Origin of the sequence: Fibrobacter sp. UBA3718 (assembly GCF_002371935.1) — a bacterium.
Classification (GTDB): domain Bacteria; phylum Fibrobacterota; class Fibrobacteria; order Fibrobacterales; family Fibrobacteraceae; genus Fibrobacter.
Genome location: NZ_DFHR01000025.1, coordinates 1 through 47,481 on the forward strand (window position 1 = coordinate 1; position 47,481 = coordinate 47,481).

The following is a 47,481-nucleotide window of genomic DNA, read 5'->3' on the forward strand; positions in this document are numbered from 1 at the left end:
TCCCATTGCACGAACTTGCCTACGGCACTGTATTTGGGGCTGCGGCAAAACCTATCAGGGAAAATCTGATAGAAGATGGCGTCCTTGACCCAGTCTGGCGCGAGTTTCGTTGAAGACCGGACCATGGTGCCTCTAGATGTTCCACATCGGGCGGCGCTTGCGCACGTCCACGAGCTTGCGGATTTCGGAATGGAGCGATGCGTTTGCCGTGAGTTCCTTGATGGTCACGGGAATCCTGTAGGTCCAGTTCTTGCCGCCGACCGTGCCGGGAATGTTCACGCGTTCTTCTTCGGCCGGGATTTCGGAAAGGGTTGAGGAAAGCGCGAAGAAATCTTGCACAGGCAAGATGCAGAAGAGACTGTTCGACGAGAATACGTGTTCAAGGATGTTGCGCACGGCGGGCGGGGTAAGCGTCTGCGGCGCGGCACCGGATAGCTGGGCGTGTGTCCAGTAGAGGTCGCGGTCGAAATCGGGTTCTTCCCAGAGCCCGCGGAGGCTCGAGGTGTCGTGGCAACTCGTGGTGCACACGGAGAGTCTCGGGTATTCGGCCATGTCGTAGTAGGGGCTGTACGGGGCATCCCAGTTGCGGGCCCAGCGCTCGATGCGCAGCGAAAGGATATTGAGTTTCTTGAGCACGGTGGGGACGCAGTGCGGGACGGCTCCGAGGTCTTCGGCACATACCAGCATGTCGGTCTCTTTCGCGAGGATAGAGAGAAGCTTCGTCGCGTTCTGTTCCCAGAGCCCTTCCTGCGAGGCTTCGTTTTCGTGGATGATTTCCTTGAGCTTTTCCTGCTCGTTTTCGGGGAGTGTCCTGAGAACGGGCTGGTTGTACCAGTACCAGAACGGGTAGTAGTTGTTTTCGTCGCCTGCCGGGATGAAAATGCGATTCCAGTAGACCTTCAGGAGGGCATCCTTCACGTTCTGCGGTTCGTCGAGAGTCGTGATGGCGCGTTCGCTATAGAATTGCGGCTTGAGGACGAATCGCGAAGGCTCGTTGGGCAGGCTTTCGAAGTAGACGGAAACCATGTTCTCGGTCTCGTCGCCCAGGAATTCGCGAAGCTGGTCCACGGAGTAGTTCGGGCGGCGCAGGTACTCGAGCGTCTCGCGGATGAACCCGGCGGCATGCAGACGGTCCCAGGTAAGCGGGACGCAGGGATTGAAGCGTCCGAGGATGCCCGTCACTTCGTTTTCGGGGATGGACCAGATGCGGAAGAATCCGAGCACGTGGTCGATGCGGTAGGCGTGGTAGAACTTGCTCGCCTGAGCGAGGCGGTCTTTCCACCAACGGAATCCGTCCGCCTCGATGACATCCCAGCGGTAGGTGGGGAATCCCCAGTTCTGGCCGCTGTAGCTGAACATGTCGGGAGGTGCGCCCGCGCGGTCGGAAAGCGAGAAGTACTTGCGGTTCGCCCACACGTCGGCGCTGTCCTCGTTGATGAGGATGGGAATGTCTCCCTTGATGTGGATGCCGAGTTTCGAAACCTCGCTCACGGCGGCCGTGAACTGCATCTCGGCGACGTACTGCATCCAGGCCTGGAAAAGTATGTCCTTGTGGTACTTGGTCCAGAGCTTCTCGATATCATCTGCCGTGGGATCCTTGAACTTTTTCCAGTCCTTCCAGCTCGACTCGGAATTCTGGGCCTTGAGTGTCGCGTAGGCGCAATAGGCTTTGGCCCATCCGTTCTTGTCGATCCAGTTCGAAAGGTCCTTGTCCTTCTTGAGCTCGTCGTAGCGGTTGTCGAAAATCTTGCGGAGAATGCCGCGCTTCCACGTGGATATCTTATAATAGTCGATGCGTTCTTCGCTTTCGAATCCTTCCTTGGCATCCTCGATTTCTTCCTCGAATTCGCTGGAGCCGCGGACTGACTGGATGTTGATGAACACCGGGTTCAGGGCGAATGCGCTCCGGGCGCTGTAGGGGCTCGCCTCGGCTCCGGTGTCGTTGACCGGCAAAAGCTGGATGATGTTGAAGTCGCAGAGCTTGCACCAGCCTGCGAAGGGAATGAGGTCGAGGAATTCGCCGATACCGATGTCAGCCTTGCTGCGGAGGCTGAAGAGGGGCACGGCTACGCCCGTCTGGAAGGAGGAAATATCACCGTAACGCATGCCCGAAATATAGATAAATCGGGAAAGAATATGCTATTATTCCTTGCATGAGTTGGGAATGTAGGTATTTGAGAGAGACTTTCTGTGACAAGCGGAAGCAGGAATGCTGCCCGGGTGCAAAGGGGTGCGTGCTGGAAGGCCGGTTCGCGTTCCCCCTTCGAGAAAACAAGGAAAAAGTGAAAAAAACCTCGTCCAAATGAAATCTGGACGAGGTTCGCAAACTTGTTTTGCCCGAACTTTATATTAAACGCAGAATCTCTTGCGTGGTCTGCTCGGCGAAGACGTTATCTTGTACTAGACGGCGGACCTCGGTCGGGTTGATGCGCGCGTACTCGGACAGTGCGCGGCCGATGCCGTTACGTATATAATAGTCGTCTTCCTTGGCGCAGGTGAGGCAGAACTGGCGCAGCAGCGGCCAGTCGGTACGGTCCTTGTACTGGATCTGGAAGATGATGGCGCTGCGGCGGACCCAGATGTTCGGATCGCGGATCCAGGAGGCAATCTTGCTGCGGAGCGCGGGGAGGCGGAGCGCGAGGTCTCCTAAAATGCAGGCGGCGAGCGTGTCGACCGTATCGCGCCAGGCACGGGTCTTGATAAGTTTCTTCAAGAAATTGAGATGCTGCCCCCCGAGCATTTCCTTGTGGCGGAAAAGGTAGTCGCATGCGGCGTACTGGATTTCGCGGTAGGGCTGCGACCACATGTCCTCGACCCGGGCTACCAACTCGGCGTCGTCTTTCGGCGGGTTCTTGTCGAATATGGGGTAGGTAACTTCGCGCCTTGGGACAAGACGGATTCCCAGGAAGTCAAACTGTTCGCGTGCCTTCTTGGACATCTCGTGGGATTCTTCTTCGTTAGCGATAGCGCGGAGCGCAAGTAGGATATCTTGAGTGAACCTTAACATGACGACACAAAAATAGTCCAGAAAGAATTTATTTTCTAGACCTTGACAAGCATTTTTTTTAAATTTTTTTCAGTTTTTTGAAATTTTTTGCAAAAAAAAGACAAAAATACTCTTGACAAATCGTTTTTTTTAAGTTTTTTGGGATTATGAGCGTGAATGAAGCCGTTTATGAGCGTGCGGTAATCGAGGTTCCCCCGGAACTCCGAGGCCCGTCCAATGAGGAAATATTGCAGAGGGAGGCTAGGGAGGACACGGCCAAGCGTCGCCGTTCGGCTACTAGGCCATCCAAGCGCGAACGCCTGAGGATGAAACAGGAAAAGGGGAGGGCGGACATGCTCAGGGTGGCGCGCTCGGTTTCGGAATCTTTCGCGCGTGCCCCCGTTGCAAGGCCCGGCTTTTCGGCAAAGGTCGAACCGGCCCCGGTTCTGGATGCGGAAAGGCCGATGTCGGGTGCCCGCCGGAAGTTGGACTCGCTGTTTTCCGCGCCGCGTCCGGCAGTGGAGAAACCCGTTGTTCCGGAAACGGCTAAGGTTGTGACGGCTCCTCCACCGGTACCCTCTTCGGGGCGTGTGCTCAAGGGCTCTTTCGGAGCAAAGCCGAGCGACGCGGCCAAGGCCAAGGTCTATTCGGCGGCAGAACTCGAACGCCAGCGCATGGAAGAGCGTGCGAAGAAGATCCGTGCGGCGCTGGCTGCGAAAAACAAGGCCGCGGCCCCAGCTGTCGGTCCCGACGGACTGCCCGTGAAGCGTCCGCGTGGCCGCCCGCGCAAGAACCCGCTACCGTAGAAAACCGTATAAAAAAACCGCCTTCTTTCGAAAGCGGTTTTTTTTTGAGAGGCAACGATCAGACTCGAACTGATGAATAAGGCTTTTGCAGAGCCGCCCCTTACCAACTTGGGTACGTCGCCAATGTGAGCGGCAATATAGGTAAATAAACTGCTTTTGCCAAGGGGGAATGGCTAAAAAAACTAATTTTTGCCCATGTTCGGTCGATTCAAGGGCTGGCTCCTAGCTTTCGCTTGCATGTTGTGGGTCAAAAGCCTGAGGGTAAAACTCAGGTTGCCCGAGGGGTATGCCCCCGGCGTGGTCGGAAGCTGGCATCAGGACCTGCTTGCCAGTTGTGCCGCTTTCCGCGGGTCGGGAATGCATATCCTTGTCTCGGAATCTTCGGACGGGGACCTTTTTGCCCGCGTAGCGCGGCGCCTGGGATACGTGGTGACTCGCGGTTCCGATAGCCACGGCGCATTGAACGTGCGTCACCTGGTGCGGACTTTGCAGGAAGGGGGACTCGTGGGAATGGCGCTTGACGGGCCTCGCGGTCCGGCACTGCAGGTCAAGCCTGGTTCCCTGTGGCTTGCCGAAAAGGCCGAAAGGCCGTTGTGGCTTGTCGAAGCCCGCTATGGCCGCCACGTGCGCCTCAAAAGCTGGGATAACTTTGTTGTTCCGTTCCCGATGACATCTATTGACATCGAAATTAAGTATTTTTGCAAAGAAAAAAGGTCCGACACCAGTCGGGAAAAGGAGTAGACATGATCGCATTGCCGCCGAAATTTGTTGCGTTTGACCTCGAAACGACAGGCCTTGTCAATACGAAGGATGAAATTGTCGAAATAGGAGCCGTGAAGTTCACCGTCGAGACGGACCCGAAAGGCAGGGTCGTCCCCAAGCTTATTTCGGAGTTCAACACGCTGGTGAACCCCAACATGATGATTCCCGAGGAGGCGTCGCGCGTGAACCATATTACCGACGCCATGGTAAAGGACGCCCCGCCGGTAGGTGAATGCCTCAAGAAGTTTACGGCCTTCTGCGGACAGGGATCCATCTTGCTTGCGCATAACGCGAACTTTGACGCGAGCTTCTTGCGCGTGGCCTACTCCAAGAACCCGCAGTTTATCCCGGGAAATCCCGTCATCGACAGCCTGGTCGTCGCCCGTACGATTTTGCCGGAACTCGAGAACCACAAGCTGGGCTACATGGCCGGCCTCTTCATGAAGCGCGGGGAATTCACGATGAAGATCGACCCCGCGAAGATGCACCGCGCCGTCTACGACTGCGAAATGCTCATGGAAGTGTTTGTCGCGCTCCTCCGCCGCCGGTTAAAGGAGAAGGACTGGGAAATGGGCAACATCATGGCGGGCATGGCCAAGTACAAGGGCGTGCCGCAGTTCATCAACAAGTAGGCGCCCGCCTTTCCCGTTTCCGGGTAAAAAGAAGGGGCCGCCAAGTGCGGCCCGGAAACACAAAATACCGCCAAAGTGTCCTTTGACGGTTTTTTAGTCTCTTTATTCGAGAATTAGATGCCGAGTTCGCGGGCGACAGCCTGGATACCGCACTTGTTGATCGTGCGGAGGCCGGCGGCGCTCACGCGGAGCGTGACCCAGCGGTCTTCTTCGGGAATGTAGAAGCGCTTCTTCTGGAGGTTGGGAAGCTGCTTCATCAACTTCTTGCGGTTGGAGTGGGAAACCATGTTGCCCACGAGGCCGGCCTTGCCGGTAACTTCACAAATGCGGCTCATAATGAAACTCCGTTGTTTTTCGGACACCAATTTTAGATAAAAATGGTCGAACTGTCAAGGCTAAAGTTAGTCTTGGAGCTCTTTGGGGAGGTTAAATTTGGTCGATTCCACCAATTTTATGAAATTTTCGATGGAAATCGGCTCAAAATGGGACTTTAGCCATTCCACGACCTCCTGGACCAGCACTTCGGGTGCGGATGCCCCGCTGGATACCCCGACGGATTCGATCCCCTCGAACCACGAGAGGTCGAGGTCGTTCACGTCGGCGATGAGATGGCTCTTGATTCCCTGTTCGAGGCCGAGTTCCATGAGTCGGCTCGAATTCGAGGAATTCTTGGCGCCGACCACGAGGAGCATGTCGACCTGCTTGCAGAGGTCGAGGACGGCCGCCTGGCGGTTGCCGGTCGCGTAGCAGAGGTCGCCCGCGTTCGGGCCGATGATGTTCGGGAAACGCTTCTTCAGGGCCTCGATAATCTTGTGGGTCTCGGCAACGGAGAGCGTCGTCTGGGTGATGTAGGCGAGTTCCTTGCCTTCGGGAACGTTGACTGTGGAGACGTCATCTTCGTTCCGGATGAGGGTGATGGCGCCTTCGGGGAGCTGCCCGAGCGTGCCTTCCACTTCGGCGTGCCCCGCATGCCCGATGAGGATGATGTGGCGCCCCGCATTGAAGTGGCGCTTCGCACTGTAGTGGACCTTGAGCACCAGCGGGCAACTTGCATCGAGCACCTTGAGGTGGCGCGCCTCGGCATCGGCGTAGATGTGTTCCGCGACCCCGTGCGCGGAGAAGATGACGACCGAGCCTTCCGGGACCTCGCTTACCTCGTCGACGAAGATGACGCCCTTTTCCCTGAGGGTGTCGACTACGAATTTGTTATGAACGATTTCGTGACGTACGTAGATGGGCGTGCCGAATTTTTCGAGGGCCTTCTCGACGATATGGATGGCGCGGTCGACTCCGGCGCAGAATCCGCGCGGTGTGGCAAGGACAATCTTTTTCATTACGTGTTTCCGTCTTGGAATTCCGGCAGGCCCCGCAGGAATTCGAGGAGCTGCCGGTAGGAATCTTGAATCTTGTTGCGTTCGTGGGCGAGGAAGGTTCCGACGAGTTTTGAATCGGGGAGCATGCGTCTCGGATAGTCGGCGGTGGTGTGCAACTGTGCGATGACACCTTCGCGGACGAGTGCCGCCGCATTTTCCTTTTGCCCTGCGGTGAAAGGCCCGATGCTGGTGGCTACACCTGCTTGTAGCGGTTCCCAAAAGTTATGGACTCCGAGTCCCCGTGCGAACGAACCTCCGACGACTGCCGTTTTCGAGATGGAAAGGACGTCGCCCGTGATGCCGAACTGGCTTACAATGGAGATGGCTCCCTTCTGCACGAGTGGCCAGTCGACAACCGTGTATTCTTCCTCGATGAGCGCCTTGCGGAATGTTTCGGCTTCTTCGGGACGCCGCGGAATCAGGACGACAGATTCCTGACGTTTGATGGAGGATTCCACCATGCGTTCGAGGCTGGTCCATTCGGAAAGGTGCATGGAGAGGAAGGCAACATCGACAGTCGGGTTTTCGACTGGCTTGAGCGGCTCGTTCTTGCGGACCCAGGGGAGGAGTTTCCAGTCGCCGCCGATGGCCGTTTTCGGGATGCGGAATTTCGAGGCCGCGTTCAGGAATCGCGAGAGGTCGTCGCCGGTCTGCATGCTTGCAAATGCAACGGGAGAAAAGTCGATCCCCGGCACGGACGCCCGGTAGCGGCCCGAGACGATGGCAACGGATGGCTTGATGTTCAGACGTCGCATGGTAGAAAGGTAGCCCGGCCAGAGCTCGTTCTCGCCGAGGATAAGCGCGATAGGCTTTACCTTCTTGGCAAAAAGACTCATGGTCGTCTGCGTGTCGGCGGGGGCGATTGAAACATCGATGTGCGACTCCGGGGCTTGCGACAGTGTCTTCTTGATGAACTCGACCACCTCCACCTTCTGCGTGGTGATGAGAATCCTGGGCAGGTTCGCGATGTCCTCTTGCAGGAACTTCGCGAGGTTCAGGAGCATCTTGCATTCCCCGAGGCTTGCCCCGTGCATCCACAGGAAGGGGCCTTCGGGCCAGGGACCGTTCAGGCGGTCGCCGATATGGAACCGTGTATTTACGGCAGGGACCTTAGCGACTGCCTTGGCGGCAGTGCCAATGGCGAATCGTGCAAAATCAATCGCGTTAAACATGTTTATCTCAGGCCGTGTAGATTTTGAGTAGAACCATTATCAAATTAAAAAATACGAACCAGAACCACGTGGAGGCATCGGCGCGGAATGCCTGTAAAACGGTGCGCGCGGGGCTGCCGCCGGAGTTGCGGCAGAAAAGCGCCTCGATATTCGCGGAACTCATCGGTGTTCTTTGGGCCCAGGCGCGCCAGGTGTCGCCGAACTTTTCTTCGAGGAAGCGGTCTTCGGCGCGGGCGAGCGCGTATTCGAAAAGGGCAATCGCAATAATGAAGATGTGAAAGAGCCCGCTCACGCCGAGGTGGAAAAAGATTGCGCCCAGCGCGATGTAGGTGTTCGACGTGTACAGCGGGTGGCGCATGTGCGCGTAGGGCCCTGTGGTAACTAGAGTGGCGGCCTCGTGCGTGGAGCCGCGCGTGTGCTGGCCTATAAACTGGCGGGCCCTGATGCGGAGCGCGATGCCCAGGACATAAAAGAGAAGCGTGCCGATGTAGGGCCCGACTTCCACCATACGGGAGTAATTTTGCGGGAACGGCGCTGCGGGGCAGGCGAGGAGTGCTATGGCGAACAGCGCGAGGATATAGCCGCGGAAGCGGTAGAGAATTTCGCTAGCCTTTCGCATGTTCCATCTCCACTACGTTGAAGCGGGACTGCGCCGTGGCGCTGAACGGGTCGTGGCTCGCCATGATGACCCACTTGCCGAGGGCGGCTGCGGTATCGAGGAATGCGAGGAGAATGCGTTCGCGGTCGTCGAGCGCGATGGCTGCCATCGGTTCGTCGAGGAGGACGGTGGGCGAGTCGCTTGCGAGTGCCCACAGGAGGGCGATGCGGGAGCGTTCCCCGCCCGAAAGGCCCTGCTTTTCGAGCAGGCGGTCGGTACCGGCGGTTCGCGCGAAGCTTGCGAGAAGGTCTGCCTTCGGGATGTTTGCGGGGTCGGAGACGCCCGCAGATTTCGGGCTTTTTTCGGGTGCCGAGCTGCCCGCGAATTTCACGCTGTTAAGTTGTTCTATAAGCAGGCGGCGGGGCGGGAGTTCCAGGTCTTGCGGGATAAAGAACACGTTTGCGGGCGTCGCGGCGTCCCACTCCTCGAGGCCTGCAAGCAGGCGCAATAGGGTCGATTTCCCGATGCCGTTCTGCCCGCGTAAAAGTACGGGCTTCTCTCTGGACAAAGTAATCCCGAAATCGCGATAGACCTGCGTACCGCACCCCTCGTAGGTGAAGTTCCCATGCGCGATTACAATGCTGTCGTCATTGCGAGCCTCGGAGAGGCGTGGCAATCTCGAACCCGCCTCCAGACCGCGCGCCTCCTGTTCACACGCTGCTCGCATCGGCAACCCCTCGAATTCCTCCAGCACGTCGCAGGCGCTCGCGGCGGCCCGGAACTGCGGCACGGCGCGGGCACATTCTTTCACCGGCTTGTAGCAGAGCAACAGCGCCGAGCAGAACAGCACGAGCCCCGTGCCGTCCATCCACCCGCGGGCGATAAGCATCGCGCAGAATGCGAGAACCGCGACCATCGCCACCACCGAGAGCGTCTCCATCGCGATGGAAAGCGCATTCTTGCGGATGCTCGCGTCTAGCCCCTTGCGGTTGAGCGTGCCTGCCTCTTCCGATACCTCGCGGGCAAGGTGCTCGATTTCGGCATTGCCGCTCCAGTTGCGGTATAGCCTGCGGGCGGTATTCAGCGAAAGCCTAAAGTTCGACCGCGCGTACAGGAGCGATTCTTCTTGCGGGCCGAGCGCGTGGAGCCTGCGCTGCATCCAGGCGACAAACGGCACCACCGCCGCAAACAGGAATAGCGTGAGCGGCCACGAGATGTACAGGAGCACCGGCAAGAAGATAGCGAGTTGCAAAAGCGCCTGCACCAGCTGGAAATACGCCCCGGCGTTGCTCTGGAGCGAGAGCGTCGCCTCGTAGGCGGCCTCGACCTTCGAATCGCCCGAACCGTCGTGGAAAAGCCGGGGCGAAAGCGTGCGGATGCGCCCGAGGAACCACTCGGTGACGCTTTTCCCGGTATTGAACAGGAATGTTTCGGAATTGCGGGCCTTCGCGAACATGAACACCAGACGGAGCGCGGCGAGAAGGGCCATCAGGCCTGCCCATTCCCAGAGGGTAAACGGCGAACTGCCCTCGAGCAGCCCCATGAACGAGCGGATGCCCCACAGGAGCCCCGCGTCGGCGAGGCTTGCCATGAGAGCGAGCGGCAAATACCGCAAAATCCCGCGCAAAAGGGACTTTTTTAGCCTTTTTTTGATGTTCACCGAAAAAAAATACAAAAAATGTCGCTCGGCCCCCTTTACAAAATCGCCCGATTAACTATATTTGGCCCTACATAAGACGCCCCTATCGTCTAGTGGCCCAGGACTCGGGATTTTCATTCCCGCAACAGCGGTTCGAAACCGCTTGGGGGTACGAAAGAAACCAATCGAAAGATTGGTTTCTTTCTTTTTTGGTTGCGCTTAGTTAAAGAAGTTCAACAAAGCGCTCGCCGAAAGACGGAACTTTGTCTACAATTCCAGAGCTTTCAAGTAGTCCTTTCAACGGTTCAAAATGCGGAGTATATTTTCTTCCGCACATTGGCTGCAGAAAGCCAACCGCCCTGTTCGGCGGAACGTTCTCCATCGGCGAGAGCCTCCTGGAGTTTCAAGACGGCTCTTTTCTGCTTCGAGTCTGCCGTAATCCTATCAATGGTCGATGTTGGTTTTATCATCACGCTTCAAATCTATTTTCATGTTGTTTCATAGTCAAGAGATGGGTTGTCTTATACTGAAAAAAGTTGACACTACTCAAAAAAGCAGGAGTAGTGCCAATGAAGACAAAACAGGTAATAAAGAGAGTCGCGGAATACGACCAGTTCGGATATCCCCGATGGACTAGCGTTACCACCGAAAAGCGCATCTTCGACGACGAAGACAAAATGGCGGTTGTCGCCGAATACCAGGCGGGAAAGATGACTGCGGCACAAATCGTCGAGAAGTACCACCTAAGCAGCAGGCAGGTCCTATTCAACTGGATGGACCGCTACCTGCGCGAAGAATCGCTATCTTTGGGGGCAAGCGAGGCTGAAGACATGGCCAAGGACCCCGAAGAAAGGATACGCGAGCTTGAACTCGAGAACCGTCGCCTGCAGAAGGCGCTGGATACCGAGACGCTGCGCGCGAAGGCCTTCGACACCATGATAGAGCTTGCCGAGAGCAAGTTCAACATACCCATCAGAAAAAAATCTGGCACCAAACGGTAGCCCTGCTACGCAGGAGGCTCCCGGGCACATCCCTGGATGCCCTCTGCGGGCTGTTTGGTTATAGCAGGCAGGCGTTCTACAAGCGAAGCGACAATGACTTCGCGGGCGACGCGATGGAGTGCGTGGTCCTGGACGCGGCACGCCGTTACCGCAAGGACAACCCCGGACTTGGCTGCGCGAAACTGCACAGGATCATCTCGGCCAGCATGGGGGCTCCGGACATGATGGGCCGGGACTCGTTCGTGGAGCTGCTCCGGGAAAACGACCTCATGGTGCGACTGAAGCGGCGCAGGCGCTACAGGACGACGAACTCGGAACACAACTACAGGAAGTACCCGAACCTGATCGCAGGCGTAGTCCCGAACCGTCCGAACCAGATATGGGTCGCGGACATCACCTACGTGGAAAACGACGAGGGCGTGTGCTACCTGTCACTGGTGACGGACGCCTACTCGCACAAGATCGTTGGCTGGGCGCTTGGCCCGACGCTGGAAACACGCTATCCGCTAAAGGCGCTGCTCATGGCGCTGGGCACGATCCCGCTCGAACACGCCCACGCCCTGATACACCACTCCGACAGGGGCAGCCAATACTGCAGCCACGAATATGTGGGAGTGCTCAAGAAACTCAACATAGGCATCAGCATGACACAAAGCGGCGATCCGCTGGAGAACGCCGTCGCGGAACGCGCAAACGGCATCCTGAAAACTGAATGGCTGTACAAGATGAAGTTCGCAACACGCAAGGAGTGCCAGGCCGAACTCGAGAGAATAATCCCGTTCTACAACGGTGAACGGCCCCACATGAGCATCGGGATGCAGACTCCTAACGAAGCGCACGGTCAAGAGGGACCGCAAAAAAGGTGCTGGAAGACGCCCCGCGAACGTCGCGAGGCAGGCAAAAAGATATCTTTGGATGAAGAAGGCCCAGTCGGCAGTGACAACCAAGTCGGTTGAACTGTCAACCGGGATCGATATACCGGGAAAAAGGTGTAAACCAAGTCAGAGAAACTGTCAACCCGGTCAGTAAAATCACCTAAGAAGTGTCAACCTTTTTCAGTGATGGTCAGGTTATGTCGTGAAAAATCTTGCGCTTTTGGCTCGATTTATGGGAAGTTTAAAAATGTATTGCATTTGTGCGGACAATTATATATATTAAAAATATGAACAAGACTGCAAATTTATACGCTCGCATTGAGCCCGATGTCAAGGAACAGGCCGAAAGCGTCCTGGAAACCCTCGGCATATCCGTTTCCAGCGCCATCAACATGTTTTATAAGCAGATTATTCTGCAACAGGGAATTCCCTTCGAGGTGAAGTTGCCTAAGGCTCCCGAAAACGCAGCCAAATGGTCAAAAGAACGTCTCGATGTGGAACTTGAGAAGGGGTACAACGATATGCTGAAAGGCCGCACCCGCCCTGCCGCGATGGTTCTTTCCGACGTCAAGAAGAAATATAAGGTATGAATTTTGAAGTCCATTTTTCTTCCGCTGCGCAGGCAGACATCGATCAAATCTTTGACTATATCAGCATAGCGCTTTGTTCGCCTGTCGCTGCCAAGAATCTAATGGCAAAATTTCAGGAATCGGTAAACACGTTATCCGATTTTCCCGACGCCTTTGCCTTATGCCAAGATGAACCTTGGATTTTGCGTGAAGTACGTACAATGCCAGTCGGGAATTACCGACTATTTTATCATGTCAATCATGACATGCAGAAAGTCGTTATATTGCGTGTCTTTTATTGCAGACAAGAAGCGAAGTAGTCATAATGCGTACTTGAAAAAATTTTCCGGGCAGAATAGGTTATATTTATAAGTGGCGGCTGTTTAGGCCAAGGTGTAGATAATATGATGGAATTCTTTGAAATTAGACGGAACATGTTTTCGAGAATGATGTTTTTCTGCAAAACTCTATTTTACAACAACTAAAACGTTAAAACTTTTTATTGCTATTTTGAAATGGAGAATAATTGTGTTTTTTTATAATAAATTTACAACATTTGGGAAGTGAATAATTTATACAATGGATAATCTAGAAATTTAAAGTAGTCTACATGAATAAATTAAGAAAAAAAATACTTGTGATAGCCACAATTCCTATAGGAGTAGTTCTTCTTTGTCCTTTATTTCTTTTGGGTTTAACAAAGTTGTTTGAATTAGACGATAGATGGCGAAAGGAAGAATTTTCAAGCCTTTTTCAAAAAGAAACTCGTACATTTGACGAATTACAGGAGTTTATTCTAGATACAATAAGATACAATGAAAAAACAATTACAATATATGGGTTTAAAGAAAAAAAGCCAATCTTGTTGCTGTCTTTAGATGACGGTAAAACTTGGAAAATGACAAATACAAGTTTGAATGAAAATATTCTCTTCAGCGATGATTCTGATAAATGGAACTATTGGGGAATGGGAATGATAGAAGGAAAAATTGGAGAAATTTATGTAAACAAACTTGATTCTTTTTTGAAGAGTCCGAATTTTTTGCTGGAAAAGAGAAAAAAATACTATCTGAACAACCTTTGCAGTACCGACGCGGTATATGCGCAAAAAGAAAAAAATTGGATTGTTTGTGGATATGACGAATACGCCTCATCTACATATGAAGTTCGTATTTTGCATAGAAACAGAGACGGATTTCATATTTTTAGTACTATTCCTTACAAGAGACATATATGGCTTTCTGATGCTTTAAATCCATCTGATTTTTATGTTAAAGATTCTCTAATGGCCGGAATATTTAAATTTAGGGTGGGAGCCGGTCGTTGGTTTCATTATTTGTACTATAGTATTGATGCAGGAAAAACATGGCGGAATGAAAAAATTCCATCTTTTGATAAAGAACGTTTGGCCGTTATAAAAAATAATATTATTGTTCTTGGGGTAAACTATTCTTATAATGAAAAAAAAGGAAAGGTCATCATTCTCACGATGCCGATACCGAAAAAATAATCCTATAGAAGATGAAAAAGCCTGTAGCCATAATAATTTCCCTTGGCGCCCTTGCGGTGCTATTGTTCGTTCTTCTGGTTATTCAATCTAATTGTGTGGGCAACTACTATATGACAAAGATTGATCCGGTATATATAATTCCGAACGAATCCAGCATGTGCAGGTTTGAAGTGAACCAAATGAACAACGGCTCTGGCGACTGGTGGATTTATGCTCAGGATGATTCAAATTATTACTTCTTTCTCGGATACGATTCGCTGCCTTACATTGTATTTTCAAGGAGCACGGCGGAAAAATGTATAGGATTCGATAAAGTTAATGTTGACACGTGGTGTGGAATTGATACGAACGAAATTGTATTTCAAGTTAAATACAGAAACATAAAGGCAAAAGACTCGACCGTTATTTATGCGGAACGTCTGGACGGTCGTGATACAATATGTTGTGATGACAATTCATGTAAGTGTGCAATGTGCCGTTTGCATAGGAATGATTACAAGCGTTATTGTGAGACGGACTCTGATTCTTGTGAAACGGTTATTTTTAAAATAAAGTTTAGGGACATGAAGGCTCGATATAGTTGCGAGGGACCGCCAGAAGAACGTGTTTGTGATGATACTGTTGTATTTATATTTCCTTTAGATTCTTCCGTAGTGATTAAAACACCGATGCCGAAGAATACAGAAAGTACATGGAACTGTAAGCATTAATTCTTTATGACTTCGAAGAAAGAGTACATATTTATCGCGGGGACTTATACTCTCATTCAATCTATTGCCGTTGGATGTTTTATGGTGCATGCGGCCATTGCCAACAATCCGCAGGGAGAGTTTTATTCGGAATCAGGTGTTGCTTGGGGCGAAATAGCGGCTGTTTTTGTGTCTTGGTTTGTTGGAAATGTTGCTTTTTGTTCGGTGATATTCGCACTTGTTTTCTTTATAAAGTATATTACAAGAAGATGACAAGGTCTACATTCATAAAATTTTTTCTCGGCACCCTTGCAGCGGTCTCCTTTTTGGGTTCACTTGTACTCACGTTTCTTGCGCTGCTTATTCCGCTGCGCCCGTATGACTGGGGCCCTCCTGACGGTCTCTCTTTGCAGACTGATGACGATTGTGCCTGCTTTATTTTTGAGTCATGTTTTTTAAGTACATTCCTATTGGGAATCTCTTTGATAAGTTTGAAATTCGCGAAAATTGGCATCTCCAAGAAAATGGCGACTAAAATTGTGTATATGTTTTGGATTGTAGTCACGCTGGCAAGAATGTTTTATGTGCTCCCATATTATCATGGTTGATTATGAAAAAAAAAAGAGTCCGCATGCGCGAACTCTTTTTTAATTTGTCTATAAGACTTACTTGAGGGTGCTGACCTGCACGTCCCAGCTCTGGTTGCCAAGGGCAATGCGGTAGGTGCTCGTTGCACCGGCCTTCATGTTCTTGGTGTCCACTGCCGGAGCGGCGTTCGGGTCCTTCTTCGGCACGCCAATGTGGCGGTTGCCCTTGAGGAACTCGATACCCTTGTTGCCAGCCTTCGTCTGGAGGCAGCCCGTGATGAAGATGGTCTCGTCGGTAACCGGCAGGCCATTTTCTTCGAGGAGCTTCTTCGCAGCCGGGATGCCCGGCGGCAAGATTTCTTCGGCGCACTGGATGCCCGGGTAGGCTTCCTTGAACGGCTTCATGTTGAACTGGTCGGCGGCGATCTTCACGAGTTCCGGATCCGGTTCGCACGGGGTCTTGCCCTGGTAGCCGAGGAGCATCTTGCCGTAGCCTTCCGTCATCTTGAACCACGTACCGCGGCCTGCGGCCTGGTTCAGGGTGTTCATGTAGGCCTGCTGGAAGTAGAACTGGGAAACCGGCGTCACGGAAGAGGCAAAGCCACCGCGGCGGACGCATTCACTCATGTTCTCGATAACCTTCGGGAACAGGTGGAAGGTCTTGGTTTCACGCATCATGAGGGTGTTGGCGGTAAGAGCGCCACCCGGCATGGGGCTGAAGATCACGTCGGTCGTAATCTGGCGTGCTTCAGGCGGGAAGTTGTAGTCCTTGAGGCATTCAACGGCGACGTTGTTCGCTTCCATGAGTTCCGGAATGTGATCGTCGACGATGCTATCTTCACCGAGGGCGAGCTTGTATTCCGTGCCCTTGAGGGCGTGGAACATGGAGAACAGGTCGGGCTGAGCCGTACCGCCGGAGAGCGGCTTGCGGCCGAGGTCAACGCCATCAGCGCCACCTTCGATAGCGGCCTTGTACTGGGCCACACCGGTACCGCAGGTGTCATGGCTGTGAATGCGGAGTTCGACGTTGTCGCCGAGGAGCTTGCGGGCGCGCTTGAAGGTTTCGTAAACCTTGGTCGGGTTCGTGGTACCGGAAGCGTCCTTGAAGCAGACGGATGCGAACGGAACGCCCGCGTCCAGAATGTTGCGGAGGATGCGTTCGTAGAATTCCGGGTTGTGGGCGGCGTTGAGGTCGCATCCCGGAGGCAGTTCCATCATGGTCACGACGACTTCGTGTTCCAGACCGGCGTCGGTGATGCACTTGCCGGAGTAGATCAGGTTGTTCACGTCGTTGAGGGCGTCAAAGTTACGGATGCGGGTCATGCCGTGCTTCTTGAACATGTCGGCATGGAGCTTGATCATGTCGCGCGGCTGCGGGGCGAGGGCCACCACGTTGATACCGCGGGCGAGGGTCTGCAGGCGGACGTTCGGGCCCACGACGCGACGGAATTCGTCCATCATGTCGAAGGCGTCTTCGCCGCAGTTCTGGTAAAGGGCCTGGAAACGGGCGCCACCACCAGCTTCAAAGTGGGTGATGCCGGCCTTGCAGGCAGCTTCGACGGCGGGCATGAAGTCCTTCGCGAAGACACGGGCACCGAAAATAGACTGGAAACCATCGCGGAACGAGGTATCCTGGAACTTGATCTTTTTCATAGTGTTTCCTTGTGGGATAAATCCCTTGTTTTACTGTACAATAAAATACGGGGGGAAAGATAGTTAATTAGTGGGTGGTGGGGAGTAAGCAATGGGCGGAAAGAATTGGAAAGTTGAGCTTTTTTTTGCTTGTGAAACTGATGATTACGGCGCCTGTAACCGTTATATTTTGATAATCATATTTGTGTTGACGAGTGGCGAACACGATTTATTCTACGCAAAACGTGCGTAGAATAAGAGATTGTCGTGTAACTCACTCTTCCTTGCCAATACAAGCAAAAGAGATTCGTTTGTATGAGAGCGCTTTGCGGAATATCTTGTGTAAGAATCTTGTAATAAATTTACGGATTAACTAAATTTTGCACAAATTCTTGAGGACCGTCCAAGGCCCTCGGTTCGTTGTATTGCGAATGTAAGATTTTAGAGAGGAATCTATGAAGACAAAGATTCATGCTTTTTTCCTTTGCGCCTTGACGGTGCTGTTTGCAGTTGCCGCTTCTTGGGCTGATGAGGTCTCGCTTACCAGCGACGGTAACGGCGGCTTCTACGTAAACCTGCCCGTGACGGGGACAAACCAGCTGACCATCACCGATGCCGACATAACGAACGGCCTGACCTCGTTCAACGTTTATGACGATGGCGGAACTGCGGGTTCCTATAGCGATAATGCTTCGGGTAATCTCCAGATAACGGCTCCTGTCGGTTATGTGTTGCAGGTGACGGGTAGCGTGAATACGGAAAATGGTTGGGATTACTTCCATGTGTGGGACGGGGATGCCGATGGTGTGGAGCTTTGGAACAACAGTGGCGAAAGTGAAAATATTGACATTATGGGTTCCCGTAGTTCGATTACGCTAGGTCTTAGCTCGGATGGGGGCGTTACTAGGGATGGCCTAAATTTGACCATGAATCTAGTTAGCAAAAACACGCCTTATGCGGTGCAGGTTGTCCAGGGACCTGGCGGAAATGTCGTTAGCGATGTGAATACGGCCATTGTTGGGACTACCGTCACGTTAACTCTGACTCCGGATGCAGACTATTTTTTGATCGGGGCTCTGATAGAAGATGCCGATGGTAATGTCATTGAGTCTATCGACGGAATTGTGGAAAATGAAACTACGGTGACGTTTGTGATGCCGGCAAAGGATGTGTCGATATCTCCAACCTTCGGTACCTCGCATCCAGTATCGATAGCAACGGTGACGATGGGATCTATGGAAAGTGACGTGACGGAAGCGATTCTCGGTACGACGGTTACCTTGACGGCAATTCCGGAGGAAGGCGCACTTTTTAGGGGCGTGACTGTCGTGGGCGATGATGATGGGCTGGCTATAACGACAAATGTAAACGGCAATACGGCTACATTTGTCATGCCCAATCAGCCGGTAACGATAACTCCCAAGTTTGCAAACCCAAACGTCATCACCTTCGATGAAAACGGCTGTCTCAGTAATGGAACTTATTTCCATTTGGAATGCAATGGAAATGTTTGTGAGATTTCGCAGGGGGTGCAAGAAAATCCGAATGAGGGTGAGGCGGACTTCAGATGCTGGTATCTCGGCACCGCTTGGGATGATGGTGAAGAAGTTTGTGAATGGGACGAAGAAGAGGAAACGGAAGTTTGCGAAATGGTGGAACCGGAAAAGGGAGTGGTGGATATTCTTGAAGAAAACGGCGGGGCCGCGGGCTTTACGCTGAAACTTGGCGGTCCCCTCAATTTTGGCGGCTACGATGCTGCCAATAGCAAGTGCGTGATGCCGAATTTCCATCCGATTGCATTTGCCGAGTCGGAAGGCGTTTTCGACGGTCAGAATAATACCATTAGCGGTCTTTGTTATGAAAATGCGGGGGGACTGGAGTCTGCTTTCGGATTCCTGCAAAACGTAAAGACAGTCAGCAATGTTACCTTTGACAATGCCCGTGTTGTGGTGAATAATGTGGAACAGGGTAGCGTTGCCGGTATTGTGACGGGCGAGATTTCCCAGTCTGATGCCTCGTTTACCAATGTCCATGTAACCAATTCCTATGTGGCAGGTACCCAGGTGGGTGCCTTTGCGGGAACATATACTCCCTATAATGGAACGTTGTCTATTTCCAATTCGAGCGTCGTCGACACCAAGGTCTATGGTTTGAATGTCGCGGCAATGCAGGGTGTGGGCGTTTCTGCTGCGGGTGGATTCCTGGGCTATACGAATGGTAACGGGATAAACGTGCTCTTCTCCAATGATACCGTTCGTGCGACTTCGGCGGGGGCAACGGTCATTGCCGATGATGCCTCCTATACGGGAACGGGCGTTTCTTATCGTGGCGGCTTTGTGGGCTACGTTTATTTTGCTTATGACGTGTGGGCGGAAAACTGCCCCAATGCAGGAGTCAATCAATCCTTGGTTTCCGGAATAGTGGTTTCGGGTGCTGGTGAATCGAATGTCGGCGGCATTGCCGGTGGACTTCCTGGTGCGGGCGTGTCCAATACCAAATTGGAAAACATAACGGTTACGGGTAATATCGCGGGCGGTGCCATTGGCTATATGCGGGATGGTGCCTATGGAACGCTTTCTGCCACAAACGATACCCTTGCGGGGGCTAATGCCATTACGGGCGCATCGGCTGCGGGCGGCATACTTGGTGTGGGAAATTTCGTTGCGGGAAATACTCAACGGGTCCTGCTCAATAGCTTTGAGTATATCAATGTTTCTGCAAATGTTGCGGGTGGAAAACAGGTCGGCGGTATCGCCGGTAGCATTTCGAACAACAGCTATGTGGCCATGTCGGCAACCAATGTGACGATGTCTGGCTACATAGGGGCAACTGTGGACATCATGAACGGCAATGTCGAAATTGGCGGCTTGTTCGGCCATGTGGAAGGCGGAAATTCGCTTACGATAAGCGGCAACGCCATTGAGAGCGACTTCACGTTTACTAACATGGGAGCCTCTTCGCAGGGAACGCTGTACATGGGCCCCATTTTCGGCTACAATTCCGTAGAAAACTTTACCGTCTATGGCAACTACTCCAACGGCGGAATTTCTTATACTGGAATCGATGCGGCCAACGCGAATGTCGGTTATATCGGCGGCTATGCCGATTTGACGGGTGAAACTGCAATAATCGTGGGCAACTACCACTACGGAACGGATGCCGTTGCTTCGGGTCTTGGCAATATTTCTGCTGCGGACTGGAAAACGGATAACGGTGATTATGTGTTCCTGGCGAACGTCCGCAATGCCTCGGATGGGCTCACGGACGACGGCGCTGTCGGCTTCTACTATTACGAAGTGTCGGGCGGCCCGTCCGGAGCTTCCTACATGGACCTCTTTGCCGCTGATTTGAGTAGCGGTACTTTTAGCCGCGTTGCAAATGGTATCGCAAGCGAAACGGAAATGAAGTCCCCGATGTTTGCCGCCGCCATGAACTATGTGCAGGATATGAATGGTGGCGCGCCTACCTGGACGCAGACGGACGGAAACCTTCCCGCAATAGCGACTCCTCTCGAAAAGCCGAACTACCTGTTGCCCTTTGCCATTATGGATGCGGCCGCGGGGGCGTCCCTCAGCCAGGAACAGAAAAATGTAATGGGTCTAAAGTCGATTCTAACGGACGTAAATGTAGGGGAGAATCCACCTGTAGTGTCGACTCAGCTTGAAGGCCTTACGGGCTATACGGATGTCGATGGGCGTGCAAACAGGGCTTTCGTGGATAGCGTTTCTGCCGTTTTGGATGCCTTGTCAGAAAATGGATATGTTCCTTATCTAGAAGGAGAAGGGCTGGCGAGTCCATTCCAACTCACCGCAAATACAATATTTACGGATGCAGTGGAAACCATCCTGCTCCAGACAAGGCAGTCCAGAACATTCGATGTGGTTTACCAGTACTGCGTGGTGGGCGAGACCACTGTGTGCAACGATTTAGACGATGTTCCGGATATCTCTTTCGTGTTTGTCTCACCTAAGATAAATCAGGTGGACAATAGCGAGGAATCCTATACGGCGCTGTTGCCCCATGTGTTTGCTCTTGCCGATGTTGGACCGCTCTCCATGAGTGTTTCGTTCCAGGATGCCAGTGGGGGAAATGTGGAAGTTTCCGGATTCAACGGCGACTTCTCCAAGTTTGTTTCGTTCTATGATGTCATTGCGAACGTATTCGACAATGCGGATGTGGAAAAGATTGTCTTAAGTTACCAGTCTGGCGGAGCAATCCCCTCCTTTGACATTGAAAATCCCACGATGTCGGATTTGAATGTGGATGTTTATGGTCTCAATGCTTCTGGGGAAAAGACGCTGATAACTTCGGTGGCGGTACCGGAACAGAACGCGGTGGCACCCTACGGATCTTCTTTTGTCCCGAGATTCGGGGACAAGGTGGGTTATGCGATAGAGTCCTACACAGTGTCCTTCACCGTGACAAACCCGGGTGAGGATCGCTGCGACGTCATTGAACCTTTGCCTGTTGTCGAGTCCGAAAGCAAAAGTGTCGCTCCGTGGGAGGAATTGGTTGTTGAACAGAGTCCTTGCAAATCCAAGACTTGGACTGTTGCTGGCCTTACGCCGGGCGAAGACGAAGTTGACCTTACTAATGTGAAGATTGCGAAGGCTCGGAACGAAAGTGAAAGTTTCTGGAAGGAATCTTTCTCGATTGTGCCCAATTATGTCGCAAAGCCCTACAATATTGTGTTCCATTTCAATTTGACCGATAATCATTTCGAATTGGATGATGATATTTATACGTTGTTTAAGACGGGGTATAACAATCCTGAGAACACGCTGGATCTTGAAGAAAATTCTGCCTTTCCTTTGTTCTATGGTGTTGATGATGGCTTCGACTATATAAATATTGCTGGGTGGACGCTAGATGAAAGCAAGGCTAATTGTGTAATGGACGAAGAAGGTTGCTTTACTTCAAGTCAGATAAATAATGGTAGTGTCGCTTTTACAAGTCTAACTGCAAACCTGATTACTGCAGCGGCAGATGCCGGCTTGCTTGTTACCAATCCTGAAAATCCGGGTAATCCGCAGACTATGCAACTTTACCCTGTATGGGAAAAGCAGCGTAATACGTGGATGGCAAACGCCGTTGTGATTGGTAGCTGTGAGCAGCATGGTGCGAAATGCTATGAGTATCCGATAAATTTCACCCTTTCGCAGGACTTTTCTTTGAACGGGAATCCTGTTCGCATTCAGGTGCCTTCCGGTGTAGTTGTGGTCGAGGCTAATCCCACTAAATATGGAAGGGGTGTCAGGTATTATAACTATGCAAATAATGTCTATCCGTTTGATTTTACATACGAGGTTACTCCGGGATTCAAGGTCACCAGCGTGACGCCCCCCATGTACAATGAAGAGACGAGTAAACTCGAAATCACTGGGTCAGATAACCCTGCGGTCCTGGTTGATTTCTCCGTGTTGAGTTACAATGTCAAGTTTAATCTCGACGCAATTGGAAATGACGTCTATCTTGGCCGTGGAGTGCGCTCTTCAGGTGTGATGTCCTATGAAGACGGCAAGTATATGTTCCCGCCTGTGTATAGTCGCCCCACTTACGGGGATGACTTTGAAATGAATGATTATTACCGGACTAATGTCTTTTACGGCAAGCACAACTGGAGCGTGAAGAATGGCGATGCTTATGAAGGTGGTTCGCGCGATTTCGATTCCAAGCTTGTTGGCTTGTTCGAAGGAAATGAGCATTATGTGCCAGCCGCAAATGAAGACGAAAACGCCTCGATTACCCTCTATGCAAATTATGTGGAACCCATGCCTATGTCGGGAAGTAGCAACTACACGGAAGTTGCTGATGAAATTCATGTATGTGCTCTTGACGAAGAAAATGCCTGTATATATGGTGACGGTTCGGAATACCATGGAAGCGTCGTTCTCTCACAGTCGTACGATAACGACGCTGAAAATGTTCACTGGAGTTTTGAACACGCTTCCGAACCGGTCGTTCAGCGTGCCGAAGATTACGAAACGGAAGAAAACTTTGTAAGGCACATTATTTACGTACCATCCCAAGATGACACGCTTACATTCGATGTCTCGGTTCGCCCGGATCCGGGTTACACGATGGCGATATCTGACTTTACATTCAGTCGGAATTTTAATGGCATTCCTCAAACGAATGCGGAACCGGTAAACTGGAACTATGTCGCAGCGGATGCGACATCGGGTACTTTGAATATCCAGCCCCATGCGATGGGTTCTATGATTTTCAAGGTGCGCTATACCCAGCTAGCCTACAATGTGGCCTTCTTGCGTCCGGACCCGGATTTGGGTCTGTTTGTGGGAAACAAGTCCGCGGATGGTAATTACCAGATGGATTGGCTCGAAAGTGCCGATGGTGTGACTGCGGAAACGGTTCATGCTCCTGCCGTGTACGATGGGAATGGTTGTCGCATTGCATGGAAGGTTGCTGGTAGAGAAGTCGAATCCCGCACAAATACGGATGTCGTGAACGAACTTCCGTTTATGGCGGTTATCGGCAATGATGCTGGCAACCCTGTCGTGAACACGCTTGAACTGGATGCCGAACATGTTGTCGCAAACGAATGTTCCGGGTCATACCAGTTGATGCTTGATGTCGAGGGCGAGGGTGACGTTTACTTTATCCAGAAAATCGGCGCAGAGCCGGTCGAAGATAGCGATCCGGAACAGACGATAGTAAAGCATGTCTTCGTCAGGGCGGGAGATGAAGCTCCGATGACACTCTCTATTCCGAAGGTTTTTGATAAGAACGGAACCGAGGCCGGTGTGAAACTTACCGTGGTTGCAGTTCCCGCTGAAGGTTACGTGCTGAATACGCTTAGCTATGATGTCATGTTCAATGGGAATTCTGTGACGGTCCTTGCACAGGATAGTACAGAACTGAATATCATGGAACCGCAGGCTTGGCACGTGAAGTTTGAACAGTACAAGCCGGTGTACGTAACTTATGATCTCTCTCTCGGTGAAGAGGATTCCTCGAACGTGTGGATCCCGGCCGATGCCGTGGCCAGCGGTTCTCTCCAGATTGGTGCCGACGGTTCCGATGCCCCGATGTGGATTCCCTTCCGCACCGACAAGTGCTTCGCCGGTTGGTCCACGAATGACCCGAATGGAGCCCAGCCCGATGTGAATGTGCTCTTTAAAGAAGTGTCCGTGTCGAATCTCGACCTCTTTAGCCATGATGCCGCCACCCCGACTAAACTCTATGCGAGCTGGGTGGATTATACGGGGTATTGTTCCTGGCCCAGAAATACACTGGCCAGTATCAATCTGCTGCGGTATTACGAAGATATAAATGACGAAGAGTCCTATAGAAACATGTACGAAGATACTCTTCTCGTGATTCAGAGGTTCGCGAATGTCGAGTTTAAACACAAGGCATGGATGAGTCCGGAATTTACCGAACTAACGTCTGGCCCTTATTCGAGCGATCCACTTAAATTTGTCTACAATCCGAGCGGATATGAAATGTCGTTTGAAATCTTGCCGGGACTTGGCAAGAAGGTGGATCCTGATGATCCCGCAGCGAAATTGGTCGTGTCTTTCCCTGAAGACATTGCGCTTGTGGAAGGGGAGAATGGCTGGTTCACTGTCCCAGCAAACGAAGATTCTCATTTCTACTTCGTGGGTTACAAGGAAATCTTCGACGATTACGACTTTGTCTTGTCTCCCAATGCGGGCGAAGGCGAGGTCGTCTATGGCGAGAACTGGAGCAAGAATGCTACAATCCGCATCGATGGTGAGTTGCCGGCCGGAAACGTATTCCGTACGGATGCATGTTTTGCCGGTTGGGCCTATGAACCGGAAGCGCCCCTTGCCGATGCGATTTTCGACAAACCCTTGGATGTCAGGTATGCCAATACGGAGCTGTTGACCAAGCGCAACGAAAGGCTTGCTTCGGGCTTGAATGTGGATACCCTGTATGCCATGTGGGATGCTTCTCAACCCGGTTGCAGAAGCGGTATTCTGTATCTTGATCTGGATGCCGCGATTCTCGACCTGGCGACGGTCTCGTTCTTCCAGAATGTGGACGGAGTCGAAACGAAGGTGCTCGAAGTCGGCTCGGATGGGGCTAGCATTCCGTTCGGGGCGAAGCGTTCTTCGGGCAACATTACCAATTACATTGGTGACAACATTTACTTTACTCGCGTAGAAGTCACGCCGAAACCTGGTGTCACTCTCGCGCAGAACTACACGGTCTCTTACGTGAACGTATCTGACGCGGATGCCGAAGAACATGCCCTGCCGACCGTTGCGGGTGGCGCAGAAACCTTGTTCGACGATAATATCATCATTTCTGTGACGGGACTTTCTCGCAATGATTACACTGTCGCCTACCACGAAAATGCTGGCGATGTTCCCGTGTTCTATGGCGAACACTGGGCTGCAAGCGCTACATACGGCGTGGGCGATACGCTGAGCGAAAGCGTGTATCGCACCGACAAGTGCCTTGCGGGCTGGACGTTCGATGTGAATTCTGCCGACGGACTTGTGTATAGGACGCTGGATGCGGACTTCATCGGCGAACTCGAGATGCGCGAAATCGATGGCGACATCGACCTCTATGCCGTCTGGAGTGACGACAATGCCGCATGCGAATCCCCGATCCAGAATGTCATGGTAACGCTCTCCGACGAATTGCAGGGCAAGGCCACGGTCGAACTCTTGCAGGATGTGGAAGGCGAAACTAGGGTGGCGGCGGTTGTCGGAGATGAGGGTGTCTCGATTCCGAAGGTGACGACCCGCGCTGTTGACATAAATGGCAATACCGAATATCTGGGCGAGTTCGTTTACTTCTCCGGACTCCGCGTGGTCCCCGCGACCGGCTATGCCCTCGACAATACGGTCAATCCTTCTTACAAGGTGGGAGACGAAGCCGAGGTGGAAATGACTGCTGAACCGCAGCCCTGGTACATGACCGAAGACGCTGTCGTCTCGGCTGCAGTCAATGCCGTGAGCTACGAACTTGCCCTGGACGAAAATGCGAATGGCGCGAATGTGTTCTATATGGGAGAACCCTTGGCCAGCGTTTCTGTCAAGGTGTCGGACGACGAGGCGGCAAGGACCCTGCCTGCAAACCTCTACCGTGCCGATGCCTGCTTCGTGGGCTGGAGCTTCAGCGAGACGGCGACGACGGGCTTCACGATGTTCGATGCCGATGTCGCCTTGGCTTACGAGGATGCCGGAACGTCCACGCTCTATGCGGTTTGGGATGCAAACTGCCAGCAGACGGTCTATACGGTCACTTCTGCCGACAAGGGCAAGGGCGTGCTGACGCTTGCACAGGGAACGCGCGCGTTTGAGGTGGGCGACGGTCTCTCGGTCCCGGCGGTTGGTGACGGGCTCGAATTCGTGGCCTCGTTTGCTCCTGCTACGGGTTATGCCTATGACGCGGATGCGAACCTCGCGGTTCTCGATGCCAATGGCGTTTCGCTCGGTGAACTTGAAGATGGTGCTTTGATGGTTAACCAGACGGTCTCTATCAAGGCGCTCGGGCTTGCCGAAAGCGAATACACGATTACGTTCAACGTGAATGCGGGCGGTGCTCCGGTCTACTACGGGACTCCCGCCGATGGCGCGGCTCCGGCATACACCTACAAGGTGGCCGAACCGAAGGCTTTCCCGACGGACTTCTACCGCACGGATGCATGTCTTACGGGCTGGCGCGCGACGGAGGCTCCTGTCGAAGGCGAAACGCTGTTCCATGAGTTTGACGCTGCGTTTGTCGAGGCGGTTGCCGAAATCCCGAGCTACACGGGAACGCTCTATGCCGTTTGGGGAACCTGCGCTACGACGAACAACGTGACGGTCGCCCAGTACGCTCCCGAGATGGGCTCGCTCTCTCTCGTGCAGCGCGATGCGGACGGCGAAATCGTCAATAGCACAGAAATCACGGACGAGGCGGTCACGCTTCCGCTCGGCAAGGGCGATGTCGCCTTTACGGTCGAGTTTGTCGCGAATCCGGGCTACTCGATGGTCGCGAACAGCTACTTCTACACGGTGGATGCAAACGGCAACAGCCTTGCTGCCCTTGTGAATAATCGGCTGACACTTGCGGGCAACACGGTCGTGAAGGCGCCTGCCAAGCTGTCTACCTACGAAATCGCGTTCGACGTGAATGTCGAATCCCCGGAAAAGTTCTTCGGCAGCTCCTGGCGTTCTTCCGGCAAATTTGATGTGACGCAGGGCGAGGACGCTCGCGCCTTCCCGATGCAGGTCTATCGCGTGGGCTACAAACTGGTCGGCTGGTCTATCGAAAAGACGGACAATGCGGACGTCTATACGGCATTTGACGAGGAACTCGCCAAGGATCTCTCTGCGACGCAGCGCACTACACTCTATGGCGTGTGGGTCACGGACGATAATCAGGAAACTTACACGGTGTCCCTGTATAATGCCAATGCCGGCAAGGTCAGCGTTTCGCAGTCCGCGGATGGCATACAGACGAACTTCGAAATCGGAAATGACGGGCTTGTGGTTCCTGCTGTGAGCGAAGGCCTCCTGTTCAATACGGGTGTGACGCTCAATTCGGGCTACTTCGCGAACGGCAGCAGCCTCTACGTGGTCGATGCCGAAGGGACCCGTTTGGAATCGCTCGTGAACGGCGTGCTGAACGTGAATGCCGACAAGATTCTTGAAATCCCGGTCGAAAGCGACGGCGCCCAGTTCGTGTTTGTCGAAAATACTAGGGCCCGCGTGTTCTACGAGAACGGCTGGAACAACAAGGGATTCTTTGCGCTCGATGGCGAGACGGATTTCCCGAGGGGCCTGCTCCGCACGGATGCCGAACTCCTTGGTTGGGCATTCTCGCGCAACGGTTCCAAGTATTATGAACGCTACGACGAAGATTTCGTGGCTGATCTCCGCAACGCCCGTGTGCTTGGCTTGCCGGTAGACACACTCTATGCGGTGTGGGACGAGTATGCGACGGTTGACAAGGAACTTGTGAAGAGCGAGGGCGACAGGACTGGTTCGTTCTTTATCAGCCAGACGGTGAACGACATGATGACGGATCCAATCGAAGTGACGGCGGCCGGTATCGAAATCCCGCGCAGCGAGAAGGGCATCACTTTCAACGTGACCTACGAGGTGATACCGGGTTACCGCATCGATTCCGAATCTGCCATTACGAAGTCCGACGCTACGGGCGAGGTCCTTGGCTCTACGGCGAACGGCGGCTCCCTGGTCATGGGCCAGGAACAGAGTCTTTCGCTTGGTGCGTCTGTCGCTGCCATCCCGTACAGGTTCACTTACGATGTGAACGGTGGCGATGCGAACGTGTTCTATGGCGATGGCTGGTTCAGTTCGGACGAGAAGACTCTTGACGATGAATCGGTGGCACTCCCGAACAACATCTACCGTGCCGATGCGAAACTCGTGGGATGGTCCTTCGACTCCGATGCTTCGGAAGGCTCGTTCGACCTTACCTCCGACCTGGTACGCGACGTAAGCGTCTCCAACGAGGTGCGCACGCTCTATGCGGTGTGGGAACCGGCCGAAGTCGAAACCTACACGGTGTCGTTTGCGAATACGAACGTGGGAAGCCTCGTGCTCACCCAGGATGTCGAGGATACTACGGTGTCGTTTACCGTGGCCGATTCGGGCCTCGTGGTGCCGGTAGTGCAGGGAGGCCTGAAGTTCAAGGCGGCCTACACGCTCAAGGCGGGCTTCTCGGGCTCTACCGATTCGCTCTATGTGGTGGATGACATCAGCGGTCTCCTGACTTCTCTTGCCGATGGTGAACTCACCGTGGCCGAGGACGTGACGCTTGCGATTCCGACGGAAGGGGAAACCTTCGACGTCGTCTTCCATGCGAACCGCGACAAGGATGTCCTCTTCTACGGCAGCGACTGGAAGAACTCTGCCTCGTACAAGCTTGACGACAGCACGGTCTCGATTCCGCTGCCTGCCTACCTCTACACGGCAAGTGCCTGCATGGTGGGCTGGAGCCTTGACAGCAAGGGCGAAGGGGAGGCCTATACGGAATTCTCTAGCGAACTTGCCGATGCCCTGCTCTCCCTCGAAAAGACGGATGCCTACGACCTCTATGCCGTATGGGGTTCCGGAGAAGCCTGCGACGACATGTACAACCGCGTGGCTCTCCAGAGCGCAAACGGAACGGTCAAGCTTGTAGAAATTGCGGAACAGCGCGAAATCGAACATGAATTTGCGAAGGACAATACGATTATCCTGCCGAAGACCGTGAACGGCAACATGCTCCGCGTAGAGTCCGTACCGGATTCGAGCTTTGTGCTGGATTCCCTTGTGATGGTGCGTCTCGGTGGTGACGAACGCCTTGCGACGTTTGAAGGTGGTGTCCTGCCGTTCAATCTCGCTGAAGCTTCGTTGGTGGCTTACTTTGGTAAGGCGAACCGCACGGATATCGAATTCGTGAAGCCCGTGGTTACGCAGGCGGGTAATGCGGTCCAGTTCGCCTTTGCGACCAGCGAGTTCGAGGTGACCCGCAAGGTCTCTGCGCGCGTCATTCTTGAAACGGAGGCTGGCGAATCCGTGGCCGATACGGTCATTGCCGATTCCATCGTTCCGCCCTACAGCGGAGTCTGGCAGATGTTCCCGCTCTCCGCCGACAAGTATGTGCTGACGGCGTTGCTCTACGATTCGAAGGACACGGTCGAAACGTCGGAACGCTTCGAGGTGAAGGCTGAGATTGCCGCCGTCGCCGAAGATGGCTGGCAGATGATTTCGCTCGTGAACCTCGACAAGGATGCCATGAAGTGGGACGATGACGACGCCAAGTTCTACTGGTGGGACGAATCCTCGGCCATGGGCGATTTCTGGCAGTATAGGGAATACTCTCCGGAAGACGAAATCGAACCGACCCGTGGTTATTGGTATAGCTCTCTCGAAGGCCGCCCGCTTGTGCTCAAGCCTGCAACCGATGAGAGTGTGATGGACAACGTTGTCTGGAACCTCGACAGCATCAACAGCGGCTGGAACCTGGTTGCGAACCCCTACGGCTTTAACCTGAACGTCTATGGCGACAGGCCAAACGAGAACCTCGATGCTGCAGAGAAGTCCGAGGTGAACTTCTGGCGCTGGAATCCCGATGCCGGACGGTATGAACCGGCGGTCGTTATCAAGCCTTACGAAGCTGTCTGGGCCGAAGTCCACCATTCCATGGAATGGGTGCTGCCTGTGAAACCTGATTTTACCTCCAGGGATACTTCCGGGCTGGATTCTCTCGAATCCCCGCTCAGCAAGCGCTTCCTTGCGAAGGCCACAAGCAACAGGGACTGGAGACTCCAGGCTATACTCTCCGACAAGAAGGGAAAAGTGGATTCCTGGAACATCCTCGGTGCATCGACAAGGCCGTTTGTCGCGAAGGAGCCGCCTGCAGGCATGGGCGACCACGTGAACCTCTCCATTGTGGATGGCGAACGTATGCTCGCGACATCCGTGAGGGCTCCGGCCGACGAACTGGAATGGTCCGTGGAACTCAGCGCGACCTCCGACCGCGTGGGCGAGCTCTCGTTCAAGGGTGTCGAATCCCTGCGCGAGGTCGGCCTCAAGGTATTCGTGACGGTCGACGGCAAGACGACGGAAATGCACGGGGGTGAAACCCTGCGCGTGGAGCTGGGGGCCTTTGCGAAGAAGGCGACGGTCCGCGTGGCTCCGGCTGCGAAGGTGGTTGCGAGCTTCAGTATCGACGCCCTCCGCTACGTGAAGTCGGGCGCGAATGTGGGAGTCACCTTCGAGGCTAGCGATGGCCTCGCGGGTAGCCGTACGGTTGTCGATATCCTCGACATGGGCGGCAAGGTGGTTTCTAGCCGCAGCGCGACGACGCTTGCCGGTGTGAACCAGCTGGTCCTCGATGCTCCGAAACCGGGCCTCTACATGCTCCGCGTGCGTGCGGGTAGCCAGATGAAGGCCGGCCGAATCATGGTGAAATAGGCCCAAAGCGCAAAAAAACAGCATTAAGGCCCGCCTGCCTAGGCGGGCTTTTCCGTTGGCCTCCGTATTTGCCACCATTGCCCTATTTTTCTAAATTTGGGCGCACTATGACAAAGGCTAAATTCATCAAATTCATCATTGCGTCGATACTTGCTATCGCCGCTCTCTTCTTGCCCTACGAATCCCTCGGATTCGATGCAGCAAGCCCCATGGGACCCCTGAACCCGCTCGAAATCCGCGTCATCGGCGTTTTCGTCATGGCCGCTCTTTTCTGGATCCTGCAACCGTTCCCGATCTGGTCCACCTCGATGCTTGTCATCGTGCTCATGATTGTCACGATGTCCGATTCGTCGCTCGCCCCGTTCCGCGTGGACGGTGTGACGATGATTAGCCACAAGTCCATCATGGCGACCTTTGCAAACCCCATCATCATGCTCTTCCTGGGTGGGTTCTTCCTTGCTGCCGCCGCCACCAAGTACAAGATGGACTTGAACCTGGCCCGCGTGCTCCTGAAGCCCTTCGGCAAGAACCCGAAGTTCGTGCTCCTCGGCCTCATGCTCATTACGGCTGTGTTCTCGATGTTCATGAGCAATACCGCTACCGCAGCCATGATGCTTGCCATCCTCGCCCCGGTGCTCAAGCTCTTTGACGAAGACGATCGCGGTAAGGCTGCTTTTGCCCTTGCTATTCCGCTCGGTGCCAACATCGGTGGTATGGGTACCCCGATCGGCACGCCTCCTAACGCCATCGCCCTTGGTGCCCTGAACGATGCCGTTGCCCGTGGTGACCTTGTCGCGAACCCGGTGACCTTCGGCCAGTGGATGGCTTTCGGTATTCCGTACGTGATTATTTTGATGGTGGTTGCTTGGCTCCTGCTCGTGAAGATTTACCCGATCAAGATGAAGCAGATGGTCCTGAATATTGAAGGTGCCGGCAAGTTCGATACGAGCCCCAAGGCTATCATCGTTTACATTACCTTTGTCGTGTGTGTGCTTTTGTGGGTGACGGGCAAGAATGTTCACGGTATCAACGATAACGCAATTGCGATGATCCCGATGGCCGTGTTTGCCCTTACCGGCGTGATTACCAAGAAGGATTTGAATGCGATGAGCTGGGACGTGCTCTGGCTCGTGGCTGGTGGTTTTGCCCTGGGTGTTGGCCTCAATGCGACTGGCCTTGCCGCTCACCTTATCAAGACGATCCCGTTTGCAAGCTGGTCTCCGCTTGCTCTCATGGTCGGCTGCGGTATCATTTGCTTGTTCATGGCGAACTTCATGAGCCATACCTCTACGGCTACGCTTTTGGTCCCGATTCTTTGTGCTGTGGGCATCGCTTGCCAAGACAACCTCGTTGGCCTCGGTGGCGTGACCGCTCTCCTCGTTTCCGTTGCGTTTGCTAGCTCTCTCGGCATGAGCCTCCCGATTTCGACTCCGCCTAACGCCCTTGCGCATGCGACGGGCTATACGGATACGCGCGGTATGGCGATTACGGGTGTTGTCATGGGACTGGTCGGTCTGGTTCTCTCTTGGGGAATGATGATTTTCCTCGCCCATGTGAACTTCTTTGGTACGCCGGCGCCGAAGGCTGCTGATAAGGTCGCAGAGCCTGCCGCAGTGACCAAGGTTGTGGAACAGCCTGCTCCGGAAGCACCTGCTGCCGTAGTCGCAGATTCTTCTGTTGTTGATACTACTGCTGTTGATAGCGCGGCTGTCGATTCTGCCGCTGTTGCTGATTCCGCAGTTGTTGATAGCAACGCTGCTGTCGTGGATAGCGCCGCTGCTGCTCAGGCTACTGCCGATAGTGCTGCTGCGAAGGCCGCTGCTGATAGTGCCGCTGCCGCCCAGGCTACTGCCGATAGTATTGCCGCTGCTCAAGCCAAGGCCGACTCCATCGAGAAGGTGAAGGCTGCCGAAGCCGCTGCTCTCGTTGCCGCTGCTGCCGCTAAGAAAGCCCAGCAGGATAGCATCGCCGCCGTGAAGAAGGCCAAGGCCGACAGCGTCGCCGCCGCCAAGAAGGCTGCTGCCGAAGCCAAGAAGGCAGAAGCAGAAAAGAAGAAGGCAGAAGCCGCTGAAGCCAAGAAGAAAGCTGCTGAAGAAAAGAAGGCCGCTGCCGCCGCTAAGAAAGCCCAGCAGGATAGCATCGCTGCCGTGAAGAAGGCCAAGGCCGATAGTGTTGCCGCCGCCAAGAAGGCTGCCGCCGAAGCAAAGAAGGCAGAAGAGGCCAAGAAGAAGGCCGAAGCCGCAGAAGCTAAGAAGAAAGCTGCCGAAGAGAAGAAGGCTGCCGCTGCCGCAAAGAAGGCTCAGCAGGATAGCGTCGCTGCCGTGAAGAAGGCCAAGGCCGATAGTGTCGCCGCCGCCAAGAAGGCTGCTGCCGAAGCCAAGAAGGCAGAAGAGGCCAAGAAGAAGGCCGAAGCCGCAGAAGCTAAGAAGAAAGCTGCTGAAGAGAAGAAGGCCGCTGCTGCCGCGAAGAAGGCTCGGCAGGATAGCATTGCCGCAGTGAAGAAGGCCGAAGCCGCAGAAGCTAAGAAGAAAGCTGAAGAAGAAAAGAAGGCTGCCGCTGCCGCAAAGAAGGCTCAGCAGGATAGCATCGCCGCCGTGAAGAAGGCCAAGGCCGATAGCGTCGCCGCCGCCAAGAAGGCTGCAGCCGAAGCCAAGAAGGCAGAAGAGGCCAAGAAGAAGGCCGAAGCCGCAGAAGCTAAGAAGAAAGCTGCTGAAGAGAAGAAGGCCGCTGCTGCCGCGAAGAAAGCCCAGCAGGATAGCATCGCCGCCGTGAAGAAGGCCAAGGCCGATAGTGTTGCCGCCGCCAAGAAGGCTGCCGCCGAAGCAAAGAAGGCAGAAGAGGCCAAGAAGAAGGCCGAAGCCGCAGAAGCTAAGAAGAAAGCTGCTGAAGAGAAGAAGGCCGCTGCTGCCGCGAAGAAGGCCCAACAGGATAGCATCGCTGCAGTGAAGAAGGCCAAGGCCGACAGCGTCGCCGCCGCCAAGAAGGCTGCCGCCGAAGCAAAGAAGGCGGAAGAGGCCAAGAAGAAGGCTGAAGCCGCTGAAGCTAAGAAGAAAGCTGCTGAAGAGAAGAAGGCCGCTGCCGCCGCTAAGAAAGCCCAGCAGGATAGCATCGCCGCTGTGAAGAAGGCCAAGGCCGACAGCGTCGCCGCCGCCAAGAAGGCTGCCGCCGAAGCAAAGAAGGCGGAAGAGGCCAAGAAGAAGGCTGAAGCCGCTGAAGCTAAGAAGAAAGCTGCTGAAGAGAAGAAGGCCGCTGCCGCCGCTAAGAAAGCCCAGCAGGATAGCATCGCCGCTGTGAAGAAGGCCAAGGCTGATAGCATCGCCGCCGCCAAGAAGGCTGCCGCCGAAGCTAAGAAGGCCGAGGAAGCCAAGAAGAAGGCTGACGAAGCTGCTGCCAAGAAGAAGGCTGCCGAAGAAAAGAAGGCTGCCGCTGCCGCAAAGAAGGCCCAGCAGGATAGCATCGCCGCAGTGAAGAAGGCCAAGGCCGATAGCGTCGCCGCTGCCAAGAAGGCTGCTGCCGAAGCCAAGAAGGCAGAGGAAGCCAAGAAGAAGGCTGACGAAGCTGCTGCCAAGAAGGCCGAAGCCGAAGCAAAGAAGGCAGAGGCCGAAGCCAAGAAGGCCGAAGCAGAGGCTAAGAAGGCCGAGGCTGAGGCGAAGAAGGCAGAAGCTGAGGCTGCTAAAGCTCAGGCAGAAGCAAAGAAGGCGGAAGCATCCGCTCCGGCCCCTGCCGCAAAGCCCGCTGAAGCACCGAAGGCTGCTGCACAGCCTGCGGCTAAGCCCGCTGCTGCAAAGCCCGCCGCGCAGCCGGCTGCTAAACCTGCTCCCGCCAAGAAGTAATTCTAGCTGGAATCCAGTTTCAAAAGGACGCCTGACGGCGCCCTTTTTTTGTTGTTTTACCTCGCGTACCTGAAAAAACATTATATTTGTGACAGCACAAACGTAAAAATGCAGGTATGAATATGAAAAAATGGCTCGGAACGCTTATGTTGTTGTCTGTCATGGGCTTAATGGCGTGTGACGGAAATGGGGCGAACAAGGATGTCGACGATTGCGACGAAAACCCGGCGGACTGCCAGGTTCCGGAAGATCCCGTTGACGGGGAAGAGTAGCTGACCCCTTTACATTTTTTGTTTTTCCCCGTTGCAAGACGGGGTTCTTTATTCTATATTTGCGCAAGTTTAAAACGACAGAACTTTAGCTGGTCAAAGATGATTTTGCACATGATGAATAAGGCAAAGGCACCTTGCGGAACGGACGGTTCCGATGCAGTTAAAGTTTTTCCGTTTTCTGATTTTGATTTTGCTGAACCATTTGGTTCGGCATTTTTTTTACCCAGCGTCAAAGCGACGCTCACCCCCTATGTCACCCTGGAGCGTAGCGATAGGGTCCAGGGCTGTTTAACACAAGAGTTTAATAATTAGTTCAACGGAGATAAAAAATGAAGATTGAAGGCATCGACAAAGTCCTTATCATCGGTTCTGGCCCGATCGTGATCGGTCAGGCTTGCGAATTCGACTATTCCGGCACCCAGGCTTGCAAGGCCCTGCGCGAACAGGGTTACAAGATCGTGCTCGTGAACTCCAACCCGGCTACCATCATGACCGACCCGGTCATGGCCGATGCCACCTACATCGAACCGCTGAACGTCGCCCGCCTCACCCAGATTATCGAAAAGGAACGCCCGCAGGCCCTCCTCCCGAACTTGGGCGGTCAGACCGGCCTGAACCTCGCCTCTGCTCTGAGCAAGGCCGGCGTGCTGGACAAGTACGGCGTGAAGGTCATCGGTGTGAACCTCGACGCTATCGAACGCGGCGAAGACCGTGAAATCTTCAAGGAAACCATGCAGAAGCTCGGCATCGACACCCCGCGCTCCGGCATTTGCCACTCCGTGGAAGAAGCCGAAAAGATCGTTGCTGAAATCGGCTACCCGGTGGTGGTCCGTCCGGCATACACCATGGGCGGTGCAGGTGGTGGTTTCTGCTATAACGTGGAAGAACTCCGCACCATTTGCTCCAACGGTCTTGAACTCTCGATGACGCACCAGTGCCTCATCGAAGAATCTATCCTCGGTTGGGAAGAGCTGGAAGTCGAAGTCGTGCGCGATTCCAAGAACCAGATGATCGCCATCTGCTTCATCGAAAACATCGACCCGGTGGGCGTGCATACCGGCGACTCCTTCTGCGCAGCCCCGTTCCTCACCATCGACAAGAAGCTCGAAGAAGAACTGAAGGAAAAGGCCTTCAAGATTGTGGAATCCATCGGCGTGATTGGCGGTACCAACGTACAGTTCGCTCACGACCCGAAGACCGGCCGCGTGGTGATTATCGAAATCAACCCGCGTACCTCTCGCTCCTCCGCCCTTGCTTCCAAGGCTACCGGCTTCCCGATCGCTCTCATTTCTGCAAAGCTCGCCGCAGGCCTCACCCTCGACCAGATTCCGTACTGGCGCGATGGAAGCCTCGAAAAGTACACCCCGAGCGGTGACTACGTGGTGCTCAAGTTCGCTCGCTGGGCATTCGAAAAGTTCCGCGGTGTGGATGACTGCCTCGGCACCCAGATGAAGGCTGTGGGCGAAGTCATGGCTATCGGCAAGACCTACAAGGAAACCCTCCAGAAGGCTATCCGCGGTCTCGAAAACGGTCGTTCCGGCCTCGGCTTTGCGAAGGACTTCAACAAGAAGAGCAAGGAAGAACTCCTCGAAATGCTCAAGACCCCGAGCTCCGAACGTCACTTCCAGATGTACGAAGCTATCCGCAAGGGTGCAACCGACGAAGAAATCTTCGCCGCCACCTACGAAAAGGCCTACTTCGTGCAGCAGATGCGCGAACTCGTGGAACTCGAAGAAGAAATGCTCAAGACTCCGGGGCGCCTGCCTTCCGATGAACTCCTCATCAAGGCCAAGAAGGACGGCTTCAGCGACAAGTACATCGCGAAGATTCTCGGCATCCGCGAAAAGGACGTGCGCAAGAAGCGTACCGAACTCGGCGTGGTCGAAGGCTGGTGCGCAGTGCCGGTGAGCGGCGTGAAGGACCAGTACTACTACTACAGCACCTACAACTGCAAGGACGAATCTACCGCTTCCACGAATCCGAAGAAGATCATGATTCTCGGCGGTGGCCCGAACAGAATCGGTCAGGGTATCGAATTCGACTACTGCTGCTGCCACGCTGCCATGGCCCTCCGCGAGATGGGTTACGAAACCATCATGGTGAACTGCAACCCCGAAACGGTTTCTACCGACTACGATACCAGCGACAAGCTGTACTTCGAACCGGTCTGCCTCGAAGACGTTCTTCAGATTTACCACAAGGAAAAGCCGGCTGGCGTGATCGTGCAGTTCGGTGGCCAGACTCCGCTGAACATCGCCCGCGCCCTCTCCGACGAAGGCGTCAAGATTCTCGGTACCAGCATCGACTCCATCGACATCGCCGAAGACCGCGACCTGTTCCGCAAGATGATGGACCAGCTCGGCATCCCGATGCCGGAAAGCGGCATGGCCACCAACATCGACGAAGCCCTCGCTTGCGTCAAGCAGATCGGTGGCTACCCGGTGATGATCCGCCCGAGTTTCGTGCTTGGCGGCCGCGGCATGGAAGTCATCTACGACGAAGCCATGCTCCGCGAATACGTGGCGAAGGCCGTGGGCGTGACCCCGGACCGTCCGCTCCTCATCGACCGCTTCCTCCACAACGCTCTCGAATGCGAAGCCGACGCCCTCTCCGACGGCGAACACGTTTACATCCCGTCCGTGATGGAACACGTGGAACTTGCCGGTGTCCACTCCGGTGACTCCGCCTGCATCATCCCGCCGGTGACCATCACCAAGGAAAACCTCGCGACCATCAAGGATTATACCCGCAAGATTGCCGAAGCTCTCCACGTTTGCGGCCTCATGAACATGCAGTACGCTATCGAAGACGGCAAGGTGTTCGTCCTCGAAGCTAACCCGCGCGCAAGCCGCACGGTGCCTCTGGTCTCCAAGGTTTGTAACACCCAGATGGCCCGCCTCGCTACGCGCCTCATGCTCGGTGCGAAGCTCGAAGACTTGAAGCTCAAGGACAAGAAGTTCAACCACCACGGCGCCAAGGAAGCCGTGTTCCCCTTCGATAAGTTCCCGAAGGTGGACCCGGTGCTCGGCCCCGAAATGCGCTCCACCGGCGAAGTGCTCGGCCTCTCCGACGACTACGCCCTCGCTTACTACAAGAGCCAGGAAGCCGCAGGTTCCTTCCTTCCGAACGAAGGTGCCGTGCTCATCAGCCTCTCCGACAAGGTTAACTTGTCTGAACAGGCTATCGAAATCGGCAAGGAATTCCAGAAGCTCGGCTTCAAGATCTACGCTACCGAAGGCACCGCCAAGTTCTACGAGAAGGCCGGCGTGAAGTGCGAAGTGGTGAACAAGATCGCCGAAGGCCGCCCGAACGTCCTCGACATCATCCTGAACAAGCAGGTGAACCTCATCATCAACACGCCGTGGGCAAAGCGCGACGCCATCAAGGACGAAAGCGCCATCCGTAAGGCCGCCATCAAGTACAAGGTTCCTTACATCACGACCCTCGCCGGTGCCTACAACACCGTCAAGGGCATCGCCGCTGCTCGTAACGGCCATGGCGCTGTGAAGAGCCTGCAAGAGTACCACGCTTCTATTGAAGAAGTGTAATCTCCTAACAAGCGAGTAAACATTAAAGACCGTAGCAATAAAATGCTGCGGCCTTTTTTTGCATAAGTTGTTTATGAAATCATTTACATCTCGTCCGCGAGTTCTTTGGAAAATTCTTGAATGGACCGAACTGGGACCAGCGGAAAGTCGATGCTTTTCAGAATATCGAAATGCCGATTGTTAGAAACGATGTATTCTGCCATTCCGCCGTGGGCCTGTACATCTGCAGCTTGCGCAGGTGGGAGAGGTATGTGTCGTAGGTGTATTTCGACAGCGTGCTCGCCTTGGATTCCACAATCGCACGCGTCTCGGCGTAAAAGTCGCTCATTGGTTGCCCCTTATGGCTTACATGCGTTCAAAAGCCATCGTTTAGATTATCTCTGTACAAATGTCATCTAGAATCTCAGATTTGAATTGAACAATCCCAAAGTCCTAAATTGTTTTCAGTAACTGCAATAGGTTCTTGTCTGAGGATTTGGTTCTCCTCGTCCCGAACTCGACAAAGTGGTTTTGTACGCAGTAGAAATTCAGGAGTTTTTTCTTGTTTTCGCATTCCAAGACGCAAAGAACTCCACCGACCCCGTGCTGCATAAGCAGAATTGTTCGTTCCCGGTAATTGAGTCGTTCGGCCCTGCCTGGAAATGAGACCGGACAGGTCTTCTTCCAAGGGTGCGTTACCCAGATATTCTCTGATGTTTAAGACGAAGTAAGTTCTAGAATCCATATTTTTTTCGGAGCAGTGAAAGCTTTCTTAAACCGGATGTACCGCTAAGAACTTCTGCCTTGACACGACTCCTGGAAACAGGATTCTTTAACGAGCGCGCGACAGCGTTAACGAAGGACTTGACTTGCTTGGTCCCTGTCACTGTGAAACTGTTTTTTATGCTCGATGTAGCCATTGATGGTGTCCTCTAGCGAAATATACATTTATCAAATTCAAAAATCAAGTCTGCGCGTATCTTCATGTTTTTAGGCTTCCATCTTCAAAGCCGCGTCACCCTGCCGGGACGTTTATCTTGAACTTTTCCATCTCGCGGTCGATGACCTTGTTGGAGTAGTTCGCGTAAATGAGCGTCGTCTGGATGTTGGCATGGCCGAGCACCTTAGAGATCACCTCGATGGGCACCCCGAAGGAGACGCACGAGGTGGCGAAGGTGTGGCGCGCGATGTGCGCGTGCAGGTGGCTGTGGAAGTCCAGCTTCTTGGCGGCGGCGCGGAGGTTCTTGTTGAACGTGGAGTTGTCCACCACGTGCAGGGCCGTCTCGCCCGTGCCCTCGAGAAGGGCCAGCGCCTGGGCGGGGATTGGGATGTAGACCTGCGCGCCGGTCTTCTGCGTGAAGATGCGTATCTTGCCGTTGTGGATGTCGTGCGGGGTGAGCGCCCGGAGGTCCGAGAAGCGCAGGCCCGTGAAGCACGAGAAGAGGAAAGCCCGCAGCGCCTCGCGCTCGGAGAAGTTGAGCTGCTCGGAACGTTCCCTGAAGCCGGAGTACAGCTTTTCGAGTTCGTCTATTTCCAGGAACTCGCGGCGGTTGCGGACCTTCTTGAGCGGAAAGTCCCGCATGGGGTCGCGGCGCATCTTGCGCCTGCGGAGCAGTTCCCTGATGAACATCCGGAGTATGGAAAGCGAGCGGTAGATGCAACCGGCGCTGTTCTTGCGCGCGTGCATGAAGTCGATGTAGCCGAAGACGAACGCCTCGGTGATGTCGCGGCATTCCGCCGTGGGCCTGTACATCTGCAGCTTGCGCAGGTGGGAGAGGTATGTGTCGTAGGTGTATTTCGACAGCGTGCTCGCCTTGGATTCCACAATCGCACGCGTCTCGGCGTAAAAGTCGCTCATTGGTTGTCCCTTATGGCTTACATGCGTTCAAAAGCCATCGTTTAGATTATCTCTGTACAAATGTACACTATTTTTGTGTAGTTGTCAATAGGTTCCTTAGTTTTTGACTTTTTTACGTCTTGTATTCCGCGATAGACTCCATCAACTTATCGAAGTCGCTTTTGTAATTGGCGTCGCGGATTATCCTGAATTTGTCGTATTCGCCTTCCGCGAATGCCTTGGCAATTTCGTGTGTGACCTTGCCCTTGTCCTCGAGAATGTCGCGCTCGTTGAATTGGAGAAATGCGTTTAGCTTTTCCACCCAGTCCTTCATGTACATGACCTGGCTGCGTTTCGCCTGCAGTTCGGCGAAGTCCAGATACATGGTGACAATCCTGTTCAGGGTGTCAATTTCTTCTTGCGACAGGTAGTTCTTGGCGATGGAAACGTCTGGCTTGCGTATGTCGCCGTTGGGGGCGTTTTTCCATGTCGTGAGCCCCATGTTCACCTTTTTGCTGTCTGCACGTGAGTATATGATTTCTGCTGCGGTCTGGTGCGTTACAGCATAATGCATCTTGTTCTGCACTGTTGCGAAGAAATCCTGCGTAATTTGGCTGTCAGGGCTGTAGTCTGCGCTGCATCGGGCGTAGATGTCCGTGATTTTTTGGTAAAAACGGCGCTCGCTAGCCCGGATTTCGCGGATGCGTTCTAGCTGCTCCTCGAAGTAGTCCTTGCCAAAGAAGTTCTGCGGATTCTTCAGGCGCTCGTCGTTCATGGCGAAGCCCTTGATTATGTATTCCTTCAGGACTTGCGTCGCCCAGATGCGGAACATGGTCGCCTTTTTGGAGTTGATGCGGTAGCCTACTGCGATGATAGCATCGAGATTGTAGATGTTGACGAACTTTGTTTGTTCCTTGCCAACCATCGCTCCATGGGGAGTGGTTGTTTCCATTTTGGAAACTACCACTTTTTCGTTCAATTCGCCATCGGCAAAGATATTCTTCAGGTGCTTTGAAATGGCCGCCTTCTGCACATCGAATAGTTCGGCCATCTTGGCCTGGGTGAGCCATAAGTTCTCGTTTTGCAACAGAATTTCGACCTTGACTTCTGCATTATCGGTTTTGTATAGTAAAATCTCTTTCATACTACACAAATGTATACTATTTTTGTGTAGTTGTCAATAGGTTCCTTAAAAAATTTCCAATAAAGAAGCCCTGGAAGTGGTCGGTTCAGGGCGAAAAAAGCGATTTGTCTTTCATTCGTTAGTTTTTCTCTACCTTTTTCTCGATGCTTTTAATCGAGTCAAGGAAAGCTTTTTCTACCGAGGAAAGGGTCTTCTGTTGATACTTGCGATATTCGCCTGTAGCCTTGTCGACTGCTTGCTCGTGGGAAATGGAGCCGTTGCCTTGTAGAAGTTTTTCTCCGCCGGCGGTGAGTATTTGGTCCAGATGCTTGGACCAGTCGGACATGGTCATCGGCTCGTGCCGTTCTGCCTTGCGTTCGGCGAAGTCCAGGTAACCGGATACAATCTGCCCCATGGCCCGGAGCTCACGCTCGTCTAGATAGTTTTTGGCAATCAGCGCATCTTGAAGGCTTGGCTTGTCGCCGGAAAATGTTGTGAGCCCCATGAACGCCTTTTCTGCGTCAGCTCGGCTGTAGATGACTTAAAAATTGGTCAATTTAGTCAAATTTCCCGTAAATTCGGAATTTCCGAATTTTCTCATCACTTGTGACTCAATGAGTTCGCCTTCCACGAAGATGTTCTTGATGTGCTCGTTGATGGTCGATTTGGACTTGCCGAAAAGGGTTGACATCTGGTCCTGCGTGAGCCAGGCGGTCTCGTCCTCAAAACGGACCTCAACGTTGATTGTTTCGTCGTCTGTCCTGAATATGACAATTTCGTTTTCCTTTTCGTTTTTCATACTACACAAATGTATACTATTTTGACGCGGATGTCAATAGGTTACTTAAAAAATTTCCAATAAAGAAGCCCTGGAACGGTTGTTTCAGGGCGATGAGGAAAGTTGCCTTAGGCGACCTCTATGTCAAGTTTTCCTTCTGTGTACCGCTTGACAACAGAATTGAGCAGAGTCTGGTAAGGGATGCCCACGCGTTCGGCTTTTGCCTTGAACGCCTCCAGGACGCCGGGGTCGAAACTTGTACCGACCTTGGACTTTCTCGCTTTTTTTGCTGCACGTTGCTTTGAGGCCGCAATGGCCTTAGTCAGTGCGCCCGGTCCGCTAAACGAAAGACCGTTCTTCTCGGCCCACTTGTGATCCGCTAGTTCTTGGGCTTCGGTGCGGTTCTCGAAGTATGCGGCCTTTTTGGCTGCGTCTCGTTCGATTTCGTCAATTTTTCCCATTGTTTGTCCCTCAACTTGAAAGCGGTTGTCTACAATATATGATATTATCTTGATAATGTCAAGATTTATTTTAAGAAAAGACCTTGTCCGAGCCCGGTGCTGGAGCGCCTGCTGTGGACCAGCCCTGCCGGATGTCTAGAATTCTGCTGCTTTGCGTTTTTTAGGCTTCCATGCCCGAAGCCGCGTCACCCTGCCGGGACGTTTATCTTGAACTTCTCCATCTCGCGGTCGATGACCTTGTTGGAGTAGTTCGCGTAAATGAGCGTCGTCTGTATGTTGGCCTGCACCAAGCCCGGGTTTCTATTTCCCGTGGTTGTAGACGTCACCGAATTCATGTTCAATGAATATCACGTTGAATACATTTCCGATTCTGTGTCCTAAAAATGCGTGGTTGTCGCCGGTGGCGCGCATAACAATTAGGCTTTCTATTCCGGAAGGAACTAGATTTTGAGCGGCTTTTGTTAAGGAATCCACCTTCATGGGCTCTATTCCGGCAATGCCGTGTTTGCCGGTGGAATAGGCTGCGGCCCATGTTTGGGTCGAAATCTTGGATAATCGTTCAAGGTAGCGAATGAAAAAAACGCCGTCATTCGATGCCGTGTCGTAACTATACCTTTTCAGCCCCTTGAACGAGAAGACTATCTCGTCGTTTTGGGTGTTGCTGATGGCGCTAGGTGTAGGGGTTAATTTCTTTAATTTAGCCATCAAGTTGACGCAGGAAGAAAGTTCTCATTGATTCGTTCGAGATGACGGTGCCTCTGTCGTGAGGAACTGCGTTTATCCATGGAGACTCGCCGTGGGTCAGGTCCATTAACCCTATGGCAGAGTAGGATTTGTAACGCTCGTAAACCTGGAACAGCAGGTCTTCTTCCTGTGGGGTTAGCTGAATAAGTTGCGGATCGTCTTCTAGAACGATTCCGTTGCTTCCGAATTTCTTGTAGTAGTCATAAACGGACGGGACTACGGGCCCGTACATCCAAGCCTCGATGTCGTCCGAGAATAATGGGCTGTTGAACAAGGCCAGGTGAAAGCCCTGTTCGTAGTATAGCAACTTTTGGAGCTTCAGGTTAGAAAGAAGCTCGCCGCCGTTCGCGGTGTCAAGTTCGGCGAACTTGATTAGCCTGTTTGCTATTTGCAGTGCTCTGGGCATATCGTAAACCTTTACCATAAATATAACTAATTGCCGCCTATGGGGCAATATCAAACGGTTGCTACACAAATGTACACTATTTTTGCGCGGATGTCAATAGTTTTTTGAAATTTTTTCATATTTTTTTTCAGAGGCCCTGCCGGGAGTCCGAAATTATGCCGCCTTGCATGTAATTTTGTGCTTTCCCCTGCCATATATTATGTATCCCCCTTGTAATAAATCTGTAATTTTCTAAATTTTTACCTAATAGTTTATTTGAGACCCTCGCGATGACGTTGACTAGTGACTTTTTGTTTGCCGGACCGCACCCCGCAGTTCCCCGTATACTGGGGAAATAGCTTTTTTATGGACGAAAACATCGCAAATCGCCCGATAAGGATTGCGGTCCTCGGCACGCGTGGCATTCCCGATGTCCAGGGGGGCATCGAGACGCATTGCCAGCACTTGTTCCCGCGCCTTGCCAAGATGGGTTTCGAGATAACGCTTTTTGCTCGCAAGGGGTATGTCGCCAACGACGACCCTTACGAATACCAGGGCATTCGTGTGGTGCCGCTAAAGTGTAGCCACAAGGCTTGTTTTGAATCCATCACGCATACGCTGCGCTGCTGGCGTGCAGTCCGCAAAATGCGCCCCGACATTGTGCACATACATGCAATTGGCCCGGCGATGTTCGCCCCGCTTTTCCGGATGACGGGCGCTAAGGTCATCTACACGCACCACGGGCAAGACTACATGCGTGCCAAGTGGGGCAAGTTCGCGAAGTTCACTCTGAAGGCGGGCGAGCGGCTTGGCACAAAGTTCTCGCATCGGATTATCGTCATCAGCACCTACATCCAGGACCTCCTGAAAAAGATGTACAAGACGAACCGCACGGTGCTTATCCGCAACGGGGTTGAAATCCGTACCGATGCCCCGAAGGACGAGTTGATTACCCTGGCGCACTTTGGCCTGGAACCGCAAAAATACATCCTGGCCTGCGGGCGCTTTGTCGAGGAGAAGGGCTTCCACGACCTGATAGCCGCATACGCGAAACTCCCTGCCGAATTACAGCAACAGTATAAGTTGGCGATTGCCGGGCGCCCCGACCACAAGAGCGCCTACTCGCAAAAACTGGTGGAACAGGCAGAAAAGGCGAATGTCGTGCTTACCGGGTTCATTAGCGGCGATACGCTCTGTGCGGTGCAGCGCAACGCCCGGCTTTTCTGCATCCCGAGTTACCATGAGGGGCTGCCCATAGCCCTGCTCGAGGCCCTGAGCTACAACTTGGACGTTGTCGCGAGCGATATCCCCGCCAATACCGAGGTCCCGCTGCCGCGAGATTGTTTTGCCAAGAAGGGCGACGTCGATGACCTTGCGAAAACTATAGCCGCACACTTGGCGAGCGAAAAGCCGAACGACTATTCGTCCATTATTCATGAGTATTACGACTGGGACAAGATTGCGGAACAGACCGCCGTTGTCTACAGGGAACTTGCCAAATAGAGGATTTTATGACCTGCGAATCGTGCAAAAAGTGCAATTCCAAGATTCAGATGCCGACTGATGTGTCGGTGATTACCACGTATCGTTGCCAGATGCGCTGCAAGATGTGCAACATCTGGAAGAACCCGACCAAGAAGAGCGAAGAAGTCCAGGCAAAGGACTTGGAAATCCTCCCGCAGCTCAAGTTTGCAAACGTTACCGGTGGCGAACCGTTTATCCGCCAGGATTTGGAAGATATCGTCGAAGTGCTTTACACCAAGGCTCCGCGCATTGTGATTAGCACGAGTGGTTGGTGGGTGGACCGCGTCATCAAACTGGCCGAGCGCTTCCCAAATATCGGTATCCGCGTGTCTATCGAAGGGCTTGAAGGAACCAATAACTTCTTGCGCGGTCGCGACGACGGTTTTGAGCGTGGCATGAAGACTCTCAAGACCCTTCATGATATGGGCGTGAAGGATATCGGCTTTGGTCAGACGCTCAGCAACTGGAACAGCAATGACCTGATTCCGCTTTATGAGTTGGCGCTTTCGATGAATTTTGAATTTGCGACGGCCGCTTTCCATAACAGCTACTACTTCCACAAGGAAGACAACCAGATTAGCAACAAGGAAGAACTCTGCGACAACATCAGCAAGCTGGTGAACCGCCTGCTCAAGGAAAACCACCCGAAGTCGTGGTTCCGCGCGTTCTTCAATTTGGGCCTTATCAAGTATATCCAGGGCGGCAAGCGTATGTTGCCGTGCGAAGCTGGTTCCGTGAACTTCTTTACGGACCCGTGGGGCGAAGTTTACCCCTGTAACGGTCTGGAACCGCGCTACTGGCAAGAGAGCATGGGCAATATCCACACTGCCAAGAACTTCGAAGAAATCTGGTTCAGTGAACAGGCCCAGAAGGTCCGTGAAAAGGTACGTACCTGCCCCAAGAACTGCTGGATGGTGGGAACCGCCGCCCCGGTGATGAAGAAGTATATCGCGCAGGTGGCTCCGTGGGTGCTGAAGGCCAAACTCAAGAGCATGTTTGGCAAGGAAATTGACTGCTCTTGTTTCCCCAAGTTCGATGTTGGTCAGGATCCGCGTCAGGGTGATTTGAGGCTGGGGGATAACTCGTAAATCGTTGATTTATGTGCAGTAGCACAACTGTGCTACTGCTTTTTTGATATATGGCAGCGACGGCAGAACAGCAGAATAACAAACGGATAGCAAAGAATACTTTGCTGCTGTATTTCCGTATGCTCATAACGATGGCGGTTGGGTTATATACGAGCCGCGTTGTATTGCAGACCCTTGGTGTTGAGGACTTTGGTATTTACAATGTTGTTGGTGGCGTTGTCGCCATGTTTGGCATTCTAAATACAGCGATGGCCTCAACAACTCAACGCTATATAACGTTTAATTTGGGAAAAGGTGACGAAAAGGAATTAAAAAAAGTCTTTTTTAATTGTGTTTTGACGCATTTTCTGATTGCGTCGATTTTTGTCTTATTGGCAGAAATAATTGGCTTGTGGTTCTTGAATAATAAGTTGGTCATTCCTGCCGATCGATTGTCTGCTGCATTCTGGGTGTTTCAGTGTTCTGTATTGTCGACATTTATAATGATTATAAGCGTCCCGTATAATGCTGACATTGTTGCTCATGAAAAGATGTCTGCATTTGCTTATATTTCAATTATCGAAGTTTTCTTAAAATTGGCTATTGTTTGGATTCTCTGCATTAGTCCCATAGACAAGTTGTGCCTATATGCAATTCTTTTGGCGGCTGTGCAATTTGGTATTAGATTTATATACGGAATTTATTGTCGTCGGCATTTTAACGAGACTCATTTGCAATTCCAATGGGACAAAAGACTCTTTAAGGAAATGCTGTCGTTTGCTGGCTGGAATCTTTTCGGTGGGTTGTCAAACATCCTGTACACGCAGGGATTGAATATCTTGCTAAACATTTTCTTTGGTCCTGCCGTGAATGCTGCTAGGGGTATTTCTGTTCAGATTCAGAATGTGGTGACTCAGTTTTCGAGCAGTTTTCAAATGGCTATCAATCCGCAAATTACGAAATCCTATGCTAATAAGGATTTGAAACAAATGCATGCCTTGGTTTTTTCTAGCTCGAAGTTTACGATTCTCTTGTTGCTAATTTTGACGACGCCTTTTTTTGTGAATTCGGAATTTATTCTGTCCATTTGGCTGAAAAATGTTCCTGAATGGAGCCCGATATTTGTTCAGATAATGCTTTGCATTGTAATTGTTGATGCTGCGGCCAATCCGTTTATGATATCCTCTGC

Annotated in this window: 35 protein-coding genes, 2 tRNA genes and 1 pseudogene; 19 read left to right on the plus strand and 19 right to left on the minus strand. The window is 53.0% G+C overall.

All coding sequences use genetic code 11. The annotated features are described in order from the left end of the window. Window positions 1-132: 132 nt before the first annotated feature. Both B4A77_RS11955 and B4A77_RS11960 read right to left on the minus strand, forming a co-directional pair. A complete protein-coding gene (locus B4A77_RS11955; RefSeq protein ID WP_290735135.1) occupies window positions 133-2,106 on the minus strand; it encodes a 4-alpha-glucanotransferase in 1,974 nt (657 codons plus the stop codon). A 238-nt stretch (window positions 2,107-2,344) separates the two neighbouring features. Beyond that, a complete protein-coding gene (locus B4A77_RS11960; protein WP_173365672.1) occupies window positions 2,345-3,007 on the minus strand; it encodes a DNA alkylation repair protein in 663 nt (220 codons plus the stop codon). A 146-nt stretch (window positions 3,008-3,153) separates the two neighbouring features. On the opposite strand from B4A77_RS11960, the gene B4A77_RS11965 reads away from it, so the two are divergent. Next, window positions 3,154-3,792: a hypothetical protein gene (locus B4A77_RS11965; protein WP_290741002.1), complete on the plus strand. Its 639-nt coding sequence runs from the start codon at window positions 3,154-3,156 to the stop codon at window positions 3,790-3,792. A gap of 49 nt (window positions 3,793-3,841) precedes the next feature. On the opposite strand, the gene B4A77_RS11970 is transcribed toward B4A77_RS11965, so the two are convergent. Continuing rightward, window positions 3,842-3,914, minus strand: a tRNA-Cys gene (locus B4A77_RS11970). Window positions 3,915-4,029: 115 nt separating this feature from the next. On the opposite strand from B4A77_RS11970, the gene B4A77_RS11975 reads away from it, so the two are divergent. After that, window positions 4,030-4,533, plus strand: a complete 504-nt coding sequence (locus B4A77_RS11975) for a lysophospholipid acyltransferase family protein (protein WP_290741005.1) — start codon at window positions 4,030-4,032, stop codon at window positions 4,531-4,533. 2 nt (window positions 4,534-4,535) lie between these two features. Then, the gene (locus B4A77_RS11980; RefSeq protein ID WP_173365669.1) at window positions 4,536-5,186 is read left to right on the plus strand and encodes a 3'-5' exonuclease; all 651 of its coding nucleotides are present in this window, start codon (window positions 4,536-4,538) and stop codon (window positions 5,184-5,186) included. A 113-nt stretch (window positions 5,187-5,299) separates the two neighbouring features. On the opposite strand, the gene rpmB is transcribed toward B4A77_RS11980, so the two are convergent. The 5 genes from rpmB to B4A77_RS12005 form a co-directional block, all read right to left on the minus strand. After that, on the minus strand, window positions 5,300-5,521 hold the full coding sequence (gene rpmB, locus B4A77_RS11985; protein ID WP_173318737.1) for a 50S ribosomal protein L28: 222 nt from the start codon (window positions 5,519-5,521) through the stop codon (window positions 5,300-5,302). Between the two features lie 66 nt (window positions 5,522-5,587). Beyond that, window positions 5,588-6,520 carry a 4-hydroxy-3-methylbut-2-enyl diphosphate reductase gene (ispH, locus tag B4A77_RS11990; protein WP_173381418.1) on the minus strand — a complete coding sequence of 311 codons (933 nt, stop codon included), beginning with the start codon at window positions 6,518-6,520 and terminating at the stop codon, window positions 5,588-5,590. Continuing rightward, entirely contained in the window at window positions 6,520-7,731 is a 1,212-nt protein-coding gene (locus tag B4A77_RS11995; protein WP_290730601.1) for a 3-deoxy-D-manno-octulosonic acid transferase, read from the minus strand. Before B4A77_RS11995 ends, ispH begins: the two co-directional genes overlap by 1 nt. A gap of 7 nt (window positions 7,732-7,738) precedes the next feature. Then, window positions 7,739-8,350, minus strand: coding sequence for a methyltransferase family protein (locus B4A77_RS12000; RefSeq protein WP_290730598.1), 612 nt, complete (start codon window positions 8,348-8,350; stop codon window positions 7,739-7,741). Next, the gene (locus tag B4A77_RS12005) at window positions 8,337-9,935 is read right to left on the minus strand and encodes an ABC transporter ATP-binding protein (RefSeq protein WP_290741008.1); all 1,599 of its coding nucleotides are present in this window, start codon (window positions 9,933-9,935) and stop codon (window positions 8,337-8,339) included. Before B4A77_RS12005 ends, B4A77_RS12000 begins: the two co-directional genes overlap by 14 nt. A gap of 132 nt (window positions 9,936-10,067) precedes the next feature. Here B4A77_RS12005 and B4A77_RS12010 point away from each other — a divergent pair. Further along, window positions 10,068-10,140: transfer RNA gene (locus tag B4A77_RS12010), tRNA-Glu, on the plus strand. A gap of 133 nt (window positions 10,141-10,273) precedes the next feature. Here B4A77_RS12010 and B4A77_RS12015 read toward each other — a convergent pair. Next, window positions 10,274-10,438 carry a hypothetical protein gene (locus B4A77_RS12015; protein WP_290730593.1) on the minus strand — a complete coding sequence of 55 codons (165 nt, stop codon included), beginning with the start codon at window positions 10,436-10,438 and terminating at the stop codon, window positions 10,274-10,276. A 99-nt stretch (window positions 10,439-10,537) separates the two neighbouring features. Here B4A77_RS12015 and B4A77_RS12020 point away from each other — a divergent pair, with 99 nt between their 5' ends. The 7 genes from B4A77_RS12020 to B4A77_RS12050 all read left to right on the plus strand — a co-directional run bounded on the left by B4A77_RS12020 (window position 10,538) and on the right by B4A77_RS12050 (window position 14,885). Further along, window positions 10,538-10,969, plus strand: a complete 432-nt coding sequence (locus tag B4A77_RS12020) for a transposase (protein ID WP_173382217.1) — start codon at window positions 10,538-10,540, stop codon at window positions 10,967-10,969. A 32-nt stretch (window positions 10,970-11,001) separates the two neighbouring features. Beyond that, window positions 11,002-11,925 carry an IS3 family transposase gene (locus B4A77_RS12025; RefSeq protein ID WP_290727036.1) on the plus strand — a complete coding sequence of 308 codons (924 nt, stop codon included), beginning with the start codon at window positions 11,002-11,004 and terminating at the stop codon, window positions 11,923-11,925. A 206-nt stretch (window positions 11,926-12,131) separates the two neighbouring features. Then, window positions 12,132-12,434, plus strand: a complete 303-nt coding sequence (locus tag B4A77_RS12030) for a type II toxin-antitoxin system RelB/DinJ family antitoxin (protein ID WP_290730590.1) — start codon at window positions 12,132-12,134, stop codon at window positions 12,432-12,434. After that, on the plus strand, window positions 12,431-12,733 hold the full coding sequence (locus tag B4A77_RS12035; RefSeq protein ID WP_290730586.1) for a type II toxin-antitoxin system RelE/ParE family toxin: 303 nt from the start codon (window positions 12,431-12,433) through the stop codon (window positions 12,731-12,733). The genes B4A77_RS12030 and B4A77_RS12035 overlap by 4 nt, the downstream gene beginning before the upstream one ends. Window positions 12,734-13,023: 290 nt before the next feature. Then, window positions 13,024-13,923, plus strand: a complete 900-nt coding sequence (locus B4A77_RS12040; RefSeq protein WP_290730583.1) for an enterotoxin domain protein — start codon at window positions 13,024-13,026, stop codon at window positions 13,921-13,923. Window positions 13,924-13,934: 11 nt separating this feature from the next. After that, entirely contained in the window at window positions 13,935-14,633 is a 699-nt protein-coding gene (locus B4A77_RS12045; RefSeq protein ID WP_290741011.1) for a hypothetical protein, read from the plus strand. A 6-nt stretch (window positions 14,634-14,639) separates the two neighbouring features. Beyond that, the gene (locus B4A77_RS12050) at window positions 14,640-14,885 is read left to right on the plus strand and encodes a hypothetical protein (RefSeq protein ID WP_290730577.1); all 246 of its coding nucleotides are present in this window, start codon (window positions 14,640-14,642) and stop codon (window positions 14,883-14,885) included. A gap of 392 nt (window positions 14,886-15,277) precedes the next feature. Here B4A77_RS12050 and B4A77_RS12055 read toward each other — a convergent pair whose 3' ends face one another. Continuing rightward, on the minus strand, window positions 15,278-16,852 hold the full coding sequence (locus B4A77_RS12055) for a biotin attachment protein (protein WP_073114990.1): 1,575 nt from the start codon (window positions 16,850-16,852) through the stop codon (window positions 15,278-15,280). A 434-nt stretch (window positions 16,853-17,286) separates the two neighbouring features. Between B4A77_RS12055 and B4A77_RS12060 the strand changes: the two genes are divergently transcribed. The 5 genes and pseudogenes from B4A77_RS12060 (at window position 17,287) to carB (ending at window position 38,394) form a co-directional block, all read left to right on the plus strand. After that, window positions 17,287-30,741, plus strand: coding sequence for an InlB B-repeat-containing protein (locus B4A77_RS12060; protein ID WP_290741015.1), 13,455 nt, complete (start codon window positions 17,287-17,289; stop codon window positions 30,739-30,741). A gap of 107 nt (window positions 30,742-30,848) precedes the next feature. After that, window positions 30,849-32,297 (plus strand): annotated as a pseudogene (locus B4A77_RS12865) (SLC13 family permease); the annotation flags it as partial. A 2,393-nt stretch (window positions 32,298-34,690) separates the two neighbouring features. Beyond that, window positions 34,691-34,846: a hypothetical protein gene (locus B4A77_RS12070; RefSeq protein WP_173382545.1), complete on the plus strand. Its 156-nt coding sequence runs from the start codon at window positions 34,691-34,693 to the stop codon at window positions 34,844-34,846. Window positions 34,847-34,960: 114 nt separating this feature from the next. Beyond that, window positions 34,961-35,158, plus strand: coding sequence for a hypothetical protein (locus tag B4A77_RS12075; RefSeq protein ID WP_290741022.1), 198 nt, complete (start codon window positions 34,961-34,963; stop codon window positions 35,156-35,158). A 17-nt stretch (window positions 35,159-35,175) separates the two neighbouring features. After that, window positions 35,176-38,394: a carbamoyl-phosphate synthase large subunit gene (gene carB / locus B4A77_RS12080; protein WP_290741025.1), complete on the plus strand. Its 3,219-nt coding sequence runs from the start codon at window positions 35,176-35,178 to the stop codon at window positions 38,392-38,394. 157 nt (window positions 38,395-38,551) lie between these two features. On the opposite strand, the gene B4A77_RS12085 is transcribed toward carB, so the two are convergent. The 9 genes from B4A77_RS12085 to B4A77_RS12125 all read right to left on the minus strand — a co-directional run bounded on the left by B4A77_RS12085 (window position 38,552) and on the right by B4A77_RS12125 (window position 43,740). Further along, the gene (locus B4A77_RS12085) at window positions 38,552-38,722 is read right to left on the minus strand and encodes a hypothetical protein (RefSeq protein WP_290724594.1); all 171 of its coding nucleotides are present in this window, start codon (window positions 38,720-38,722) and stop codon (window positions 38,552-38,554) included. 666 nt (window positions 38,723-39,388) lie between these two features. After that, window positions 39,389-40,231 carry a tyrosine-type recombinase/integrase gene (locus B4A77_RS12090; protein ID WP_073116300.1) on the minus strand — a complete coding sequence of 281 codons (843 nt, stop codon included), beginning with the start codon at window positions 40,229-40,231 and terminating at the stop codon, window positions 39,389-39,391. 112 nt (window positions 40,232-40,343) lie between these two features. Further along, window positions 40,344-41,354: a virulence RhuM family protein gene (locus B4A77_RS12095; RefSeq protein WP_290741030.1), complete on the minus strand. Its 1,011-nt coding sequence runs from the start codon at window positions 41,352-41,354 to the stop codon at window positions 40,344-40,346. A 118-nt stretch (window positions 41,355-41,472) separates the two neighbouring features. Continuing rightward, window positions 41,473-41,871, minus strand: a complete 399-nt coding sequence (rhuM, locus tag B4A77_RS12895) for a RhuM family protein (RefSeq protein ID WP_290731246.1) — start codon at window positions 41,869-41,871, stop codon at window positions 41,473-41,475. A gap of 3 nt (window positions 41,872-41,874) precedes the next feature. Further along, window positions 41,875-42,132 carry a hypothetical protein gene (locus B4A77_RS12900; RefSeq protein WP_290731235.1) on the minus strand — a complete coding sequence of 86 codons (258 nt, stop codon included), beginning with the start codon at window positions 42,130-42,132 and terminating at the stop codon, window positions 41,875-41,877. Between the two features lie 107 nt (window positions 42,133-42,239). Then, window positions 42,240-42,572, minus strand: a complete 333-nt coding sequence (locus B4A77_RS12110) for a BrnA antitoxin family protein (protein WP_073116301.1) — start codon at window positions 42,570-42,572, stop codon at window positions 42,240-42,242. A 185-nt stretch (window positions 42,573-42,757) separates the two neighbouring features. Next, window positions 42,758-42,907, minus strand: coding sequence for a hypothetical protein (locus B4A77_RS12115; RefSeq protein WP_173366987.1), 150 nt, complete (start codon window positions 42,905-42,907; stop codon window positions 42,758-42,760). Next, window positions 42,873-43,277 carry a hypothetical protein gene (locus B4A77_RS12120; RefSeq protein WP_290741036.1) on the minus strand — a complete coding sequence of 135 codons (405 nt, stop codon included), beginning with the start codon at window positions 43,275-43,277 and terminating at the stop codon, window positions 42,873-42,875. Before B4A77_RS12120 ends, B4A77_RS12115 begins: the two co-directional genes overlap by 35 nt. Continuing rightward, on the minus strand, window positions 43,270-43,740 hold the full coding sequence (locus B4A77_RS12125) for a Panacea domain-containing protein (protein WP_290741039.1): 471 nt from the start codon (window positions 43,738-43,740) through the stop codon (window positions 43,270-43,272). The genes B4A77_RS12120 and B4A77_RS12125 overlap by 8 nt, the downstream gene beginning before the upstream one ends. Window positions 43,741-44,067: 327 nt before the next feature. Between B4A77_RS12125 and B4A77_RS12130 the strand changes: the two genes are divergently transcribed. The 3 genes from B4A77_RS12130 to B4A77_RS12140 all read left to right on the plus strand — a co-directional run. Further along, the gene (locus B4A77_RS12130; RefSeq protein WP_290741042.1) at window positions 44,068-45,204 is read left to right on the plus strand and encodes a glycosyltransferase family 4 protein; all 1,137 of its coding nucleotides are present in this window, start codon (window positions 44,068-44,070) and stop codon (window positions 45,202-45,204) included. A gap of 8 nt (window positions 45,205-45,212) precedes the next feature. Then, window positions 45,213-46,313 carry a radical SAM protein gene (locus tag B4A77_RS12135; RefSeq protein ID WP_290741045.1) on the plus strand — a complete coding sequence of 367 codons (1,101 nt, stop codon included), beginning with the start codon at window positions 45,213-45,215 and terminating at the stop codon, window positions 46,311-46,313. A 50-nt stretch (window positions 46,314-46,363) separates the two neighbouring features. Next, window positions 46,364-47,481 (plus strand): oligosaccharide flippase family protein (locus B4A77_RS12140; RefSeq protein ID WP_290741048.1); only part of this gene is annotated, 1,118 nt, incomplete at its 3' end.

What these genes read in the sequence shown, in the direction of transcription:
- B4A77_RS12060 (WP_290741015.1), top strand. Translation starts at nt 17,287, where the DNA reads ATGAAGACAAAGATTCATGCTTTTTTCCTTTGCGCCTTGACGGTGCTG.
- B4A77_RS12115 (WP_173366987.1), bottom strand. Translation starts at nt 42,907, where the DNA reads ATGAATTCGGTGACGTCTACAACCACGGGAAATAGAAACCCGGGCTTG.
- B4A77_RS12035 (WP_290730586.1), top strand. Translation starts at nt 12,431, where the DNA reads ATGAATTTTGAAGTCCATTTTTCTTCCGCTGCGCAGGCAGACATCGAT.
- B4A77_RS12110 (WP_073116301.1), bottom strand. Translation starts at nt 42,572, where the DNA reads ATGGGAAAAATTGACGAAATCGAACGAGACGCAGCCAAAAAGGCCGCA.
- B4A77_RS12030 (WP_290730590.1), top strand. Translation starts at nt 12,132, where the DNA reads ATGAACAAGACTGCAAATTTATACGCTCGCATTGAGCCCGATGTCAAG.
- carB (WP_290741025.1), top strand. Translation starts at nt 35,176, where the DNA reads ATGAAGATTGAAGGCATCGACAAAGTCCTTATCATCGGTTCTGGCCCG.
- B4A77_RS12075 (WP_290741022.1), top strand. Translation starts at nt 34,961, where the DNA reads ATGAATAAGGCAAAGGCACCTTGCGGAACGGACGGTTCCGATGCAGTT.
- B4A77_RS12040 (WP_290730583.1), top strand. Translation starts at nt 13,024, where the DNA reads ATGAATAAATTAAGAAAAAAAATACTTGTGATAGCCACAATTCCTATA.
- B4A77_RS12095 (WP_290741030.1), bottom strand. Translation starts at nt 41,354, where the DNA reads ATGAAAGAGATTTTACTATACAAAACCGATAATGCAGAAGTCAAGGTC.
- rpmB (WP_173318737.1), bottom strand. Translation starts at nt 5,521, where the DNA reads ATGAGCCGCATTTGTGAAGTTACCGGCAAGGCCGGCCTCGTGGGCAAC.
- B4A77_RS12000 (WP_290730598.1), bottom strand. Translation starts at nt 8,350, where the DNA reads ATGCGAAAGGCTAGCGAAATTCTCTACCGCTTCCGCGGCTATATCCTC.
- B4A77_RS11960 (WP_173365672.1), bottom strand. Translation starts at nt 3,007, where the DNA reads ATGTTAAGGTTCACTCAAGATATCCTACTTGCGCTCCGCGCTATCGCT.
- B4A77_RS11955 (WP_290735135.1), bottom strand. Translation starts at nt 2,106, where the DNA reads ATGCGTTACGGTGATATTTCCTCCTTCCAGACGGGCGTAGCCGTGCCC.
- B4A77_RS12120 (WP_290741036.1), bottom strand. Translation starts at nt 43,277, where the DNA reads ATGGCTAAATTAAAGAAATTAACCCCTACACCTAGCGCCATCAGCAAC.
- B4A77_RS12045 (WP_290741011.1), top strand. Translation starts at nt 13,935, where the DNA reads ATGAAAAAGCCTGTAGCCATAATAATTTCCCTTGGCGCCCTTGCGGTG.
- B4A77_RS12090 (WP_073116300.1), bottom strand. Translation starts at nt 40,231, where the DNA reads ATGAGCGACTTTTACGCCGAGACGCGTGCGATTGTGGAATCCAAGGCG.
- B4A77_RS12020 (WP_173382217.1), top strand. Translation starts at nt 10,538, where the DNA reads ATGAAGACAAAACAGGTAATAAAGAGAGTCGCGGAATACGACCAGTTC.
- B4A77_RS11980 (WP_173365669.1), top strand. Translation starts at nt 4,536, where the DNA reads ATGATCGCATTGCCGCCGAAATTTGTTGCGTTTGACCTCGAAACGACA.
- B4A77_RS12135 (WP_290741045.1), top strand. Translation starts at nt 45,213, where the DNA reads ATGACCTGCGAATCGTGCAAAAAGTGCAATTCCAAGATTCAGATGCCG.
- ispH (WP_173381418.1), bottom strand. Translation starts at nt 6,520, where the DNA reads ATGAAAAAGATTGTCCTTGCCACACCGCGCGGATTCTGCGCCGGAGTC.
- B4A77_RS12085 (WP_290724594.1), bottom strand. Translation starts at nt 38,722, where the DNA reads ATGAGCGACTTTTACGCCGAGACGCGTGCGATTGTGGAATCCAAGGCG.
- B4A77_RS12070 (WP_173382545.1), top strand. Translation starts at nt 34,691, where the DNA reads ATGAATATGAAAAAATGGCTCGGAACGCTTATGTTGTTGTCTGTCATG.
- B4A77_RS12125 (WP_290741039.1), bottom strand. Translation starts at nt 43,740, where the DNA reads ATGGTAAAGGTTTACGATATGCCCAGAGCACTGCAAATAGCAAACAGG.
- B4A77_RS12015 (WP_290730593.1), bottom strand. Translation starts at nt 10,438, where the DNA reads ATGATAAAACCAACATCGACCATTGATAGGATTACGGCAGACTCGAAG.
- B4A77_RS12055 (WP_073114990.1), bottom strand. Translation starts at nt 16,852, where the DNA reads ATGAAAAAGATCAAGTTCCAGGATACCTCGTTCCGCGATGGTTTCCAG.
- B4A77_RS12130 (WP_290741042.1), top strand. Translation starts at nt 44,068, where the DNA reads ATGGACGAAAACATCGCAAATCGCCCGATAAGGATTGCGGTCCTCGGC.
- B4A77_RS11975 (WP_290741005.1), top strand. Translation starts at nt 4,030, where the DNA reads ATGTTGTGGGTCAAAAGCCTGAGGGTAAAACTCAGGTTGCCCGAGGGG.
- B4A77_RS12900 (WP_290731235.1), bottom strand. Translation starts at nt 42,132, where the DNA reads ATGAAAAACGAAAAGGAAAACGAAATTGTCATATTCAGGACAGACGAC.
- B4A77_RS11995 (WP_290730601.1), bottom strand. Translation starts at nt 7,731, where the DNA reads ATGTTTAACGCGATTGATTTTGCACGATTCGCCATTGGCACTGCCGCC.
- B4A77_RS11965 (WP_290741002.1), top strand. Translation starts at nt 3,154, where the DNA reads ATGAGCGTGAATGAAGCCGTTTATGAGCGTGCGGTAATCGAGGTTCCC.
- B4A77_RS12050 (WP_290730577.1), top strand. Translation starts at nt 14,640, where the DNA reads ATGACTTCGAAGAAAGAGTACATATTTATCGCGGGGACTTATACTCTC.